Source organism: Prochlorococcus marinus str. MIT 9314 (assembly GCF_000760035.1).
In the GTDB taxonomy this organism is placed as follows: domain Bacteria; phylum Cyanobacteriota; class Cyanobacteriia; order PCC-6307; family Cyanobiaceae; genus Prochlorococcus_A; species Prochlorococcus_A marinus_B.
In genome coordinates this window covers 56876-111439 of sequence record NZ_JNAO01000008.1, presented here as the reverse complement: position 1 = coordinate 111439, position 54564 = coordinate 56876, and the positions used below count along the sequence as shown (strand labels likewise).

Here is a 54564-nt window from a genome sequence, read left to right as displayed (position 1 = left end):
TTCCAGAAATAAATGATTCCCATTCTTTAACAGATTTCTCACCTCTTAAAGTTTTAATTGTTTTTTTAAAAGGTTCTTCCCCAACATCAAGATTAAAATTGCCTTCTGGGACAATTACTTGCCAACCTTTGTATTGAAATAGTTCTACTTCTTCATCAAGTAATTTAAGAATTTGCCCTAGGGGATTATTTGTCGGCCACTTACCTATTCCACTCCACAATGAAGGACCTGATTCGAAAGTGTAGCCTTTTCTTTTGAAACTGTGTGCAACACCTCCCGGCTGGGTATGTGCTTCACATATAAGAACTGTTTTACCTGATAAAGCTAGAATTGAGCCACAACATAATCCTCCTATTCCACTACCAACTATTACAACATCGTACTTTTTCATTAAATATTAACTTTACTCTTCAAGTAAAAACTTATGCTTTTTTAGACAAATGTATTAGTTGTAGTTGTAATACTTAGAACAACAGCAAGGAAAAATATGTAAGGGACAGCTTTTAGAGGTATGTATCCTTGGCTTTTAGAGATGAAGTCCATTAATTTAGTTACTTTATGTAAACATACTAACGAGATCTTGTTCCTTATGTGTGCCAAAAAATTATTTTTTTGAAAATATATTGAAACAAAGAAATCTTTTTTGGAGAGATTTTTTAACTAAGAACATTTTTTATGAAGTTATCTTAGTATTTGATTCTTAGATTAAAATCTATTATGAAACATTTTCCTGATATTAATGAGATAAAACTATTAGAAAAAAAATCCCAAAAAAATGGTACCGGAATTGTATATGAGGAATTATTAGGAATATGGAAGTTTAAGTATGTATGGGGAAAGAAGTCAGATGAAATCAAAAATATACCCAGTTCGATTCTCCAAGTATTGTCGGCAAGACTCGAATTGAAAGGTAAAAATAAAGATGATCAAATAAAATACGAAATAAAAAATTCAATTAATTTCGGCTTATTAAATATTACTTTTATAGGCAGCGCAGAATTAAAAGGTATTAGACCTTTATTGGCTTTCTATTTTGAAGAATTGAAAATTAGTATTAGTAGCCTTCTTGTATTTAATAAGAAATTAAAAAAACCAGAAGATAAAAAAATGCCTTTTTTCTCACTTGTAGGAATTAGCACTAAAGATAATTGGTTATGTGCTCGCGGCAGGGGCGGAGGGCTTGCAATATGGGTTAAGTCTTAATTTAGTGGTATTCTCCTGGATGATCTACCTTTCTTACGGTAACTTTATCAACTTTTTGTCCATTAAATCTTAAGAGATCATCTCCTGAAAAGTCATAACCTAAGCGTTGACCTATCAGGGCTACATCATCTGCTGTAGAGGCTGTCGTAACCTGCTTTTTTAATTCTTCATCAGATTGCATCTTAATTAAAAATTTTCTTATTTCAGAAAAACTCATTAGTAGAATTCGATTGATTGATGTTAAAGAAATTTATAAAATCTTTTTCTTAGCAAGAACAAGATAAATAGATAGTTATTATACTATTTTTATGACTTACTTATTTCTCTATATAGTTTGCATAATTTTAATATGGTGGACATATCGTGTCGGTTGGCTTGAGGCGCTCAAAACAGTAGTTAAAGTTATAGTTCCCTCAGCGCTTATTATTTTATTTAACATAAAAGCCGGAAGATTACTTTTTAAAAGTCCTATAGTCGGTTTATTAAGCGCTTTGCCTACCTCTATTTTTATTTTTAGAGGTTCATTACCTCTAGTTAGTTATATAAATAACTGGATTGAAAATAAAATAAATAAGTATGATGATGCGGAAGTTATAGATACTGATTCTGTGCCTTTAGATGATTAATTTAATTTAATTCAATCAAATCCAAGAAATAATTCTTTGTGTACAACAAGAACATCAAATAAAGTTGTTCCATGGATAGGACTTAATGGAATTTTGTCTATATTCATTGCCTCTGCGCAAATTAAATGAGCATCCCATTTTGTATTGTGATCACTTATTTCAATTGACCACTCAATTACTTTTTTGAAATGATCTGGCATTTCCGAACCAATTTTTCTGCAAATTTGACATAGAACTGACAAAAGAGGAGGTTTTGATGGCCTTTTTAAATCTTTAACAAGACTAGGTTGTGTAAAAACACTTGTATAGCGAATATACTCTATCAATTCATATTCCTCTTTAGTAAGAGCTGCTTTATCTAATGCTCTTTCAAATTCCTCTACGGGGGTTATGGGCCTATCCAAGATATTATTTTTTGCTGTTTTCTGAATCTATTTTTTTTTGATTAATTTCGTTGGTTTGATTGCTTTCTATAGATTTAGGAGATTCATCTTTATCTTCTTCGTTCATAACTTGGTCGATTTCATTTTGAAATTCATTCGACGCTTTTTTAAGACTTTTCAAAGTTTTACCAAGTTGTTTACCTAATTCTGGAAGTTTTTTTGGACCAAAAATTAAAAGAGCTAAGATAAGTATTACAGTAACTTCAGGCAAACCTACGCCAAAAATATTCATAACTGATAATTATTTAACTATTAGGAAATCTACTTTTAAATATAGTCAAATCATGTGAAAATTTCATTCTTTGAAGAGCTTTTTTAATATTAAAAAATTTTGACAAATATTATTGTTATTATTACTCCTTTAAAGAAAACTAACCAAAGTAATTGATAATCACTCAATTTGAATTTTTTTTGGTACCAATTTATAAGAGTTATATGTTTATCTATTAATTTTCTCATTTTTACCGAGATTATTTATTGCTATCACTTATTTTATCTTAATTTCTTTTATTATTACTATTATATAGAAATCCTAGATTCTACTCAAATTAGATTATTTTATTAAATTTTAATCTTTTTCTAAGTTAATTTTTTTCTAAATTATTGAAACTATTCGCTAAATATTTACTACTTAAAAAAAAATGAAGTACTTATTTGTTGTTTTTTACCTTTTTTTTCTAATTTATCCAGCTGAAGCCGTTACCACAAAAATGTTTAAAGTATTGGATACGTGTGCAAGATATCGACTAGGTGAGATTAATGCTAATGAGGCTATAGAAAAACTAAAATTAAAATTAATGAATTCTTCCACTAGTCAGTCAAAGGACTTAGTAAAAAAATATTGCTCAGTATTTACTCCAAATGAAAAAATTGAATTTTAATCTTAGCAATACTTTTTTAATTATTCTTTTTTGAATAATATTTGGCTTTGTTTCGTATTTCTTTAATTTTTTTAAAATTAGTTATTTTTAAGTTAAAAATAACTCCCAAAAAAAGAATTAGAAATAAAAAAATATAAATTATTAATTCCATATTATTGAATTAATAAATTCACCCTAGTTTATTTCAATAATTTTTTAGTATCTTTTAAAACAAAAAAACTGACTTTAATATCAGTTATTTACTTTAAGGCCACAAAAAAAACATATTAACCTCTAATATGGAACTTTATAAGAATCATTTTGCAGATTGGAGAAAAAATTCCAGAATTTTCTTTACTGGATCAAAATGGAGTTAAAAGATCAAATAAGGGTTTAAAAACCCCCCTTGTTTTGTTTTTTTATCCAAAAGATGATACGCCGGGTTGCACTATAGAAGTTTGCGGATTTAGAGATAAATATGACTTATTTAAAGTATTAGGGGCACAAGTTTGGGGAGTAAGTAATGGAAGTACCTCAAGTCATTTGGCATTTGCTAATAAAAATAAATTACAATATCCATTACTTTGTGATACGAATGACTCTCTAAGGAAAACTTTTAAAGTTCCTAAAGTATTAGGTTTCATGGATGGTAGGGTAACTTACGTTATTGATCGCAAAGGAACAGTTAGGCATATTTTTAGAGATTTATTGAATGGTCCTGAACACATTAAAGAGGCTATTAGAGTACTTAAGGAAATTCAAAATCAATAAATTATTATTCAAAGAACTTTAGATTAATTAGTTTTGTTTTATTATAGTTTCAGCTTTTTTTTAATATATGGAGAAAATGGGAATGCAGGCTGTTGATCTTGCTATTCAAAATGGAGTGGATCTTGACGGTACTCCAATCCCTCAGAAAATGCTAGATCTATACAATAGAATTATGGATGAGGAGAATAAAAGAAAAAGGAGTGGTGTTAAAAAATCAATGAGAAATAGATGCGTCAAAACGGGTTCTAAGCATTTTGATAAAGAAACATTGAATCAATTATTAATAGACTCGGGATGGGAAGGTCTCAAAGAAAAGGAAATTTTATTTTTTTATAACTAAAAAAAATTTTAAATTATCTTAAAAATAATATATGGGATTTTTTTACTTAAATTAAAAAACTTAGAACTAACAAAATATTTTTTAGATCTAATTTTTTGAATTATTTAAACCATCCTTTTTTGGTAGTGGATATTCTTTTCTCTTTTTCAGCTTTTGTTTTATTACTTGCTTTTTTGAAAGCCAAGTTGGCTTCTATAACTGTAACTATTGATATGAAAAAAAGACCAGAAATTCCAATTATTTGTTCATTTTGAGAAGGCTCAGAATCACCTTGTAAAAAAATACCTAAAGCGAACCAAGCAGTACTAGCAGTGAGGGTAAAAAAATAGGGTTTCCATCTTCTTTGATATAAGTAACCCGATCCTAAACCAGGAAGAAAATTTAAAAAAGACGCTACCCACCCTTTTGAAGATGCAAGTATTTCGTCTCTTGAGGGATATGACATTTATATTAGGTATTTATTAAATGCGAATTTATATAAGCAAAAGATATTGCTGCACAGATTACCCAACTAAAGGGTAAGAACATTCTTATTTTTTCTTTGTTGTTATTCATTTTTTAATTATGGAAAATATTTTTAAAATCTGTGGATTTATTATATCCCTTAAAACTATAAGAATTAAAAAAGACGGTTTTTAACCGTCTTTGAAAAAAGTAATTTCTCTAAAAATAAATTATTTATCTTTTGAGGCTGAGAGTACTTTAAGTTCTTTTTTTACTTCTTTTTCTCTCTCTTCAAGATGTTTTAGTTGAGCTTTAAAAGCATCTTCAAGTCTTACTTTTTGTGTTTTAATTTCATCAAGCTCTTCTTGATGTTGGTTTTTCTTTAACTCCTTCATTTCACTATCGGAAATAACATATACAGGGCGATATGAAGGTGTTTCAAAAAGAAGATCAAACATTGAATACATAAGTGACCTTTGAATTAGTACAAATTAAATATCTGATAATTCTTTGAAATATGAAAGGATAAATACCGAAGATATTGATACGGCAAATACACCGAATTTCGGTTTACCTAACTTAACCGCCCAGTATTTACCGATCGAATTTTAAGGTATGTTTTAAAGTATTAAGGAGATGATTCTAAAGATCTAAATCAAAAAGAACTAAAAATGGATTTAAAAATTACTAAAACATTAGTAATCCCATCCAACGAAATTAAGTGGCGATTTTCCAGATCCTCCGGTCCTGGAGGACAAAATGTAAATAAAATTGAAAGCAGAGTAGAGATTATTTTTAATTTAGAAGATTCCAAAGTATTAAATGATTATCAGAAAGAAATTCTTAAGAGAAACTTGAAAAATAAATTAGTGAATAATAGCTTACGTTTAGCGGTTCAAGAACACAGAAATCAATTATTAAATAGGCAGCTAGCTTTAATGAAATTTAGTTCAATAATAAAAAATGCTTTAAATAAACCTTTTAAATTAAGAAAATATACACAACCCACTAAAGCATCACAAAAGATAAGAGTTGAGGTTAAGAAAAAACGTGGCGAATTGAAAAAAAGTAGACAAAAAGAAAAAACATATCAAATTTGAATAAACTAAATAAATATTTCCCTCGCAAATTGTAATGAAAGCATATTATTAATTTAATTTCATTTTGGATTTTTGAATACAACTAATGATTTCTGGTTAATTGACTCCAATTTTGTAGGGGTGATGCGTTTCTACAAAGATATAGATAATTCTGATAAATCTATTGATTATATGTTTATTGAAGAAGGAATTATTATGGGAATACATGGTGAAAATCCTCCATTAATGAAAACTAGAAAAAAAATTGTTATTGAAGAAGCAAGATTATTATGGCAAAAATTGTTAAATGAAGGTTGGCAAAAAACTAATAAAAAATGGTGAGGAAATTCTACAAAAACCTTTTTTAATTTCAGAAAATAAATGAACCTTTAGGGTATAGCCTGGAAATTTTTTTCTCCTGTAAATATTTCTTTTTTTTGATGTCGTTTTCATATCTTCTCAACATCATTAGATAGTTTGTAACTCCAAAAATTATTAAAAACACAATAAACCTTATTCCTGCCTCAAAGTTCATATGAATATTAAGCTTTATTTTAATATGACAATTACTAATCAAAAATCAATCCGTATTTATATCTAATTAAAACGTCTAGTAAAAATCTTCTTTGATTTTACTGTATAAAAAATACATAACAAAAGTAATATTAAAATTGCACTAAAGCTTCCGATTGGGTTCGGAACATTTTGTGTAGAAGGCCCTGCTAAAAAAGAAGGTGTATTTTCTTTGAATTCTATTAATCCGTTATTCAATAAAAACCAAATGCCCACAAGTCCTCCATGAATTCCTATGCAATTCCATAAAGAACCTTTATCTCTAATTTTTACTAATGATAGAAATATCCCAAGTAAAATAAATCCCAAACGTAATCCTGCTATGTCCCAAAAGATCTCATTTGATAAATTATGAACGAAGCTAAAAATTATAGCTTGCAAACATATTGATATTTTTGTGCCATATTCAAATTTTAATTCTTCAAGTAACCAGCCTCTAAAAATTATTTCCTCTGCGAATCCAACACCTAATCCCAGTATAATGGAATTTAACAATATTATTGGCGAGAATTCACCTATCCAAGAAATATAATTTTTTTGCAATAGTGGTACCAGAATTAGAATTATTAAAACTAAAGCAAATAAAATACCTTGAGAAAAATTGACAAAGTTTTTTAAGAATTTGTCTTTTGTTATCCCAAGAATTATCCAAGCACTTGATTTGTTTCTTTTGATATAAAACCAATATGGAAGTAAAAGGATAAAAAGTAAGAAAGTAATAATAGTACCAATTAAGGATAAATTTTCTTTTTCAAAATTAAACAATAAAAGTGGCTGAGATAAAGCCCAGCCAATGCCATAAAGAATAGGAATAAAAAATATAGTGGATAAAAATCTTGGTCTTAAAAGAAAAAAACTTCTAATTAGTATCATTACATTTTTCATTTTAATTTGAATATCAATTAACCCCAGCCTTTGCCTTTTAATATTCTAACTACTTGTTCAAAAAGTTTTAGCTTTTTCTTCTTACTATAGTTTATGTTATTTGAAAGAATAGATAAATCTTTATAAAATTGCCGAGTTATTTTATCTTCTTTATCACTAGGCCATAGTAAGTCTGAGCCCTCTTCATATTCTTCTTTATATCTCTCTTTAATCAAATGTTTTTTTATATCGTAATAATTTAAATTTTACTTATTGCAAATGCTTAAAAGTGATGTTTATTAAATTTGTGTATTTATTTAAAATTTATGCTTATTAATCTTTCAACTTTAATTTTTACATTATTATCTCCATTGCTTATTTTTGCAGTAATAGTATCTGTTTACTTATATCATTAGGAAGTATTTATCAAATAAACTTAATTAATTTAAGGGTGTATTATGCCTACTTTTTCTAATACAAATGATAAAACTGCAATTACCGCCATTAATGTTAAGATCTTGTTCTTTTTGATGAAATCCATAATGAATATTGATAATCTATTTATTGAATTCTTATATAGAAGAATAAATAATTTAAATCATTATATCAATTACGATGGAGTCAATATATTTAGGAGATTTAGTTCCCTCAATAGCTTCTTCTAAAAAGATTATTGAAAAATATTATAAAGGTATAAAGGAGGGGGGATTTTATGAAGAACCTACTGGCAGAGATTTTAATTATCCTAATTGGTAAATATGCTTACTACAAAAATAACTTTTGCCTTGGCAGATTGGATTAGAGGGTGGCGTAAGTGCTGGGATAAGAATCCTTCTATTGATGAGTGTGTACAGTTTGTTGAGTGGAAATTAGAAGATTATAAACTTTCTGATAGTGATAAAAGAATAATTGAATCTATTTTGCTTTATGAATCTGAATAACTAAGGATTATAGACTTTAAATTTTAGATTTATCTATAAAAAACAAAGAATCATTAAAATCCTCTTACAAATTAAGAAAAAAGTAAATCAGCATATTTACGGATTTACTGAAAATATAAAAAGGAGTAATTTATAGATGTTGAGTTCGGAGGCAATCTAAATGATTGATAGTCCGCCTGAAATTTAGTAAATTCCAAAATATAGGAAGCGTATTCCTGAGAATGGGATTATTCGAAAATTAAAGTTCAATCAATTAGTCTGATAAGACTTCGCTTTATAATTACTAGCGACAATAGGGACTTAAATTATAGAAAGAAATCCCCGAATTCACGTATTCTAGGTTTATGAGTAAATAGACTTTAAAATATGTAATCTTATATCCTGTAAGAAGGAAATCAAATATTAAAAAGGACTGTATAAGCAGTCCTTTTTTTGTTTAACAAAATACTTCTAAACTATACTTCTTTTTGGATAATATGGATAAATAAAGTGATTAAAAATATTTCAAAATGAAAGATCAATTCTTGTTTCCGAAAATTGAAGTACGTGAAAAGGGGTTTTTACAAGTAAGTGATATTCATACTATTTATTGGGAAAGATCTGGTAATCCAAAAGGCAAAAAAATTCTTGTTATTCATGGAGGTCCAGGAGGAGGAAGTCAACCAAGATATAGAAGATACTTTGACCCAGATAAATTCGATATTATTCAATTTGACCAAAGAGGTTGCGGTTCTTCAAGTCCTTTCTCCGAATTAAAAGAAAATACTACCAATCACTTAGTTGATGATATTGAGAAATTAAGGATCCTTTTAAAAATAGATAGTTGGCATTTGTTTGGTGGATCTTGGGGCTCAACACTTTCACTTATATATGCGATTAAAAATCCCTCAAGAGTTATCAGCTTAACTTTGCGAGGAATATTTTTATGTAGAAAGTTTGAATTATTGTGGTTCTATCAATATGGTGCAAGTGAGATATTCCCCGATGAATTTGAAGAATATATTTCTGTAATACCAAAAGAAGAAAGAAATGATTTAATAAGTTCTTTTTATAAATATCTAACATCATCAGATGCAAATCTTAGATCAAAAGCAGCAGCAGCTTGGACAAAATGGGAACTCTCAACAAGTCATTTAATAAATAAAAAATTTGATTTTGATAAGTCTGAAGTTAATTCTTTTTCAGATGCCTTTGCAAGGATCGAATGTCATTATTTTATTAATAATATTTTCTTAGAGGATGATTTTATTTTGAAAAATATAAAAACAATAGAATCGATTCCAACAAAAATAATTCAGGGGAGGTATGACGTAGTATGTCCTGTTAGGAGTGCTTGGGATCTAAATAAAAAATTAAAGAATTCTGAATTAATTATTGTTGATGATGCTGGTCATTCAATGAGTGAAAAAGGTATTACTATCGAACTAATAAAAGCTGTAAAAGGAATTCAAAATCGCTAAAAGAGAGAATATTCCTTTAAAAATTAAAGGCCATTATCTTCAATATTTTGTGCAATACTCCTAAGAAGTTCGACGATATCAGAATCTTGGCATTTAGTATCTTCTTTGAGCAAAATGCACTCGTCTCTAATACTTACATTAGTACTCCACCATATACCTGAACTATTGGTATCGTCCCATTCAAATCTTTCAGACATAATTAATAAAATCTAATAAATACATTAAAGCTTGCATTAGTTCATCGTGGATTTATATATCTAATTTCAACATTTAAAAAGCTTTCCTTGGCGCTAAAAAGAATCTAGAAATTTTTGACAATAAAATTTAGAAATCTAATTTCAGTTCGTATTGTTTTCCCTTTTCATTAGAAACAGTTTTTTTATTATTTATATTTTTTCTAAGCCTTTTTCTAGAGCCATGCTTTAAATAAATTTCTTTTGAGATATCCCAATATCCATCCTTTTTAGTGATTTCCTGGATTTTCTTCTTTGCAGTTTTAGTGCTATTTGTGATGTCAATTATTGGTCTTATGTAATTAATTTTTTCATATTCTTCTTGATTAAATCTAGATAATAGCCATGGTTCATGAATGAAATTAAGTGATATATCCTTTAATTCTGGTATCCATTTTTTTATAAATTTTCCTTGCGGATCATGATCTTTTCCCTGCTTAATAGGATTATAAATTCTATTAGTATTTATAGAAGTAGTTCCAGATTGCATTTGGCATTGGTTCCAATGTATTCCAGGCTCATAATCTACAAATTTATTTGCTAATTCAGAACCTGAATCTTGCCATGGTAGCCATAAATTATAGCTAGCAAAAGACATTAACATCGCTCTCATCCTGAAGTTAATCCATCCATTGCAATTTAATGAACGCATACATGCATCTACAAAAGGAAAGCCCGTATTACCTGAACTCCATGAATAAAGTAATTCATTATTTTTTTCTCTAATATTTTTAAAAAAAGGATGGTATTCCCTAAACTCTAGTTCTGGTTCACTTTCAAGTTTCTGAATAAAATGACAATGCCAAGTTAATCTGCTTTTTAACATCCTTGAATTATTGTTTTTTGATATATTTGCTTTTTTAAAAATTTCTTTTAATGAAATGCATCCCCAACAAATGTATGGTGATAGTCTTGTACAACTATCAAATGATTTTTCTGGGCTAGATATATCTTTTGAATAAGAATCTAATTTATTACTAAAGAAGTATTGCATTCTCTCTAAACCTTTCTTTCTCCCACCTTGCATTCTTCCTGGACAAGTTTCTTCTTTAAAGGTAAAAATTTCGTCTGAGGGTATTTCTCCAATATTAAAGTTAATAGAATTAATTTTTAATGGAGCTTTTAGTAAGTTTTTTTGGGAATTTTCTTGCCACTTTTTAGACCAATTATTTCTATCTAAATTTCCTCTAAAAACTGAAAATTGTAGAAATTCCTTCCAAATAATATTTTTGCTTAAAGCCCATTCTCTTACTTTTTGATCTCTTTTATAAGTAAGCCAATCTCCGGTTTCTTGATGGCTATATATACCTTTGATTTTAAATTTTGTACTAATTTCATCAAAAATATTAATAACATTGCCAGTCCTAATAATTAATGGTTGTCCAATCTCAGCAAGTGCATTTCTTAAATCTATTAAACTTTCTTTGCAAAATTGCCATTGTCTATCTGAATGAGTATTTTGGCTCCAAATATCTAACTCAATAATATAAATAGGTAAAATATCGTTATCTTTTATAGCCTCACAAAGAGCTTCGTTATCAAAAATTCTTAAATCTTTCTTAAACCATAAGATATTTATTTCTTTCATAATTTTTTGTTTTAATCCTAGAAAACTAAGATTAAGTTTGTAGGTAAAAAATATAAAAAATTTTAGAATAACTAAAAATCAAAAAAATGAAAATAACAAAAATACTTTGGGAGGATAATTATGAGATTGCTTTATTAAGTTTAAATACAAAATTTGTTCAAGGTTTAAAGAATGGAAGTCTCCCTAAAAATATATTTCAAGAATATTTAGCTCAAGATTATTTCTTTTTAGAGACTTTTGCTAAGGCTTATGGTCTTGCTGTTTCCAAATCAAAAGATAAGTACTCAATAAGGAAGTTAAGTGAACTGTTAATGGGTGTTTCAGAGGAGTTAATACTTCATGAAACGTATGCAAGAGAATGGGATATTGATTTGTCTAATAACTATATAAAAAAAGCCACTAAAAATTATACAGATTTTCTTGATGATACTTCCAAAAGACTTAACTCCGTTGAAATAATGTTTGCAATGACTCCATGTATGCGACTTTATTCTTGGATAGGAAAAAGTTTGTATAAGGAGGATTTTGACATTAAATATAAAGAATGGATAATTACTTATTCTGATGAGAGCTTTGAAAAGCTAGCAGATTCACTTGAAAATCTTATTGAGACTAATAAAGAAACATATGATATTAATCAGGCAAAATATTTATACAGGAGAGCTATGGAATTGGAGTTAGATTTTTTTAATGCATATTCAGATTTCTGATTTAAATTAAAATTTATTTATAGTACTTTCAAAAACGAGTTAATAAATTATGTATTCTAAAATTGCACTTTCAATAGGCGGTAGTGACTCCGGGGGTGGAGCAGGCATACAGGCTGACTTGAGAACTTTCATGGCCCTTAAAGTACATGGATGTTCTGTTATTACATGTATTACCGCTCAAAATAGTATAGAGGTTACATGCGTTCAACCAGTAGAGAAGAATACTTTATTAAATCAATTAGATACTTTATTTTCTGATTTTGGTATTGATGCCTTAAAAACTGGAATGTTATTAAATGAAAGGATAATTAATGATACTGCTTCAAAAATAAATACATACCAAATAACTAAAATTATTGACCCAGTAATGGTTACAAGAACTGGTTCTAAATTACTGGAAGATTCTGCTATTAATGCTTATAAAAAACTCTTATTACCAATTGCTGATTTGGTAACTCCAAATATTTATGAAGCGAATCTTCTTTCTGGTTTAGAAATAAGGAGTAGAGAAGATATCGAAAATTCAGCAAGAAAAATTATTGGTCTTGGAGCTAAAGCGGTACTTATAAAAGGTGGCGGTTTAAAAGATATGAAAGGGAAGGATTTTTTCCTTGATTTAAATGGTAGAAAAGAGTGGCTATTTAATAATTTTATAAATACAAAAAATACCCATGGTAGCGGCTGTACTTTGAGTGCTGCTATTTGTGGTTACAAGGCTTTAGGTTTTGATCTATTTGATTCCATAAAAAAAGCCAAATTATTTGTTGAGAAATCTTTAGACAATTCTTATAAAATAGGATCTGGCCCTGGTCCCTTAGGCCATCATTAATTATTTATTGAAGTGGAGTTAGAACCACCATTTTCTGTAAGGCTTTTTTAAAAATAAGATTTCTTCAGTCTCCCATCCTCCCTCTAACCACTCAAGATGCTCAAGTAATAAAGACTCACTTTCCCTTTTGCTTAATTGCCCAATTCTATTAGCAATACCATCGAACCTTACTTTCATCAATTCCTCAATCTTGATGTTATTCATAGGTTAAATAATAAATTTTTTCTACTCTTACTTGTATACATTTTCTTGTCAACGATTTAATTTTATTTGTTTACTAGCAGTTCTTAAATATGTATTAAATACAACTGTTTGAAATAGATAGTAATTAAGACTTATTCACATAGATTTAATTAAAGACTAATTTATATGAAAATACTTTAATTATGAATAAAGAAGAAACAGCAAAGCAAAAAACCATTTTAAATGTAGGCTATTGTGAAACGACCTCTGAATGGCTCAATAGAATCATTACTGAACTGGCAGATGAAAATAAAAATTTTGTAGATTTGTCAGTTATTTGTGCTTAATTTTTTAGAAAATATAGTTTATTTTGATTTATTTTCAGTTAGCTTTTAAGCATAAGAGAAATTTAAAAGATATTTTTGTGATGTGAATCCTAATAAAAAAAACATAGAAATAATTAAACAATTCAATTTATCTCCTCATCCTGAGGGTGGATGGTTTAGAGAGATTGTAAGAAGTGAGAATTCTCTAATAAGGGAAGATGGTCAAAGTAGAAACTTTATTACGGGAATTTATTATCTTTTGGAGAGAGATGCGAAAAGTGCTTGGCACAGAGTAAAAAATGCTGATGAAATTTGGATTTATTTAAGGGGCGATCCTCTGAATTTATGGTGCCTAGATAATGATAATAAGTTAATAAGAAATTTAATTTTAGATTCCAATAATCCAGTAGAAATGATCCCATCTGGATATTGGCAAGCTGCAAAAAGTACAGGCGAATTTACTTTAGTGAGTTGTTGTGTTGGCCCTGGCTTTGATTTTAAGGATTTTGAATTACTCAGAAATACAAATCATACTTCTAGATTGGATAAAGCAATTAATGATCTTATTTGAGATATTTTTTTGTTTATATTTTTGAAATTATCCTCTAGATTTATAAGGTTACTCAATCAATCTATATTTAATGAATCAAAATTCTGTCAAAACAATTGGTATTAATGATGAACCAAGAAAAGATTCACACTTAGTATATGTCAATCAGGCTGATGGATTAAAAGGCATCCTTAATAGGGATTTTGATGAATGGTCTAATTTTGATGGTTGGGAAAGTATTTCAGTTCAGCAATGGATTTTTTCTAGAGCTTTAGAGGTTTTCAGAGGTAAGAAAATTGATATTAAATGCGACTGTTGTGAACATAATGATTTAATCCCAAATGATTTTGAGAGTATTAAAAAAGAAAAATGTTTTGGTAAAAAAAGTGCTTACATGATTGAAAAAGTTGTAGATGAAATTGTATTAGCTAAGGTAAGAAGAGAAAGTGATGGAACATATTCTGCGTAAGATTCATAAATATCTATAGAGTGAAAAATCTTTTATTTACCATTGAAAATTATCAGAAGAACCAATCGTTAAATTTTTAGTGGACATCTTATGGAACTTAAAGTGTACCGAATCACTGAACTCCTTTTCATCTGAGTAATTCACAAGATCTACTGGGTCGATGTTTGCATCGAACCATGCATCATATTCAATATGGTTTGGTTCAGCAAAATAACTCATATCCAATTAATAGCTTTCAAAAAACATATAAACGGTACATGCGATACCAAATTAACTTTCTTAATTTTTAGATAATCCATATTTTTAACTTGTTTATCGAGATTAGTTGCTAAAAAGATAGGAGAATTATCTATAAATTAATGTCTCTTGAAACTACTGTTTTCACATTTAAACTTTCAAATACATTTGAGGAGTGGGTAAAAATGTTTGATAGTCCAGAGATAGATGCATTTCATAAAACGGTAGGCCTTACTCCTTTATATCGTGGCAAAAGTTTAATAGATCCAAAAGAAGTGATTGTTATTCATCAAGCAGAAGAAGGTGTGGCTAAGCATGTTTTTTCAGATCCAGAAACCATCAAGAATATAGAATCTGGAGGGCATATTTATAGCACAACGAAAATTACAAGTTGGGTTTCTGAGTAGTCGAAACATTAACTATTTAAACCTATGCAAATAATGCGAAACAGGATTTCCGTATAAGATTTTTAAAACAAAATTAGGTTATATCAGAGTTTAAAGATAAGAGTATTAACTAATTAGTTCGACTAAATTAGTAATAAGAATCTAAGTGCTAGAGGTAACCATAGACATAGAAGAAGCATTAGTAAAATAGTAATAGCATGGATATTTGGAATGTAATGCTCTTTTAAAATTTGTGTTTTCATAATTTATCTCGCTTTCTTAAGTTTGATTTCTCTTCTGATAAGCAATGCTATAACTACAACACACATGTTTATTAGAAATATGTCTAATGGCATTTAATAAAAAAGTCTCTATTTAATTAATAGCAAGATTTTTGATCTACGAATCAAAAAATGATTACTAATATTTATTGGCTTAAAAAACGACTTTAAAAATTAAATTTATGCTTAAATATCTGAGAATTTTTAACTATTAAATGGCTTATTCAGAAACAAGAATAGTAATAGGCGGTTTAGCTCATGTACCTGTTCTTATTTTTATAGCCAATTTTACTAAAGGTAAGTTTGGAATTAAAACTGAAGAGACAAAAGATACTGTAGTTAAAGGAGAGCCAGTTAAAATTATAGAGGTAAAAGATACTGTATTTAAAGAAGGAAAAGCAGAAGCTATAAAAGAAATCTCAAATAAGCTGGACAGTATTGAACAGAAGGTTGATGAGATTTATGAAAAGGTAAAGAAGAAAAAGAAAGATAAGAAGAAGAAAAAAAATAACTAGATTGAGATCCTATCAAGCATCAATACATCTTGAGCTTGGATTGTATCTCTCTTATCTTCGTCTTCGGAATCTTGATAAGATTCAATTTCAGCTTGAATTTTTCTCTTGTAAACTCCTTTGATGTAGTCCATTTCTCGTTTTTCTTTGTCCAGAATTGAGAATGGTGATCTTTTTAAGTTCATAACTTTCTCCTATATAAATAAAATTTAATCAGCTCCAGTTTTTATCAGATTCAACAAAGTTATCCAATGTTTGCTGATTTCTGATTTCTTCCTCAAGAAGTTCTTCTTCTGATCTTTCTTCAATCTCAGATTTATAATCTTCTTTTAGTGTGGATTTGGTAGACATTTGCTCAATACGGCTACATCTATGTTCTAACTAGTTAGTGAGGCCATTCGACTAATAAATATGTACGGTTTGAGGTACTCTAATATACGGATAAAGGATCAACAATTGAATTTAAATATGGGTAAAATGTAAAGAAATTTTGATCAATTTTTGCCTTTAAGAATCATCAAAAAAGGTAGACCAATAAGCATCAAACTCCCATCAATTAATAAAAAAGTATTTAGGTTCATTTATCCATTCCTGTGGGAGTATCCCAATTGAAGGAAATCCCTTTATTAATTGGTTGTTTTTTCATATCATCCATCTCTTTTCTGATTTTGTTGTAGTAGGCCAACTCCTCTGGATCATCAGAACCAAGACCATAATTCATTGTTGCTGCAATATATATTTTGTGCATCCGGTATGACGATAGTGCCATTACTAAAGACAAATTATATTTAATATATTCGAATTCTATTTAAAATGCTGATCTATGAGATCTCAGTTACTTTAATCAAATGCTCAAGTGCCCTCGTCGGGACTTGAACCCGAGACCTCTCCCTTACCAAGGGAGTGCTCTACCGCTGAGCTACAAGGGCAATTTTAAAGTGGGCCGGGTTGGATTTGAACCAACGTAGGCAGAGCCAGCGGATTTACAGTCCGCCCCCTTTAACCACTCGGGCACCGACCCCCACTATTTGAACTTATCAGTTAATGGTCACTTTGTGTGAAAATGTTTTGGTTTTTTTGTTTCTTTCTAGATAGCATTTAATAGAAAAGACTTTATTGATGATGAATATCTTATTGATAAATGGACCAAATCTAAATCTTTTGGGAACTAGAGAACCTGAAATATATGGCAATAAAACATTGAGTGATATAGAAAAAGATTTAACTAAAGTTGCTAAAGAAAAAAGTATTAATCTTGAATGTTTTCAAAGTAATCACGAAGGAGAAATAGTAGATAAAATTCAGGAGTCTGTAAAAAGTATTCAAGGAATTCTTATAAATGCTGGCGCTTTTACTCATACCTCGATTTCTATTCGTGATGCTTTAATTGGATCAAAAATTCCGTTTGTAGAGTTACATATTTCAAATATTTTCAGTAGAGAAGATTTTCGTAAAGAATCTTTTCTTACAGATAAAGCTATAGGAATTATTAGTGGATTTGGCATATCAAGTTATTCCTTAGCTCTTGAAGGAATCATTGGATATTTAAGTAGTAAAGATTAAATGCTAATTGATTTCAAAAGACCCACTTCACATATTAAATATTTATCTTCATTTACCTCAGGTGAGTGGATCAAACTCGCATTATCTAATCCAATCGATATTCTTATTGACCATGCTCATTGTGAAAGAAAAGCAGCAGGAGTAGCTATTCAATTGATGTTTAGATATCCATCTGAACCAAATTTAGCTGAAGTTCTAAGTCCAATAGCGAGAGAGGAATTAGAGCATTTTGAAAAAATACTTTATTTTTTAAAGGACCTTGGACATTCTCTTGAGTCCTTAAAACCGCCTCCATATGGAGCTGAATTGTCCAAGAATATAAGAAAGGAAGAGCCCAATAGAATGCTTGATAGTTTCTTAATAGCAGGACTTATTGAAGCAAGAAGTCATGAAAGATTAAGCTTGCTTGCTCTTAATTCTGAAGATAAATCGTTTAAATCCCTTTATGAGTCTCTGCTTGAGAGTGAGGCAAGACATTTTGGAGCTTACTGGAAACTAGCGCAAACTAAATTCTCTAAAAATCAAACTTTCAAAAGGTTAGAGGAATTGTCTGAAATTGAGTCATCAATACTAGCTGAAACTTTTGTATTGCCAAGGGTACATAGCTAAAGTTAACAAAATAAAAATGTTAATAAACAAGTTCTTAAGTTTACTTAATCGATATAAAACTGATTTACCAACATTCACCATCGTTGGTGTAGGCCCTGGAGATCCATCGCTTTTAACAATTGCTGCTGTGGATGCAATAAAAAAAGCGAAAGTTATAGTTTTCCCAATATCAGATGATAATAAAAAGAGTTTCGCTGCGGAAATAGTCAAGAAGTACACCAAATTTAAAAAAAATATTCCTATCATCTTTCCAATGGCTAGGAAGGATTTTGATCCAGATGAAATATGGTCTAATGCTGTAGAAAAAATTGTGAAATTTATACAAAATGGCGAATCAGTTGTTTTACTTTGTCTTGGAGATACTTCACTATTTGCAAGTTCTTCTAATATTTTGAGGTTAATAAAAATTAATCATGCCGAAATTATTACCAAAACAGTACCTGGTATTTCTTCTATTTCAGCAGCAGCAGCTTTGAATGATTTTGATTTGGCAAAAAAAGGCGAGACATTGATCATCAAAGAATGCCCTTCTTCAGAATCTGAATTAACAACCCTTATTAGTGAAAGTAAGGCAAATAAAACGGTATTGGCAATTATGAAAGTTGGCAAAAGATGGAATTTAGTCAGGGAAATTTTAAAAAAAGAGGATATCATCAATACATCATTAATAGCTTTAAGTGTTGGGATGCCTGATCAAATTGTTCAATATGCATCACAATATAAAAAGGAATTTATGCCTTATTTCTCTTTGATTTTGATAAGGTTCGATTAATGTATAAAAAAGAAAAATTAATTGAAAATCAATTTACATGGCCAATATGTAAGGATCTATTATTTTTTGTTCTCGAAGATAGGGTTAGTGATATTTTTGTTTGTGAATTGGTTTGGGAAAGACTTTTTTATACCAAAGAACTCTCTATAAATGATTGGGCCTTTAGCGCATTAACTCCTTCTTATTGGTCAGAAAAATTTGAAAAAGCTCCACAAATCATTTCAGAGCGACCAGCCTCAGTACATTTGACTCGATCAATTCCAAAAGACTATAAACAAGGATTAAAAAATTTTCTTAATTTTAAAGGTTATAAGATTAATGAACTCTATCCAAGAAGAACTAGAAGAGCGACGGCAGTAAATTGGTTGATTTATTGGGCGATTGAAAATGATTGTTTTTCAAAAGATAGTGGATTATTGCCAAGTCCTAGTTCACCACCTGTAAATCCAGTTAAAGGACATTCTGGTGATCCAGAAATTAAATAAGTTTTTTTGAAAAAGGTAAATGATTCTATTAAAGGTATAGTTGTAATGGATACTACTTTCTTTGGAGAGAAGAATTGATTCTTCCTACAATAGCAATTATTGGAAGACCTAACGTTGGGAAATCTACGTTAGTTAATCGTCTTTGCCAAAGTAATGATGCAATAGTATTTGATAAGCCTGGTGTTACAAGAGATAGAACTTATCAAAATGCTTCATGGGGAGGTAAGGAATTTCAAATAGTTGATACTGGAGGTTTAGTTTTTGATGATGATAGTGAATTTCTCCCAGAGATAAGGACACAAGTCTTCTTGGCTCTAGAAGAGGCTTCACTTGCGTTACTGGTAGTTGATGGGAATCAAGGCGTTACTGATGGTGATTTATCAATAGCAAAATGGTTAAGAAACTCAAGCTGTAAAACAATTGTTGCTGTTAATAAATGCGAATCTACTAATCTAGGAATATCCCTAGCTTCGGAGTTCTGGAAATTAGGACTGGGCGAACCTAACCCTGTTTCGGCTATTCATGGTTCAGGTACTGGTGATCTTTTAGATCTCGTTATTGGCGAACTTCCTGAAAATAATATCCAGGATGATGAAGAAAAGATAATGATGTCAATTATAGGTAGGCCTAATGTGGGTAAATCTAGTTTGTTAAATTCAATCTGTGGAGAAAAAAGAGCAATAGTTAGTGATATTAGTGGCACGACAACTGATTCAATAGATACGCTTATTAAAAAAGGTGATAATCATTGGAAAATTATTGATACTGCAGGAATTAGAAGAAAGAAAAATGTTAAATATGGTACTGAATTCTTTGGTATTAATAGGGCTTTTAAATCTATAGATAGAAGTGATGTTTGTGTTTTAGTTATAGACGCTATAGATGGAGTAACTGATCAAGACCAGAAGCTGGCTGGGCGCATAGAAGAACAAGGCAGAGCTTGCATAATTGTTGTTAATAAATGGGATCTTGTAGAAAAAAATAGTTCAACAATTTATCAAGTAGAAAAAGAACTTAGATCTAAACTTTATTTTTTACACTGGTCAAAAATGATTTTTATATCTGCTCTAACTGGTCAAAGAGTTGATAATATTTTTGAGCATGCTCTTAATGCTGTAAATCAACATAGAAGAAGAGTTACAACATCTGTAGTTAATGAAGTACTTAAAGAATCAATCAGTTGGAAAAGTCCTCCAACAAAGAGAAGCGGCAAACAAGGTAGGCTTTATTACGGTACTCAAGTAAAGAACAAACCTCCCACTTTTACTCTTTTTGTAAATGATCCTAAATTATTCGGAATAACTTATAGAAGATATATTGAAAAACAAATTAGGGTAAATTTAGGCTTTGAAGGCACACCCCTCATTTTACTTTGGAGAGGAAAACAGCAAAGAGCTTTAAATAAAGAAGTCGAAAGAGAAAATATTGAGTTAATTCAAAAAGATTAATGAATTTGCTAACCAAATTTTCTGTTGGTCAATACGTTCATGGCAATAGAAGTTGGCTAAGAATTATTGATAGTAGATTAAAAATAATTATCGTAATGATATTTTTAATCACTCCAATTTGGTCAGGTCCAATATGGAGATTGAGTTTGGTTGGTTTTTTACTTTTAATTACTTTTTTAAGTTTATTGCCATCTAGGGTATGGTGGCGATCATTATTTTTTCTATCATGTTTATCACTATTAATTGGATGTATATCAATACTTGCCTCATCTGATATTCAATCTCTTGATGGCTACTTAAGAAATCCCAATGAGTTGCAAGTAGTACTGGAAAGCCAAAAAGAATGGAATATTTTGCAAATTCCTTCGCAGAAGATATGGTTTATTAATTTTGGTCCTTATAACTTATCAAGAAAAGCATTTGAACTAGGAATAAAAACCTCCACTTTGATATTTACCGTTATTCATAGTGTGAATTTGATGCTTTTAACCACATTGCAGGAAGACATTGTATGGGGATTAAGTTGGTTTATGTATCCATTAAGAAAGATTGGATTGCCAATTAGTAAGTGGCTTTTTCAGTTGTTAATTGCATTACGTTTTATTCCTTTAGTGCAGGAAGAATTTCAAAATATCATTAAATCAGTGTCAGTTAGATCAATAAATTTTCGAAATTTAGGATTAAAGAAATCCTTGAATGTTTTATTAATCTTATTAGAAAGGTTATTTCAAAATATATTTCTGAGAATTGATCACGGAGCAGAATCATTACTCTCAAAGAAAAAAATTATTATAAAAACCAACAGATTTAGAACTCTTTATCCTTCAAAATTTCTCAATGTAATTGTTAATACATTATCGATTTGTTTTATTTGCATAGCAATTTTTCTTAGAAAACTGTATGGTGCATTATAAATAACACAATATTTTAGGTTTGAGTTCTGAGCGTTATTTAAACCATCCAACATTTGGCATGTTGTACCAAGTTTCTCCTGGAAATGATGGGAGGGATATTTATGCAACTTTATACGCTCAAAAAATGTTTTTTATGGTAGAAGTTCGTCAGAGAGAAGTTTTTTTTGAAGTTATACCTTATTTAGATGCCCGAAACCAAGCCGAATTAAACCTTCAAAAAGCTAAAAGAAAAGGATCTGAAGAGCTTTCTAAATGGGAGAATTTATTTACGCAAACTTTCTTATAAAAGGTGAACCCTGCAAATTATTTAAAAATAAAAAATAAAATCCCATCAAATGTAAATATTCTTGCGGTAAGCAAAGGATTTAAAAGTCAAGAAATCAAAACTATTCAAAATATTGGTCAGAATGATTTTGGTGAAAGTAAGTTTCAAGAAGCGTTTGAAAAACAATTAATCTTAAAAGACCTTAAAGAAATAAATTGGCACTTTATTGGAAGAATACAAAGTAATAAAATAAGAAAGATAGTGCAAAATTTTAAATACATTCATTCAGTAGATTCATTTGAAAAGTTGCAAAAAATTTCCAATATTTCAAGTGAAGAGAAGAAAAATCCATTAATAATGTTGCAGGTTAAGTTGATTGATGATCCCACTAAAGGAGGGTTTAATCCTGAGTTTTTAAAATTTAAATGGAGAGAAATTCAAGAGCTGAAAAATATTTCATTAACCGGTTTGATGACTATCAATCCTAAAGGACTTAGCTCTAAAGAAAATTTAGGGTTGTTTAAAAAATGTCGTGCTCTCGCTGATTTACTGAAACTACCAGATTGTTCCATGGGAATGTCAGGTGATTGGGAGGAAGCTATTGACGCTGGATCAACTTGGTTAAGATTAGGATCATTGATTTTTGGAGGTAGATCCTAATTAGTTATTTTTTTATAAAAATCTTATCTATAAACTTGCAGTAAAGTTCAACTAACGTTATTTAAGTATAGGTAGTTTATTCATTTAAAAAATGGATTTATTACTTAAGGTTCTTAAACCTTAGTAATCAATTTCAAGAGGATTTAAAAGGTGTCACTTATTTCTAGATTAAAGGCAGTTGTTGCAGGAGATGAGTATCTCGAGGATGATTTTGATGAGTTGGATTATGCTTCAGAGGATGAATTAAATGATATTAATAATTTCAAACAAAATCCAAAGAATGCAAACCCCCTTGCAAATTCAAATCCATTTGATTTTATGAATAACAACAGATCATCAAAAGTAGTCGGGATGCCTGGAATTTCAAATTCATCCTCAGAAGTAAGCTTAATGGAACCAAGAAGTTTTGATGAGATGCCTCAAGCTATACAAGCATTAAGAGAGAGAAAAACTGTAATTCTCAATTTAACTATGATGGATCCTGATCAAGCACAAAGAGCGGTTGATTTTATTGCTGGGGGCACATATGCAATTGATGGACATCAAGAGAGAGTCGGTGAAAGTATTTTTCTTTTTGCTCCAAGTTGTGTAAATGTGACTAGTTCTTCTCCAGAGGAAGCTTCTCCTTCTTCTGTTTCTACAGAAAACACACCACAATATAGTTTGGGCAAAAATACTACTCCTGAACCAGCATGGGGCAATTCTAAATTAAGTGCTTATTCATGATTAATCTGTGACTGATAAAATTGCGATTATTGGTTTTGGAAATATTGCAAGTGCTATAGTAACCCCTCTATTAGATAACAAATTAATTCAGCCAGAGAATGTTTTTTGCGTTGTAAATACAGAAAAAAGTTTAGAAAATATAAAAGAAAATTATAAACATAACATAAACGTTTATAGATCAGGTTCTAAAGAGTCAAAAATAATTTGGGATTGTCAATATAAACTTCTTTCGATAAAACCCCAACAATTTAATGATATTAGTGAGGCCTATCGTATAAAAAACAAGGATAATTTAATAGTTTCAATTCTTGCGGGGGTTTCAATTAATAGACTTACTCAAAAGTTCCCTAATCATAAATGTGTGAGGGTAGTTACAAATATTCCAATAACTATTGGAAAAGGTTTAACAGGGATTTCTTGGGGAGAAGAAATTACAGAAGAACAGAAACAATTTACAAAAAAATTATTTGAAAATACTAGTAAAATTTATGAATTTGCTGAAGATTACCTTGATATATTTTTAGCTTTAACTTCATCAGGTCCTGCAATTATTGCTTTAATTATAGAAGCATTAAGCGATGGAGGATTAAGCGGGGGATTACCAAAAATTATTTCAGAGGAACTCGTTATGGAAATGATACTAGGAACTATATGTTTAATAAAGGAAAATAAACTTACTACTTCTGAGCTAAAAAATTTAGTAACCTCACCAGGAGGAACAACTATTTCTGCTTTAAGGGTTTTAGAAAAAAAGAGTGTTAGGTCAGCATTAATTGAATCAATAGTTTCAGCTAGTAATCGAAGTAAGGAGTTTCGTTAGATTTTTAAACTATTTTTTAAGTTCATATAAACTTTTTCAAGTGAATTTATATTCTTAGTAATTGTGTATCTCTCAAGTATACGTTCTCTAGCTTTTTCTCCAAGATCTTTTGTAAATGAAGGGTGTTCTACAAGAATTGGGATTATAGTTTTTAATTGTGCAGCCACATTATCAGTTGAAATTACTATTCCTGCTCCCTTATCTAAAACTTCACCGTCAGCTCCGGCATCTGTAGCTACACAAGCAGTACAAGAAGACATCGCCTCTAGAAGTGATAATGATAAACCTTCTACTAAGCTTGGTAAGAAAAATACTTCAGCTATTTGCATTATTGCGACCCTTGTTTCTAAATCTAATTCGGCACCCCACCAAATTAATTTATCATTACCAAGGTTAGAAAAACTGTTTTCAAGTGTTGGCTTCATTGGTCCATCTCCAACAATAACTAATTTGCAATTTTGAGTTTTTGTTTGGCGCCAAGAACGTAAAAGTGCCTCGATATTTTTCTCATTAGCAATCCTACCCATGTATAAAAAAATTCTTTCATTTCCAAGTTTGTTTTTTACCTGATCATATTTTTTATTTTTTTCGCAGAAAGGTTTCCAAATATTCTCATCAACACCATTTGGAATAATTATTTGTTTTTCCTTAGGTACTCCTAATTTATAAAGAACATTTTTTTGAAGTTCGGAAAAAATGATTATTTTATTGAACTTTGATAAAAAGGGAGCATAAAGTTGATATGTTAACTGTTGAGTGCTAGCAGTTAAATTTCTATTTTTTGCATCAAATGGTGGGTGAAATGTTCCTATGAGTGGAAGATTAATTTCATTACAAATCTCTGGAAGTCTAAAGTCTAGAGGAGATAAAGTTAAGCTTGCATGGACTAAATCAGGCTTTAATCTTTCCAATGAGAACCTTAGCTCTTTTTCTGCTCTTGGTGAGGGTATTGTATAAACTTGGGACTTAATTAAATATGGAAGACTTACATCAGGATCATTGGCCAGAAATAATGGTTTTGATGAATTTGAACTCGAAGGATTGTCGAAATGAATAAAACTAACTTTATGTCCTCTGGTTTTCAATGCCTCAGTAGTTGAATTACCATAAGTGACATTTCCACAGAAAGGGGATTTTTTACCCAACCATGCAATATGAACCACATTAATTGAATTAACTATTTATAAAGTTAACAGTCAAAGTTGCCATAAACATAATTTTAAAATTTATTAATGGTTCATAATAATGCTATTTGTATATTTCTCTCAACATTTTAAGTGAAGATAGATCTTTCTCTAGTTGAGTAGAGATCCAAGTTTCAATAATAAATAATATTTTAAGCCAGACTTTTTTAGGTCCCAATAACTCTCCGTTAGATTTTATTGGTAATTCGGGGAAAAGAAGTCTCTGTAATAGAGCAACTTCAGATGCATTTATTTTTAGATTACTTTGAGGATCTTCCATTGACGAAAACCCTTCACTTGGCAAAAAATAACAACTCCATTCCCAATTTCCTAAAGGCGGAATAATAGGTTCTCCAGTTTTACAGCAATGATGAATTGGTAAATTAATACCTCCAATGGCTAATAGATGGATTAAAGATTGAATACTCATTGAGAGCATTTTAATATCTTCTTCTTCAGATTCTTCATACAAATAAATCCTATCTAGATGTGCAAGAACGCAAGATAAATAGTTTTGTTGCCTGTCATTATTACCTACTAATAAAAAAGTTAATTCAGTTATTGCTTGTGCGGCTGCAAGACATTCAATATTTTTCCCTAGACCAGAATAGCTTTTTAATATTTTAATTTGACGTACAGTTTTAAGATTTCTTTTCCCAAAAATTTGCAGACTTAAATATGTTAACGGAGTAGCTGCTGCAAGACTACTTTTAGGACGTCTAGCACCAGGTACGGCTAATCTAACAATCCCTTGCTCATCCGTAAGAATAGTTATTAATCTATCATTCTCGCCTAATGGAGAAGCTTTAATACAGAGACCTTCTAGTCTGCACTCACCAGAAGCAGACATTTAAATAACCTTTACTTCTTGAAAAATCTCACAAAAATTAGAAGTTCCAACGCAACTAATTCCATTATCAAACAAATCAATAGCTTGTGACAGTTTTTTTATACCACCTACAACTTTTATTTGATTTTGAGAGCCTATTATTTTAAGTATTTCGGGGACATCATTAGATGTAAGAGGAGATCCAAACCCGTCCCCGAATTGAAAATTTTTTATTCCTAATTCCAAACATATTTCTATCGCATTAATAAAAACTTCTTCTTTTAGTTTTGATTTATTCATGATTATTGAAACTGGTAATCCAGATAATTTAACTTGCTCAATTTCAGCAGCGAAAGTTTCTAAACTTCTTTTGGATAAATTGATAAAGTTTGGGATATATTCAATTCCTTTTGCACCCTTATCTTTTGCAAAACAAACTAATTCTTCAATAAATGAAACTGGTAAATCTGCTAAAGGGTAAGAAATAAGTGTGTTTATATCCGCACTGTAATTACCTAAACAGTTTTTAAGATCAGTTAAATAATTTAGTGAAGTAGAAATATTTTTGATATTGTATTTCCTTATTAAATCGCAATTCACACAGAAATCTTCCCATGATAAATAAGGGTTAATAAGAATCGCATGAATTTTCTCGTTTAATTCATATTCAATATTGGGCATTTAAAACTTATTTAGATTGAATCAATCCATAACCTCCATGATTCCTTTTATATATAACTTGAAGTTCATTATTTTTCTTGTTTCGAAAAACATAAAAATCATGATCAATTAGATCTAATTGTTTTCTTGCTTCGTCTGATGAAATTGGAGTCATTTCAAAGTATTTATTTTTTATAGATGGCTCAGGCAGACTTGCTTCAGTTCCGTCTTTAAAAAAAGCTTTATCTAAAAAACTTGATTCCATACTTTCAATTGGTAAAGAATCTTTATTTTTAAATTGTTTATTATGAAATGTTTTATTGTTTCTTTCTTTGTATTTGCGTAATTTTCTACAAAGTTTATTTGAAACTAAATCAATGCTTGAGTATAGATTTTCAGTTTTTTCTTCAGCTCTAATTACGGTACCATTTGCAAAAATAGTAACTTCTGCAGTTTGGAACGAGACTCTTGGATTCTTTTCAATTGAAAGGTGTATATCAGCTTCTTTAACGATATCCTTATAATGATGTGTTGCTTTTTCTATCTTTGCCTCAGTATATTCTTTTAATGCTCCAGTGAGCTCAAGATTCTTTCCATGGATTAAAATTTTCATAACAAATCTAAAAATATTTACTTACTTTCTAAATCTACTTAAATATGGATAATAGAACAGCAATAATTAAACAACCTGATAATATTTCTTCTTTTAATGATGTTTATAAATTACAAAAAGAATATCAGGAGGCATTGATTTTAGATAATTCTAACCCTGATTTTATTTGGATAGGGGAGCATCAACTCTGTTATACATTGGGGAGAGGATCTAATTACGATAATTTACTATTTTCGCTAAATGATGCTAAATATGATGTTTTTAAGATTGATAGAGGTGGTGAGGTAACTTGTCATATGCCAGGACAATTAGTAACGTATTTGGTTTTAGATTTGAAAAATTTTAATAAAGATTTAAATTGGTATTTAAGAAAAATTGAAGAAATTATTATAAAAATCCTTGGAGCTTTTAATATAAATTGTCACTCTAGAAAAGGTTTTACTGGTGTTTGGATAGGAAATAAGAAAATCGCATCAATTGGAATTGGGTGTAAAAGATGGATTACGATAAATGGATTTTCAATCAATATTGACTGCGAATTAGAAAACTTTAATAAGATTGTTCCTTGCGGAATAGAAAATTGTCTTATGGCAAATATGATTGATTACAACAAAAATTTAAATATTCAAGAAGTCAAGAGAATTGTTAAAAAAACCATCGAGGAAGAATTTAATTTTGATTTTATATCAAAATAGAAATTAAAATTTCTCAATCAATTTAATATGGGTGATTTAGCGTATTGGTCTGCAGCCAAACCTCTTTCTAAAAAAAATACATTTGCCAAAAATAGAGATTTTATTAAGAACCTTGATCATATAGATCAAATTTGGGAAAAATTAAAAATTAAATGTGGCGATACTTTAGCTGTTTGCGATTTAAGAGGGAAATACAAAGAAAAATTTTCTTATTCTGAGCTGGCTGATTTAATAACAAAAGTCTCTTTTTCTTTCGAAAATTATGGTTTAAAAAAGGGTGATGTAGTTACTGTAATATCTGAAAATTCTCCAAGATGGCTTGCAGTAGATCAAGGCTTAATGCGTTTAGGAGCTATAAATGCAGTGAGAGGTATTAATTCTCCTTCAGTAGAATTAGACTATATTATTGGGCACTCTAATTCAGTAGGACTAATAGTTCAATCTAAGGAAATTTGGCTAAAGTTAAACAACAAAGAAGAATTAAAAAAAAGACTAAAATTTATAATCAATTTAGAAGATGAACAATTTGAAAGTTTAATAAGTTGGAGTACATTCATAAGTTCAGTAGAAAAAGAAAATTCACAAAATAATAATCTTGAAAAATTTAATCCAGAAATTGATGACGTCGCTACTATTCTTTACACTTCTGGTACGACCGGAAAACCTAAAGGTGTGCCTTTGACTCATGCAAATTTTTTACATCAAATAATCAATTTAGCCTATATCGCTGATCCAGAACCAGGGACCTCTGTATTAAGCGTTTTGCCTATCTGGCATTCTTATGAGAGAAGTGCTGAATACTTCTTTTTTTCATGCGGTTGTTCTCAATACTATACAATTCCAAAATTTCTTAAAGATGATATTACACAAATAAAACCTGTTGTCATGGCTACTGTACCGAGACTATGGGAAGCAATACATGATGGTTTTTTTCAGGCTTTGAAAAAAATGCCTTCCAAAAAGCAAAAACTTATTAAGTTTTTGATAAGTAATAGTTCGGTTTTCAAAAAAAGTCTTAGAAAGATAAGAAATATAGATATAAATCAAATAACTTTTAAATCAAAAATCCCCTTACTGGGTTCTGTTATTAGCCGATATCCTTTACATAAATTGTCTACTATTTTTTTATGGCCGACTATTCTTAGACAACTATGCGGAGAAAAACTGAAATTTCCCATTAATGGTGGAGGTGCATTGCCAGAACATGTAGATCTTTTTTTTGAATCTTTAGGTGTAGATGTTTTGGTGGGATATGGACTCACAGAAACTAGTCCAGTATTAACTTGTAGGAGAAGAGAATTAAATGTTCGAGGATCATCTGGGCAGCCTCTTTCATTTACTGAAATCAAAATAGTGAATGATGATAAAAAAAAGATTCTGAAGTTCAAAGAAGTCGGGAAAATTCTTGTTAGGGGGCCGCAAGTAATGAAAGGTTATCTTAATAATGAAATAGCCACAAATAATGTTTTATCCAAGGATGGTTGGTTTGATACTGGTGATTTAGGTTTTCTAATACCAAATGGTTCTCTCTTCATAACGGGAAGAGCCAAGGATACAATAGTACTATCAAGTGGTGAAAATATAGAACCGAATCCGCTAGAGACTGAAATTCTTAGTTCTGAATTTATTAATCAGATTCAATTAGTAGGACAAGATAAGAAATGTTTAACAGCCCTTGTAGTTCCTAATGTCGAATTGGTTAAAAGCAAGTTTTTGGAAGAAGACCTTTCAAAATTAAACCTGAATAAGAAAATTGGTACATTTTTCAAATCACAAATTAATAATTTGCTTAAAAGTCGATTAGGAGCAAGATCAGAAGAACAAATATTAGATTGTTATTTTGTTGATGCCTTTACTCTAGAAAATGGGTTATTAACACAAACTCTTAAACAAAAAAGAAAAGAAATAGAAAAAAAGTATTCATTACAAATAGAAAATATGTATGAAAACAAATTTAGTAAGAAAATTTGATTTGTTCTATCTATATTGAAAAGGTAATTTAATTTTTTATGGAAACAAAAAACTCAATATCTATAAAGCGCTCAATAGCTATTAAAGCTGTAGTTACACCAAATTGGAAGGAAGATGCTGAAAAAGAATTAAGCAAAGCAATTTCAAACATTGATCAGCAATTATCGCAACTGGAGCAAGAGGGGCAGCAAATAGTAAATAATATTAGATCCCAATCGGTTAATCCCCTAGATCCAAGGGTTCAAGAACAGGTTAGTCAGGTGCAACAACAAGTCGCAGCAAAACGAAATGAAATTGAAGAACAAAAAAGAAATCTTCTTCAACAACAAAGTCAAGTTCGCGAATTAAAAATGGACGAAATTGTTGATCAAGGGCAAGTGGATAGTTTCTGTGATGTCACTGTGGGAGACAATCTTATTGAAAAAATGCAAGTATCGATTACTGTTAAGGATGGAGTTATTCAATCTATAGATAATAATTAAAGAGAAGATTTAGTATTTTTGATAAATATAAGTAAATCTTAATTTCGAAAAGTTTTAAATTTTAATCGATCTAAATTATTACTTTCTTAAGTTTTAAGAGTTCCCACTGTGAAAATGATTTCGTATAATTAAAACAAGAGTTTAAAGGGTTCTAAACCATAAAAACTTTAGGAAGTTTGGTAGAAATCCCTTGAAACTTATGCAATAACAATTTTCTTATGTCTCACGAAATATTCATGCCTGCCTTGAGTTCTACTATGACGGAGGGCAAGATTGTGGAATGGTTGAAAAATCCAGGAGATAAAGTTGAAAGAGGTGAATCTGTCTTGGTTGTTGAATCTGACAAGGCAGACATGGATGTTGAATCTTTTCAAGATGGATATCTTGCGGCTGTTTTAATGCCTGCTGGCAGCACTGCTCCAGTAGGAGAGACTATCGGTCTTATTGTAGAAAATGAGGATGAGATAGCTTCTGTTCAAGAACAAAATAAAGGAAATCAACCCGAAGTTTCTAGTTCGGATCAACTTGAATTGGTAAGCAATAAAACAGAAGAAAACCCTGTGGATCAAAGTGAAATTGTTGAAAAACAAGAAAAAGAAGTCGTATTAATGAGTGAAAAGGCAGCCTCATCTTTTAATAGTGATCAAATAAATGCTGCTACGAGTAATGTTTCTTCGAGGGTGATTGCATCTCCAAGAGCTAAAAAACTTGCCTCTCAAATGGGTGTTGATTTAGCAAAGGTTCATGGATCAGGACCTCACGGAAGGATTCAAGCCGATGATATTTTAAAAGCTAATGGCCAACCAGTCTCTATACCATGGATAGGTGAAGGTGGTTCTCCTGCAAGTATTCCTGGTGCAAATTTGGGAGTTGAAAGTAAACCAGAAACTTCAGGAAATAGTTTTGGTAATCCCGGAGAAACAGTTCAATTTAATACCCTTCAAAAAGCGGTAAATAAAAATATGGAATCTAGTTTAGATGTGCCATGTTTTAGGGTGGGTTATTCCATTAACACAGATAAATTAGATAATTTCTACAAAAAAGTAAAACAGAACGGAGTTACTATGACTGCTTTACTAGTAAAGGCAGTTGCAAAGACACTAAAAAAACATCCTCAAGTTAACTCAAGTTTTTCAGAGGATGGAATTTCTTATCCAGAAAATATAAATATAGCTGTTGCTGTTGCGATGGAAGATGGTGGACTAATAACTCCAGTTTTAAAAGAACCATGCAATACTGATTTATTTGAATTGTCTAGGGAATGGAAAGATCTCGTAAAAAGATCAAGATCAAAACAATTAGAACCTGATGAATACTCAACCGGAACCTTCACTTTATCTAACCTTGGGATGTTTGGAGTTGATAGATTTGACGCAATTCTTCCTCCAGGTACCGGTGCTATTTTAGCCATAGCATCATCGAAACCAACCGTTGTTGCTAATAGTGATGGTTCAATATCTGTTAAAAAAATAATGCAAGTAAATCTAACAGCTGATCATAGAGTGATCTATGGAGCTGATGGAGCTTCATTCTTAAAAGACTTGGCTTCCCTAATTGAAGATGAGCCAGAGACTCTTGTCTCCTAAATTTAATTGATTTCTCAAATTAATAATGATGAAAGAGATTATAAGCTGGAAGCTTATGATTATTTACTTGATCCTTCATTAATTGCTAGTAAACCTTCTGCAATTAGGCATGAATCAAGATTGATGATAGTTAGAAATAGTCTTTTAGAAGAAGACTGTTTAACTAATAAATTTACCAAGAATCTTTTAGATGAATTTAGAGAAGGGGATCTTGTAATTGTAAATAATACTAAAGTTATGAAAGCTAGGTTAAAGGTTGAATTAGAAAATAAGACATTTGTCGAATTATTAGTTTTAGAAAGATCCCATGAATGTGTTTGGTTATGTTTGGCAAAGCCAGCAAAAAAGTTAAAAATAAATAGAAAATTAAAATTAAAATCTCCATTAGTACAAGATATTAATTTGATTGTTGATGGAGTTGATGGAGAAACTGGAGGGAGATTTATTAAATTTCCGGAAAATATAACTTGTCTCAATTCAATGAATGAACTTCTTGATAAATACGGGGAAATCCCTCTTCCTCCTTATATAAAAAATTCCGAAGAAGAATCTTTTCATGAGAAAAGTTATCAAACTGAGTATGCAACAAATCCAGGGGCAGTTGCTGCACCAACAGCTGGTTTACACTTAAGCAAAAGTCTTATTTCCAATCTAAAAAAAAAAGGCGTAATAATCCTACCGATAACTTTGCACGTAGGTTATGGAACATTCAAACCAATTGATCAAGAAGATTTAAGTAACTTAAAACTTCATAAAGAATGGGTAAGTGTTAATAAGGAAGTAGTGGAGGAAATAAAAAGAATAAAGAAAACAGATAGAAAAATAATTGCTATTGGTACAACTAGCGTAAGAGCTCTTGAAAGTTGTTATTCTCACGAAATTAATGACTTTATTCCAATAGCTAAATATGTAGATTTAGTAATTAAGCCAGGTTATACATTTAAAGTAGTTGATGGATTATTAACTAATTTTCATCTCCCTAAAAGTTCATTATTACTTTTAGTAAGTGCAATGATTGGTAGAGAAAGATTATTAGATCTGTATAAAAAAGCCATAAAAGAAAAATTTAGATTCTTCTCTTATGGCGATGCGATGTATATTTCACCAGATTCACTTCTGGAGAAAAATGGATTTAGGCTTTGACTGGTTCTTGAATGATTCCGCTTGGAACTTCAGTAAACATAATTGACGATAAATACCTCTCTGCTAAATCAGGTAGAACAACTACAATTGTCTTCCCAGCATATTCATCTTGTTCAGCTAATCTTACAGCAGCAGCAGCAGCAGCCCCACAAGATATTCCTACTAATAGACCTTCCTCTTTAGCCAACCTAAGAGCCATCTCAATTGATTCGTCGTTTGTTACTTGTTCGACCTTATCAACAATTGATAAGTCAAGGTTCTTAGGAATAAATCCTGCTCCAATTCCTTGGATTTTATGTGGTCCGGATTTAACCTCTTCTCCATTCATTGTCTGAGTAATAACAGGACTATGTGATGGTTCTACAGCTACAGAAGTAATATTTTTGCCCTTCTCTTGCTTAATGTATCTTGAAACTCCTGTAATTGTGCCGCCAGTTCCAACCCCTGCAACTAGGACATCAATTTCGCCATCGCAATCATCCCAGATTTCTGGTCCAGTAGTTTTGAAATGAATTTCAGGGTTTGCTGGATTATCAAATTGACCTGGCATGAAATATTGAGAAGGATTACTTTCTGCAATTTCTTTAGCCTTAGCTATTGCTCCAGGCATACCTTTAGATGCCTCTGTTAAAACAATTTCAGCACCCAACACTGCCATAACCCTTCTTCTTTCAATTGACATGGATTCTGGCATTGTAAGGATCAGTTTATAACCTCTTGCTGAAGCAGTAAAAGCTAGAGCAATTCCTGTATTTCCAGAAGTTGGCTCAACAATAGTTTTGTCTTTTGTAAGCTTCCCACTTTTCTCTGCATCCCAGATCATGTTTGCGCCAATCCTACATTTGACACTATAAGCGGGGTTTCTACCTTCAATTTTTGCAAGTACTGTAGCTTTCGCGTTTTTAGTAACTGATTTTAATTTTACTAATGGAGTGTTTCCAATAGCAAAACTGTTGTCCTCATAAATTTTTGCCATTTATATATTGAGAAAATATATATTAATACTAACTATTTTTCAGAAAAAGAGTATATAAGTTTTATACGGTAAATACTAGGAATTTAGAAATTATTTAGTGCTTCAGAAAAGCTTTTCCATAATTGATCTTGGTCTTCTAATCCAACTGATACTCTTATAAGGTGCGATGGTATACCAAAACTTTCAGCCCAATCCAACTCGTCATAATGGGCTAGTAAAACATAAGGACAAACTAGAGTAAATTTTGTACCTAAACTAGGTCCTTTAGATACTTTTAGAGAATTATAAAATTTTTTAGCTTTGTTTAATCCTCCAATTAACTCAAATGATAATAAGCAGCCGTATCCTCCATCAGAAGTAAGTAAAGAATTAAAATTTGGACAATTTTCAGGATGGAAAATATTTTTAATCTCGCTATGGGTCTCTAATCTTTTTTTTAATTCTAAACATGCTTTATTTTGTTCAAAAACTCTTTGATTTACATCTCTACTAACTTTCTCTAGATAAACTGTATCTCCATCGGAAAGTGTTGGAAGATTAATCTCGTTTAATACATTTCTAAATTGATCAATCCATTTGCTTTTTGGATTTAGTATTAATGATCCCGCAAGAATATCACCACTACCTGAAAAAATTTTTGTAAGTGAAGTAAAAACTATATCTGCATGTTCTAGGGAATTTATATTTAAATTTGATCCAATCGTATCGTCAACAATTAATGGAATATTTAACTTTTTAGCTATTTTTGAAATTTTTTTAATGTTTACACATTTGAGCATTGGATTACTCGGTAGTTCAATAATTAATGCTGATGGATTTATGCTTTTGATTTCTAATTCAATATCCTCGCAATTTTCTTCAGTAATTAACTTGGCTCCATAAAAGATATTCATTGGTAATTTAAGTACATCTACATATGGGAAACCAATTTGTAGTGTTGGCTTAGCTGGAAATAATTCATATATGATTTCTAATGATGTATGCAATGCAGACATACCAGATGAAGTTAAGTGAATATCATCAGAGTTAATTTTTGTAGATTTAGAAATTCTATTTTTTATTCTTTGAGAACATTCATTTACATAAGATTTTGGAGGGCAATCTTCAAGACCTAGTTCTATAGCAGCAGCCCTTGAAGATATGCCAAGACCAGTATGTTGCCAAAAAGATTTTGCATAAATACTGCCTTCTTTTTCAGTTATTAAGAAAGCTAGATTATCTCTTTTTTCTATAAATGAGAATTGTTCAGAAGTATTTCTATCAATGTATTTTTTAGCTTTAAAAGCTATGCTTTCATTCGGATATGGCCAGATACTTTTATTGTTGTAATAATTTTCTTTTTTTACTTTTTCACATAATCTTTTCACTATGGGGTTTAGCCCGAATCTTGGGTAAATGGACTTCAATAAATTCATGCATGCTTGATTTTTTTCCTCGTAATTTATTACATCATTCCAAGTTGGTAATGCTACAGAAACAGCATGAATACTATCAGGAATAGAATATCCCAACTCTAAATTTTTCCATATAGGGTTTTTAAGTAAATCTCTCAATTTTCAGAATTTATTTAAAGCAAATAATATGTCTGAGATTAAATCGTTTGTTTCTTCACATCCAATCGATAATCTGACAAGAGCATCATTTATCCCTAAAAGATTTTTTGTTTCATCATCAACAGAAGCATGAGTCATTGTTGCGGGGTGACAAATTAAACTTTCAACTCCTCCAAGGCTTTCTGCTAGCGAGAAATATTTGAGAGATTTGCAAAATTTAAAAGTATCCTCTTTATTTAAATTTAATTTTATGGTGATCATCGAACCTCCAGCTCTCATTTGCGATTTTGCTAAATTAAATTGCGGATGTTTTTGATTAAAAGGATAAATTACTTTACTAATTATTTTATGATTGTCTAATTCTTCAGAAATTAATTTTGCACTTTGCGTTTGTTGTTCGATTCTTAAAGGAAGAGTTTTTACTCCTCTCGTAATGAGCCAACTATCAAAAGGAGATGGTTGAAGCCCTAGAGCTTTTTGAGAGAAAAGCATCTTACTATTCCATACCTCATTATTTGTAAGTACTGCTCCACCAAGTGCATCACTATGTCCATTAATGAATTTTGTTGTGCTTACGAGTGATAGTGTTGCACCAAGGTCCAATGGTTTTTGAATAAGTGCCGTTGAAAAGGTGTTGTCTACTACTACTGGGATTTGTAGTTTATTCGCTTCATCACAAATCGCCTTAATATCAACTACCTTCAAAAGTGGATTAGTTGGACTTTCTAGCCATATCAACGTTGGCTCGAAGTATGAAATCTTTTTGATATTATTTTCGTTTGTAAAATCTGTGTATAAAACTTCTAGCCCAAATTTCTTAAAAACTTTTTCGAACATCCTCACTGTACAACCATAGAGATTTGACTCGCAGAGTATCTTGTCGCCTGATTTTAGTGTTGATGAAATTGCAGTTACCGCGCTAATTCCAGATCCAAAAACTGTACAGTATTTAGAATCTTCTATTGATTTAAGGACGCTTTCTAGAATTCTAAAGTTTGGATTGCCTGATCTGGTGTAGTCGAAATTATCTTTATTTCCATGTTTAAAAGTGGATGTAGAAAAAATAGGAGGCATAACGCATCCAGTTTCTTCTGCAAATGTTACCCCATGGTGAATAGATAGGGTCTTAAAACCTGGCTTTTTGATATTATTTTCCTTATTTCCCATTATTTTTAAAAATAAGAATTAAATTAAGTCTCTCATTTTTAATGAGAGATTTAATAATCCAAAGAAAAGTAGTATTAAACTTTTCTTGAATAATATTCAACAACAAGTAGTTCGTTTATTTCAAGAGCCACCCACTCTCTATCGCATTTTCCATTTATTTTTCCCGTTAATTTAGGTTTGTCTAAATCAAGATGAGGTGGAACATTTGCTAAGCCAGGGAATTCTATATTACCTTCAACAAGTTTTTTGCTTGCTTTGTTTTCTTTAATTCCGATTACATCGCCTGATTTACATTGATAACCAGCAATATCAAGAACCTTTCCATTAACGGTTACATGGCCATGATTTACTAATTGTCTTGAGCCTGGAATGGTACCTCCAAAACCTAATCTAAAACAAACATTATCAAGTCTGTTTTCCAAAAGTCTTAGTAGGTTAGTTCCTGTAGATCCTTCTTGAGCTCTAGCTTTTTTTACATAACGAACTAATTGTTTTTCAGAAACTCCATAATTAAACCTAAGTTTCTGCTTTTCTTCTAGACGAATTGCATATTCTGATCGCTTGCGACGGGCTTGGCCGTGCTGACCTGGAGGATTAGACTTCTTTGAAGCTTTCCTAGTGAGACCTGGTAGTTCTCCCAAGCGACGCGTAACCCTTAATCTGGGGCCGCGGTATCTTGACATAATTTTAAATTAAATAGAAATTTGCAATAAATTGGATAATTGATTAAATTCAATTAAACTAATTACTACAGGAAATATTATTTTACATCATTAAAGTGTTCAAAACTATTAATAAATCAATTACTTCTATACTTCTTTTTGTGATTTCGTTTTATCAAAAGTGGTTTTCTCCTTTTTTTGGACCAAGATGCAGATTTATTCCAAGTTGCAGCTCTTATGGATATGAGGCAATTACTAGACATGGTCCTTGGAAGGGAGGGTGGTTAACTTTAAAAAGATTAAGCAGATGTCATCCTTTAACTCCCTGTGGATGTGACCCTGTGCCTGACTAAATGAATGAAAATATTTATTTTTGTTAGGCAGGGATGTTGCCTTTGTGATTCATTAAAAAACAAACTGGCAAAAATAAATCTTAATGAGTTATTCCCTGATCTAGAAGAGCTTAAAGAAATTGATATTGATAGGTTCGATTTATATAAAGATAAATATAAAAAATATGATTATGAAGTACCTGTTATTGCTATTGAAAGAATTAGGTCTGAGAAAATAATAGAATTGCCTCGCATTTCTCCAAGATTAAAAGATGATCAATTAAAGAATTGGTTTCAAAAAAATATTAGCACCATTCTGGAGAAATAATTTTTTTATATGAGATCCATAAAATTACATAAACTTTTAGATTTAGTAGGAATTATTCCTTCATTAGATTTAATTGATCATGAAATAAATAATATTTCTTTTAACTCTAAAGAAGTACAAAAAGGAACTTTATTTTTAGGAATGCCTGGTTTAAATGTTGATGGAGGAAAATTTTGTATTGAGGCAATTGAAAATGGCGCGGAAGCTGCCATTATTGGGTCTGCTGCAAAAGAGAGAATTGGATCTATTGATCGAGAAAGGATTTTGGTTATTGAGGATAATTTAGATTATATTTTTGGTCAAATTGTCGCTGAGTTTTGGAATAGGCCTTCAAGAAAACTTAAACTTATTGGTGTTACTGGTACTAATGGAAAAACGACAATTACTTTCTTATTGGAATATCTTTTAAAAAAATTAGGGAAAAAGACTGCATTATTTGGGACCTTGTTTAATAGATGGCCTGGATTCTCAGAAGTAGCTTCTCATACAACTGATTTCGCCGATAAACTTCAAAAGAAATTAAGTGCTGCTGTTGAGGCAGAATCTGAATTCGCGATATTAGAGGTAAGTTCTCATTCTATTGCTCAAAAGAGGATATCAGGATGCGAATTTGAGGCGGCTATTTTTACTAATTTAACTCAAGATCATCTTGATTATCACTCAGATATGGAATCTTATTTTCAAATAAAAAGAAAATTGTTTTTCCCACCTTATTTAATAGAAAAGGATGGAATTTCTGTATTAAATCACGATGACCATTGGATATCTAAATTATCGTCTGATCTTGAAAAAAGATCTTCATTAGTGTCTACAAAGATTACTGAAAGTGAATTTGAAAATGATGATTTTTTTTTCGTAACAGATAAAAAATTTACTGAAAGTGGTTCCACTTGTATTTTTCATACACCTAGGGAAAAAATTCAACTTTTTGTTCCACTTGTTGGTGAATTTAATTTAATGAATGCGATTCAAGCAATAACAATTTTGTATAAACTGAATTTTTCTTTAAAAGATTTATCAAAGTTAATACAATCTTTCCCTGGTGCTCCTGGGAGAATGGAGAAAATACAAATTGATGAAAATGACGTTTCAAGATCTCTTCCTACAGTAATTGTTGATTATGCCCATACTCCTGATGGATTAAAAAAAGTTTTGCAATCAATTAAAAAACTTTGTGAAGGGAAACTAATAACTGTTTTTGGCTGTGGCGGAGATCGTGATCGTAGTAAAAGGCCTTTGATGGGATCAATAGCTGAAGAGTTGTCTGATCAACTTTTTATAACTTCAGATAATCCAAGATCAGAGGAACCCCAAAAGATAGTAAATGATATTTTGATGGGTATAAAAAAAAGAGAAAAAATAACAATTGAAATTGATAGATTTAAAGCAATAAATGAATCTATTAAATTTGCCAATAAAAAAGATATTGTTTTAATTGCAGGAAAAGGACATGAAGACTACCAAATTCTCAATGATAAGGTTATTAATTTTGATGATAGAAAAATAGCTTATAAATTATTAAAAGAAAAAAATAAATCTCAATAAAATTTCCCAATCAAATAAGAAAGATTTTACGCAAATCACAAGAAAAGTTTCTTAGAATCAATGTAGTTATTTTTAATAAAATGAAAGGCTTAGCCTTAGTTGTAGGCGCAGGTGGAATTGGAACACAACTAGCTAAAGATCTGAATGAAAGTGAAAAAGATTTAGATGTTGTTTTGTGTGGAAGAAAAAGTGAATTTAATCCTTTTTGGGAATTAGATATAGAGGATTCTAAATCCCTTTTGCATTTGAAAAATAAAATATCAAATCATCCTTCAAAATTAAGGCTAGTTGTTAATGCTACAGGTAGACTTCATAGTGATTCTCTTCAACCAGAAAAAAGATTACAACATCTTGATAAAAAAAATATGATGGAAAGTTTTTCAATAAATGCCTTTTCTCCTATTTTATTAGCTAAAGCAATTGAAGAATTTATACCAAAAGATTTTGATTTTAATTTTGCAAGTATAAGTGCAAGAGTTGGTAGCATTGGAGATAATCAAACTGGAGGTTGGTATTCATATAGAGCTGCAAAATCTGCGCAAAATCAGTTTTTTAAATCTTTAAGTATTGAATGGGCTAGGCGTTTCCCAAAGGCTGCCATCACATTGCTTCATCCAGGGACAGTAGATACTGATTTATCTAGACCTTTTCATAAATTTGTTCCAGAACATAAATTATTTAGTAAAGAAAAATCCTCCCAATTCCTGATCAATATTATTAAAAATCAATCACCAGAATCTACAGGAAAATTTATTGCATGGGACAATTCGGAGATACCTTGGTAAACTAAATTTTTTTATTAATAGATCTTTAAGTCAATATTTTTTTTATTTCTCTAGCAAGTAAATCAATCTCAGCTTCTGTAGTCATTTGATGTACGCATGCTCTAAACCATTTTGGATCTTCTAAAACTCTAATCCAAATTTTCTTTTCTCCAAGTTTCTTTACATATTTATCCTTATCTTTAATATTTTCGATATTAAAACTAACAATCCCATTTAAATATTTTTTTTCTAAAACTAATTCAACACCCTTAGATTGATTTAATTCATCCCAAAGTTTTCCACTTAATTTTTTGATATTTTTGTTTTTTTCTTTTTCATGGCAGTCTTTATCCAAAAGATCTAAAGAATTCCGAAGTCCAGCAAGTAAAGGAATACAAGAGGTAGCTATTTCAAATTTCCTTGCATCATCATGAAAAAGATTATCTGAAGGCTCATAAATGCCTTGTTCTTTTTTTAATGATTTCCAACCAATTATTGTTGGATCTGTTTCACGAATAAATCTATCTGAGAGATAAATGGCTCCAAGTCCTTCTGGTCCACATGCCCATTTGTGAGAAGTTATTGAATATAAATCAGAATAAAAAACTTCTTTTTCAATATTTATGTGCCCAAAGGTTTGAGCACCATCAACAAGTAAATAAGAGTTTTCACGATTATTTTTTAATTCGATAGAAATTTGTTTTAAAGGAATTTTATATCCAAAGTTCCATAAAATATGAGAAATAATTAGGATCTTAGTCTTACTATTTAGATTTTTCAAAATCTCTAAAATTATATTTTCGTCGTTTAGATTTTTAATTTTTTGGATTGGCAAAATTTTGAATATTAATTTATTTCTTCTGCAAAATTCTCGACTTGCAGCCACTACTCCAGGATGTTCACAGTCACTTATTAACAACTCTTCTCCCTCTTTTACTTTTATTCCCCAAAAGGGCAAAATCATACCGGAAGAGATATTTTCGGTAAAAGCTACATTCTTTGAATTGACACCTAATTTTTGCGCAATTATTCTTTTTGTGGTCAATATTTCTTTGTAAATAAAAGGCCACATATCATTGGTAAATGGTCCTAAATCTTGGATAATTTCCCAAGTTTTAACTATTGCTTCTAGAGAAGATTTTGGTAATGGTCCTTGACCGCCATAGTTGAAATAATACTTATTTTTTAATGCGGGTATTTGATCTCTTAGATTATTTCTCATGGAAATTTATATTATATTTTCAACTCTTGAATTTTTTTAAATATTGCCTACTAAAGTTACTGTTCTAAATTCAATATCCTCAATTACTTTCCAAGGCTCAGCACTCCTTTCTGCAAATTTTAAATTTTTAAATCCTAGTTCTTTAAAATCACTTATAAACTCTGGCTCATACCATGCTCCACTAATACATCCTGTCCATAAATCATGATCATTTTGCAATCTTAAAGGAACTTTTTTGTTAGAGACGATATCGCTAATTGCAATTCTTCCATTATCGTTTAAAACTCTTTTTATGTTATTTAGAAGGTTATTTCTAGATTCTGGACTTACCAAGTTTAAAACGCAATTACTTAAAATAATATCAACTGAATTATCTGCGATTAATGGATTTAAATCTACATCTAATTCATCAAGTTTTTCAATTGAACCTTCTAGAAATTCTGTATTTTTGAAACCTATATTTTTTGTAACTTCTTTAGATGCTGATCTTGATAAAGAAAGCATGTCAGGATTCTGATCAACTCCAATAACTTTCCCTTCTTTCCCAACAATTTGGGCACAAATGAAAGCATTTTTGCCGCTACCACTTCCAAGATCTAAAACTATATCATTTTTTTGAACATATTTTGTTGGATCACCACACCCATAGTCTCTTTCTATAACCTCTTGAGGAATTGCTTCTAGTAAAACGGGATCAAACCCAACTGGTGTACAAAGACAACTTTCTTTTTCTTGTGCCGCTGAGCCATATCTATCTTGAATCGCATCTTTATGATCGAATTGATTAGGTGCTTTATTCGATGTGTTTGTATTACAGCAACTTTCAGACATATTTTTTAAAGGACTCTTGATAACTATAGCCAAAAAAAAAAGCCCCTGAAAAAGGGGCTTTTAAATTGTTTAATTAAATTATTTAGTGTAATTAACACCTCTGTAATTTAATTCTGCTTTTTCATTACTTGAAGAAGCGTCATCCATTCTGTTGGTGTATACGTTTCTTCTGTAGGTAAGTTCAACAAGTTGCTTTTTAGCAGCTTCTTTGTTTTGAACGTAGTTTTTACCTCTGTAAGTTAAAGTAGTCATGTTTCGATGTGACAACACGGCCATCCCCCGTTCCATGGTATGACTCGAACTGCGCCCTCAAATGAGGGTGAACGAAAAAGTAGCGATTGCTACCAAATTATTATAAGCGTATTTTTAACTACATGTCTAGCTTTTACAAATAGAAACGAAGTTTTAATGTTTTTTTAATTATTATCTTAGGTAAATTTTTTTATAAATAGTCTCTAAAAAGGTTTATGTTTATATTTGGTTTAATCTTCATGTAACTATTTATTTATGACAGGTTTTTTATATTTCTTGGGAAATACTTTAAGGTGGCCAGTGTTAAAGCCAAAAGAATTTTTTTCACTACATGCTTATTTTTCAATTATTTATTTGATAACTTTTACTTTGAGTAAATATGATGTAAGCCAATCAAATTTAGTTTTTACATTAGGAATTCTTGCACCCCTTTTAATCGCTATTGGTCAAGGACTTCCAATTGATTGTCTTGATATGGAATCATCTTTGTTGAAGGAATTAAAAACTAAATAATATATTTCAGTTAAAAATTTTTATAAAACTTGGACAACTTCGCTTATTTCAGGAATCATTTCTTTTAACTTTCTTTCGATACCCATTTTGAGAGTCATAGTGCTACTTGGGCAACTACCACATGCTCCTTGAAGTCTAACTTTGACAATTGGACCATCTATTTCTGCAATCTCTACATTACCTCCATCAGAAATTAAAAAAGGTCTTAGCTCGTCAAGGACTTTTTCTACATTTTCATTTGTCAGCGAGAGTGTTTCAGTACTCATAATTTTGGTTTAACTTTATAATAAGCCTAGAAAGAAATCTGATTAATTGCAAAAAAGATAATTTTCTGTTGTGACTTCATCTAAAAATCCCACTAATGATAATAGCTACTTTGATGCAGTCTTGGTAGGAGCAGGGATAATGAGTAGTACTTTAGCCCTCCTAATTTCAGAAGTTTTACCAGATATAAGATTTCTTATTATAGAAAAATTAAATGCTCCGGGAAGTGAAAGTACTGGCGCTTTTAATAATGCAGGTACAGGACATGCGGCTAATTGCGAATTAAACTATACCCCTTTAGATGAAAAAGGAAATCTAAAAATAGATAAAGCGCTTTCAATAAATCGTTCTTTTGAAACATCCATGTCTTTATGGGCCTCATTGTATGAAGCAGGGAAAATTGATATTAAAAAGTTTTTAAAATTTATTCCTCATATTAGCTTTGTGTCTGGTCAGGATAATATTTCTTTTTTAAAAAAAAGATTTCAGAAAATGACCGATAATCCTGAATTTATCGATATGGAATTTTCTACATCTTTTGATGAAATTTCATCATGGGCACCTCTAATAACAAAAGATAGAAATCCATCTACTAAAATTGCTGCTACCAGAATAGGTAGAGGAACTGATATTAATTTTGAGGCTTTAACTAAAGAGTATTTGTCATTAGTTTCTTTAAACAAAAATGTTGAAATAAGATACAAAACAGAATTAGTAGATTTAAAGAAAATTGATAAAAAACAATGGGAACTAGAAATCAGTTCTGAAGGTAGAAAAACTTCAATTAGAACTGGCTACGTTTTTCTTGGTGCTGGTGGAAAAACAATTAATTATTTACAAAAATCAAAAATTCCAGAAGCAAAAAGTTATGGCGGATTTCCTGTTAGTGGTAAATGGCTTATTTGCGAGAAAAAAGATCTAACAGAAAAACATAACTCAAAAGTTTATGGTAAAGCTGATATTGGATCGCCACCAATGTCTGTGCCTCATTTAGACACCAGATGGATTGATAATAAAAAACTTCTTTTATATGGACCTTTTGCTGGATTTACAACGAAATTTCTAAAACAAAGTTCATATTTTGACTTATTTAGTTCTATTAAAAAGAATAATATTTTTTCTATGTTAGACGTTGGTTTCAAGAACAACGATTTAATTAATTACCTAATATCACAATCATTAAAGAACCATAACTCAAGAGTTGAGAATTTAAAGAATATGATGCCATCAGCTAATCCTTCTGATTGGTATTTAAAGAATGCTGGTCAAAGAGTCCAAATAATTAAAAAAACTGAAAGTGGTGGTTCTTTGAAATTTGGAACTGAGATTGTAAATTCATCTGATGGATCATTGTCTGCTTTGTTAGGAGCCTCTCCGGGAGCAAGTACTGCGGTTTCAATTATGGTCGAGGTTCTAGAAAAATCTGTTTTATTTTTAAACGATAAGCATAATCTTAAGAAAAAAATAAATGACTTAATTTATCCAGAACTATCAGTCTCTGAAAATTACAGTATCTTAATAAAAGAAATTAAAAAAAGAAATAATTCCATTTTTGGTTTCCATCCATAATTCTAATTAGCTAATATTGATCAAGATGTAATAAGAGGAGAATTTTTCTTTCTATATGACTGATATATCGGTTTCAAAAATTAGAAATTTCTGCATAATCGCTCATATTGACCATGGTAAATCTACCCTTGCAGATAGGTTGCTTCAAGATACTGGTACTGTGCAGCAAAGGGATATGCAAGAACAATTTTTGGACAGTATGGATCTTGAAAGAGAGAGAGGAATTACTATCAAGTTACAAGCCGCTAGGATGAAATATAAAGCTGACGATTCCCAAGAATATGTTCTGAACTTAATAGATACTCCAGGGCATGTTGATTTCTCTTATGAGGTTAGTAGATCTCTTCAAGCTTGTGAAGGCGCCTTACTTGTTGTTGATGCAAGTCAAGGAGTAGAAGCTCAAACCTTAGCTAATGTTTATCTTGCCTTAGAAAATAATCTTGAAATAATTCCTGTTTTAAATAAAGTTGATTTACCAGGAGCTGATGCTGAAAAAATAAAACAAGAAATAGAGGAAATTATTGGACTTGATACATCTAATGCAATAAATTGTTCAGCAAAAACTGGAGTTGGTATTAAAGATATTTTGGAAGCAATCGTAAGAAGAGTACCTCCTCCTCAAGATGAAATTAAACTACCTACAAAGGCACTGATTTTTGATTCTTATTATGATCCGTACAGGGGAGTTATTGTTTATTTCAGGGTGATATCTGGGTCTCTAAATAAGAGAGAAAAAATATTATTAATGGCAAGTAAGAAAAATTATGAACTAGATGAGATAGGAATAATGGCGCCTGATCAGCAGCAAGTTGATGAATTACATGCAGGAGAAGTTGGATATTTAGCTGCTTCTATAAAATCAGTTGCTGATGCAAGAGTGGGAGATACGATTACTCTTTTAAATTCACCTGCCAATGATCCTTTGCCTGGATATAAGACAGCAAATCCTATGGTTTTTTGTGGCTTATTCCCGACTGATGCTGATCAATTCCCAGATTTAAGAGTATCACTCGAAAAATTACAATTATCTGATGCAGCTTTAAAATATGAGCCCGAAACCAGTAGCGCAATGGGCTTCGGATTTAGGTGCGGATTCCTAGGACTTCTTCATATGGAGATTGTTCAAGAAAGATTAGAAAGAGAATATGACTTGGATCTAATCGTAACGGCACCATCAGTTATTTATAAAGTTAATTTAAATCAGCAGGAACATATCTTTATTGATAATCCTTCCACAATTCCTGATCCACAACTTAGAGAATCAATAGAAGAGCCTTATGTGAAAATGGAAATTTATGCTCCCAATGAATTTAATGGAACATTAATGGGTTTATGTCAGGAAAGAAGGGGAGTATTTATAGATATGAAATACATAACAACAGATCGAGTTACCTTGATTTATGAAATTCCATTAGCAGAAGTTGTTACAGATTTCTTTGATCAAATGAAAAGTAGAACCCAAGGTTATGCATCAATGGAATATCATTTGATTGGCTATAGAAAAAATGACCTTGTTAGATTAGATGTTCTAATAAATTCAGAAAGAGCAGATCCATTAACTTCTATTGTTCATAAAGATAAGGCTTATGGAATTGGCAGAAGTTTAGTTGAGAAATTAAAAGAACTTATTCCAAAACAACAATTTAAAATACCTATTCAAGCATCAATCGGTAGCAGGATTATTGCAAGTGAAAGCATAAGTGCTTTGAGAAAAGATGTTTTATCTAAATGTTATGGAGGGGATATTTCTAGGAAAAAGAAACTTTTAAAGAAACAAGCCAAAGGTAAAAAGAGGATGAAGGCAATGGGTAAAGTTGAAGTCCCTCAAGAAGCTTTTATGGCAGTCTTGAAATTAAACCAGTAATTTCTTTTAATTTTAAATTCATAGCTATTTATTTTTAAAAGAATTGGGTATATTTCATTTATATCTTTAAAAAAAGATTTTGGATATTAACTCATCTAATCGTGTCAGCGCAAATATCAGAAAAGCTGGATTTTTAATTGTACTTTTTTATCTTCTTGTTGTTTTAATAATGAAATTTTTAGAGGCCAATAATTTTTTTGGCTATTCATTTTCAATGTTAAGCAATGATATCTTTGCCCCTCCTTCTCTTAATCATTTTTGTGGCACCGATAGATTAGGAAGAGATGTTTGCTTAAGAACTTTGCAAGGATCATCATTAGCTATAGAAGTTGTATTCTTAGCTATTCTTTTTTCATTAAGTTTGGGTTTGCCATTGGGATTATTAAGTGGGTATTTTGGTGGTTTTTTTGATAAATGCTTATCACTAATAATGGATACTATTTTTTCAATACCTGTAATTTTGCTTTCAGTTGTTGTGGCTTTTGTATTGGGTAAGGGTATCCTTAACGCGGCTTTGGCATTGTGTATTGTTTACTCTCCTCAATATTTTAGATTAATCAGAAATCAGACAATATTGGTTAAATCCGAAACTTATGTGGAGGCAGCTCAAGTTGCAGGAGCTGATGTTAAAAAAATTATTTTTAAATATATTCTCCCAAATGTAATAACACCATTGCCTATTCTGCTTACCCTAAATGCTGCAGATGCTGTTTTGGTATTAGGAAGTTTAGGATTTTTAGGCCTTGGCGTTCCTGCAGATGTCCCAGAGTGGGGAAGTGATTTAAATCTGGCTCTTGCCGCTTTACCGACAGGTATCTGGTGGACGGCTTTGTTCCCAGGTTTGGCAATGTTTTTTTTAGTTTTAGGTCTTTCTTTTATAGGAGAGGACCTTGAAGAAATTTTTGATAGTCAAAATTCTGAATAAGTTTAGTTATCTATAATAGGATCAAGTTCTCCTTGATCATTCAAATTTGGATATTCTTTAGCTGATTTTTTATACACCGCAGCTAATTCTGGGTAACACCATTCAAAAAGTGTTTTTTGATATTCATCCATATTTAACCCTTCTCCATTATCGGGCAATATACCTTTATTTTTTCTTTGGCGAACAGCTTCAAATAATAATATGGAAGCAGCAACTGAAACATTCAGAGATTGAACCATACCTCTCATAGGTATAAAAATTGATTGATCAACCATTGATATAAGTTCATTACTTAGTCCCCATTTTTCTGCTCCTAAAACAAAACATGTATTTTGAGAATAATCAAAATTTCTATAATCTACTGATTCACTATTAAGAGTCGTTCCATATAATTTAAAACCCTTATTCTTTAAATCAGATATTGCCGTGATAGTGTTTTCATGATTATTCAGCTTTACCCATTTTTGACTTCCTTGAGCAGTACTATTAAAAGTCTTAACGGCATTTGTTTTGCTAATAAAATTTGCTTCGAAAACTCCTGCTGCATCACATGTCCTTAATATCGCAGATAAATTATGTGGTTTATTTACATCCTCAACTAAAACAGTCAAGTTTTTCATTCTGCAATTTAAAACACTTTTGATTCGTTCAAATCTTCTTGGCAAAATTGACATTTATAATTTTTTCACACCTTTAAATTATATTCAAAAAATATTGATTACCTATTAAATCTCTTGGTTTATAATATTTTAGTAGTTTAGGTTAACTCAATGGCATACATAGAATGGGACTATACAGTAATAACAAGTATGGTAGAAAAACAAGGGTGGGATTTACCTGATCGTGAATCGGAAGAATGGAATAAATTTAACGATGAATTAGGAGAAAAAATGAGAGGTGTTGGACTTATTTTCGAAAAATATTGTAAATTTACTCCTGACGTAGGAGAAGGAGTTCATCTTCTAGATGACTGATCATTAATAGTTTTAAACCATTGATGTATCCCTTAATCAATGGCTTATTAATTTATAAGATAATATAATTTCACTAAATTAGAACTGGCAATTATTAAGGCTTTATAAAGCTTGTACTCAAAAAAAATTTTTTTATTCCACAAAAAAGTTATTTAATTTCTATATTTGAATAAAAATATGAAAAATAAATTAACTTTTTTATTCGATGGTGGTTGTCCACTTTGTTTGAGAGAAACAAATTTTCTTAAAAAAAGAGATACCTTAAATCAAATTGCATTTATAGATATTAATAGTAAGGATTATGATCGAAGTCTTTTTAATGACATCTCATATTCAGAAGCTATGTCAAACCTTCATGGGATTATTGAAAATGGTGAAATTATTAGGGGACTAGATGTACTTGCATATTCTTATGAATTAGTTGGTTTAGGTTGGGTTTATTATCCCTTGAAGATTAAGCTCTTATCTCCATTATTGAGATTGGTTTACAGATATTGGGCAAAATATAGACTTCAAATTACAGGTAGATCCGATATTGAAAAACTTTGTACCTCACAATGTGAACAATAAATATGGAAATTATCGATATAGACAGAATAATAGAAATGTGTTGGGAAGATAGAACACCCTTTGAAGCTATCGAGTATCAATTTGGTTTAAAAGAGGAAGATGCGATAAAAATTATGCGTCAAAATCTCAAACCCAAATCTTTCAAAGTCTGGAGAAAGAGAGTTTCGGGAAGAAATACAAAACATATGGCCCTTAAAGATTCAACTAGATTTAAATCTACTCATAAAAGAAAATTATAAATTTTGAAAAATCTTTCTACTAAAACTTGTCCTGTTTGCAATAGGCCGTTTGAATGGCGTAAAAAATGGAAAAACTGTTGGGATGATGTTATCTACTGTTCAAAAAGATGCAGTAACAGGAAGTCGCAAAGATGAAACAAGTATCAATTATTTTCCCGAATCAACTTTTTAGAGAAAGCCCAATCTTAAAAATAAATTGTGAAGTTTTGATTTTGGAAGACTCATTATTTTTTGGAAATGATAAATTTCATAAATTAATTAATCATAAAAATAAGTTAGTTTTTCATAGAGCATCTATGCTCGCTTATAAAAATTATTTAGAAATATCTGGCTTTAAAGTTTTATATATCGAAAACAAGAATAATGTTTCTACAGTTGATTACTTTTCGGAAATTATTCAAAATAAATATCAGAAAATAAATCTCATTGACCCTCATGATTTTTTAATAATGAAGAGGATTAATAATTTTGTTGAAAGTAATAATTTAGCTTTAAATATTTTACCTTCTCCTATGTTTATGAGCAGTGAAGATTTAAAAGATTTATTTGCATCAAATGCAAAAAAACCTCTTATGGGGAGATTTTATGAGCATCAAAGAAAGAGCCAAAAGATATTAGTTAATCCTGATGATACTCCTGAAGGTGGTAAATGGAGTTTCGATGAAATGAACAGAAAAAAATTACCAAAAAAAATAAATATACCCGATACACCTAAATTACAAAAAAATAAATTTGTAGTTAATGCAGAAAGGTCATTAGCCAATTTTGATATTGAGTTTATTGGAGAAAGTAATAACTTTTTATATCCAACTAATTTTGAAGAGGCAGATGAATGGTTAAATGATTTTTTTAAACATAGATTTTTCTTATTTGGAGATTATGAGGATGCTATTTCTAAAGAAAATTCCTTTTTATGGCACAGTTTACTTTCTCCTCTTTTAAATAGCGGCTTATTAACCCCAGATGTAGTAGTAAATAAAGCATTACTTTTTGCAAAAAATAATAATGTTCCTATTAACTCTTTAGAGGGTTTTATTCGTCAAATTATTGGATGGAGAGAATTTATTTGCCTTGTCTATAAAAAGTACGGAACAAAGATGCGAAATAGTAATTTTTGGAATTTTGAAGATAAGCCAATTCCAAAATCTTTTTATCAAGGAAATACAGGAATTGAACCAGTAGACGTTGTTATAAAAAATATTATTAAATTTGGTTATTGTCATCATATTGAGCGGCTAATGATTGTTGGCAACTTTATGCTTCTATGTAGAATTCACCCTAACCAAGTTTATAAATGGTTTATGGAAATGTTTATTGATTCCTATGATTGGGTTATGGTCCCAAATGTTTACGGAATGAGTCAGTTTAGTGATGGTGGTATCTTTTCAACAAAGCCATATATATCAAGTTCTAATTATGTAAAAAAAATGTCTAATTTTAAAAGTGGCCCATGGTGTGAAATATGGGACGGATTATTTTGGAAATTTATTAAAGATAATGAAAGCTTTTTTAGAAAGCAATATCGTCTGGCAATGTTAACGAGAAATCTCGATAAAATGTCAGAAGAGAAATTAAATAATCACTTAAAAACGGCTGATAAATTTTTAAGAGATATTCAATAAATTAAGAGTAATAACCTACAGTTGTCTTTGAAAAATTAAAAGAATATTATGTTATGAAGAAATATTAAGTACGGATGTTAGTTTAGGAAAAATTAGATTTATCTAATGGAAATTGGAACGCTTTTTTAAAAAAGTAATTCGACTGGAATTATTACTTTTTCTGAATTAGATTGGATAACTAGCCATCAATCTAATTTCAATAGGTTGGAGGAATCCATAGCAATTAAATTAGGCAGAATGCTTGATGCAGGATCTATCAATATTGGTTGCCGTTTGAAATCCTGAATAAGTTTTTATTTTAATAATGAAGTATCAAAAAGAGAAAAAAATTTTTTTTCGGGAAAGAATCCATTCTTTAAATATCTTTCTTTTTTTAGGATTTAATCTTTCACTTATTTCTACCTTAGGATTTATTTGGTTTAATTCTGCAATTAAAAAAGTAGTTTAAATTTTTGAATTTTTTGTATATTAAAGTTATCTTAAAAAAAATAATTATATTTTGAGCATAGGATATTTACAAAGAAAGGCAGCTTGGGAAATTTTATTAAAAGTTAGTTCTGGTGATTTTTCTGATCATGCTCTTGAAAAGGTTTTAAAAAATTATCAATTTAATCCTCTTGATATAGCTTTTATTACGGAATTATCTTTTGGATGCATAAGGTATAGAAAATTTCTTGATCTTTGGATGGATCATACATCAAAAATTACTCATAAAAAGCAGCCTCCAAAGTTAAGATGGCTTCTACATATAGGTCTGTATCAACTATTGAAAATGGATAAAATCCCATTTCCTGCTGCTATTTCTACCACTGTAGAAGTAGCTAAAAAAACAGATTTAAATGGTTTAGCGGGAACTGTAAATGCGATATTGAGAAATGCATCAAGAAAATTAGAACAAAAAATCTTTCCGGAATTATCTTCTGATAGAAAAGAAAGAATTTCATATCTTGAATCATTTCCATTATGGCTTGTGAAGGATCTTTATAAATGGGTCGGCAATAGCGAGGGTGAAAATATCATTAAGGCATTTAATAAAAAACCATCAATTGATTTGAGAATTAACCAATTAAAAACTAATTTAAATAACTTTTTGAAAGTACTTCATGAAAATAATATTGATGCTGAAATTATTAATGATTTACATAATGGAATTACTTTAAAATCTAATCCAAGATCAATAAAAAATTTACCAGGATATAGTGATGGACTTTGGACAATTCAAGATAGATCTTCTCAGTGGATAGCACCTCTCTTAAATCCAAAAGAAGGTGAAAAGATTTTAGATGCTTGTGCAGCTCCAGGAAGTAAGTCTACCCACCTTGCAGAATTAACAAATGATAGTGCAGAAATCATTGCCGTAGATAGATCAGCAAAAAGATTGAAAATACTGCAATCAAATTTAGAAAGGTTAAATTTGAAATCTGTTAATACCCTTAAGGCTGATGCTACGAGTTTGATTGAATTAAATCCTAAGTTTATATCTTATTTTGATAAGATTTTATTAGATGCTCCATGTTCAGGCATTGGAACTCTTTCCAGGAATCCAGATTCTAGATGGTCTTTAAGTGAAGAAAAAATAAAATCTTTAACTTTATTACAGGAAAAACTTTTGGAGAATATTTTCCCTCTTTTGAAAAAAGATGGTACTTTAGTTTATTCAACCTGTACTATTTGTCCTGATGAAAATAATCTATTAATTGAACGATTTATTGAAAAAAACAAAACTTTAAAATTGATTAGCCAAAAGCAAATTTTACCTAGCTTGGATTATCCTGGTGATGGATTTTATTCTGCAATAATTTCTTATAAATCTTAAAAATATAATTTATTTTTTAATTGGAATTTTATAAATTTTAGATATGAACTTTTTCCATAAATAAGCTGCATTCCCACTAGATAATTCAGATTCCTTGTTATCGTCGTAACCTATCCAGATCCCTGTTGTAAGGTTATCAATGGAACCAATAAACCAGAGATCTTTATTTCCATCAGATGTTCCTGTTTTCCCATAAATTTGCTTTCCTTCTATAAAGGCTGCTTTTGAAGTCCCTTCTTTTACAGATTTTTCAAGAAGTTTATTTATTTTCTTGTTTATTTTTAAATCTAATATTTTCTTGGAAATAGATTTATTTCTCCAAATAGGTTGTTTTTTAAATGATTCTATTTTTTCTATGATTTCAGGGCTTTGAATATTCCCATTATTGTTTATTGCAGAATATGCATTTGTGATGTTTAAAAGATTATCTCCGTAAGAGCCAATAGCTAATGAAGGGTATTCCTCAAACTCTTGCTTATAACCTAGTCCAAATGAATTTGCTAAATTAATAATATTTTTTAAGCCGATTTTTTTTGTTAATGATATTGGAACGATATTTGATGAACTTTTAAATGATTCAATCAAAGATATTGAACCTCTATAGTCTTCTGAAAAATTCTTTGGGCAATAACTTTCCCAGCATATTGGTAAGTCTTCAAATTTATCGCTTAATTGTATTCCTTCTATTAATGCAGCAGCATAAGTGATTATTTTAAAAGTAGAACCTAAAGGTCTTACAGATGAAATCACTCTATTGTATTCATTAATTGATGGATTTTTGCTGGTTATCATTGTCCTGATTAGTCCTGTGTTTGATTCGATAGATAACAGAGCAAATTCAAGTTCTCTGGGCCCAGCATATCTTGATATTTTTTGACCTTTTTCTTGCCAATCTTTATTGATAGAAGATTTAATTTCTAAAAACTTATAATCATTTGTACTTCCAATTTTTTTATCTGTTTCCTGAAGAATAAAGTTTATTAGTAATTTATCATCTAAAAAATTATCCCCTGTTTGATAATTTAATTTTATTTTTTCTTTAATAGCCTTATTCTTATTTGCAAGAGAAATATATCCATCAACATACATTGATTCAAGAACTTTATTTCTATTTTTAACAGCTAGATCTAAATTTTGATAAGGTGAATAAATTGATGGAGCTGGAGCTAATCCTGCAATTAATGCGATCTCTGATAATGTCAATTCTTCTATAAATTTCCCAAAATAAACTTGGGCAGCCTCG

The 54564-nt window shown here is 30.3% G+C and carries 75 protein-coding genes and 2 tRNA genes (2 of these 77 only partly in view); 46 read left to right on the top strand and 31 right to left on the bottom strand.

Features of this window, described 5'->3' with window-relative positions; all coding sequences use genetic code 11:
- A protein-coding gene (locus EU98_RS05115) for a phytoene desaturase family protein (protein WP_032515617.1) crosses the window boundary here: on the bottom strand, positions 1–391 show its beginning. Its footprint begins 1139 nt before the window's first position; 391 of the gene's 1530 nt are visible here — the first part of the coding sequence; its start codon is at positions 389–391; the stop codon falls past the left edge of the window.
- Between the two features lie 326 nt (positions 392–717).
- Between EU98_RS05115 and EU98_RS05120 the strand changes: the two genes are divergently transcribed.
- Positions 718–1203, top strand: coding sequence for a hypothetical protein (locus tag EU98_RS05120; protein WP_032515616.1), 486 nt, complete (start codon positions 718–720; stop codon positions 1201–1203).
- Position 1204: 1 nt separating this feature from the next.
- Here EU98_RS05120 and EU98_RS05125 read toward each other — a convergent pair whose 3' ends face one another.
- The gene (locus EU98_RS05125; RefSeq protein WP_032515615.1) at positions 1205–1420 is read right to left on the bottom strand and encodes a Nif11-like leader peptide family natural product precursor; all 216 of its coding nucleotides are present in this window, start codon (positions 1418–1420) and stop codon (positions 1205–1207) included.
- 91 nt (positions 1421–1511) lie between these two features.
- On the opposite strand from EU98_RS05125, the gene EU98_RS05130 reads away from it, so the two are divergent.
- A complete protein-coding gene (locus EU98_RS05130; protein ID WP_032515614.1) occupies positions 1512–1829 on the top strand; it encodes a hypothetical protein in 318 nt (105 codons plus the stop codon).
- Positions 1830–1840: 11 nt separating this feature from the next.
- Here EU98_RS05130 and EU98_RS05135 read toward each other — a convergent pair whose 3' ends face one another.
- Both EU98_RS05135 and EU98_RS05140 read right to left on the bottom strand, forming a co-directional pair.
- Positions 1841–2233 (bottom strand): hypothetical protein, encoded by a 393-nt coding sequence (locus EU98_RS05135; protein ID WP_032515613.1) that lies wholly within the window; start codon positions 2231–2233, stop codon positions 1841–1843.
- A gap of 4 nt (positions 2234–2237) precedes the next feature.
- Entirely contained in the window at positions 2238–2504 is a 267-nt protein-coding gene (locus tag EU98_RS05140; RefSeq protein ID WP_032515612.1) for a TatA/E family twin arginine-targeting protein translocase, read from the bottom strand.
- Positions 2505–2982: 478 nt separating this feature from the next.
- Here EU98_RS05140 and EU98_RS05145 point away from each other — a divergent pair, with 478 nt between their 5' ends.
- The 3 genes from EU98_RS05145 (at position 2983) to EU98_RS05155 (ending at position 4243) form a co-directional block, all read left to right on the top strand.
- The gene (locus tag EU98_RS05145; RefSeq protein WP_241466387.1) at positions 2983–3153 is read left to right on the top strand and encodes a hypothetical protein; all 171 of its coding nucleotides are present in this window, start codon (positions 2983–2985) and stop codon (positions 3151–3153) included.
- Positions 3154–3453: 300 nt separating this feature from the next.
- Positions 3454–3903, top strand: a complete 450-nt coding sequence (locus tag EU98_RS05150; RefSeq protein ID WP_080725814.1) for a peroxiredoxin — start codon at positions 3454–3456, stop codon at positions 3901–3903.
- A gap of 67 nt (positions 3904–3970) precedes the next feature.
- Complete coding sequence (locus EU98_RS05155; RefSeq protein ID WP_025890449.1) at positions 3971–4243, top strand: small RNA NsiR4-regulated ssr1528 family protein; 273 nt, start codon at positions 3971–3973, stop codon at positions 4241–4243.
- Positions 4244–4343: 100 nt separating this feature from the next.
- Here the strand turns inward: EU98_RS05155 and EU98_RS05160 are convergent, their stop codons facing one another.
- Positions 4344–4688, bottom strand: a complete 345-nt coding sequence (locus EU98_RS05160) for a hypothetical protein (RefSeq protein ID WP_032515609.1) — start codon at positions 4686–4688, stop codon at positions 4344–4346.
- A gap of 229 nt (positions 4689–4917) precedes the next feature.
- Positions 4918–5154, bottom strand: a complete 237-nt coding sequence (locus EU98_RS0108900) for a hypothetical protein (RefSeq protein WP_025914197.1) — start codon at positions 5152–5154, stop codon at positions 4918–4920.
- Positions 5155–5358: 204 nt separating this feature from the next.
- Between EU98_RS0108900 and arfB the strand changes: the two genes are divergently transcribed.
- Both arfB and EU98_RS0108895 read left to right on the top strand, forming a co-directional pair.
- The gene (gene arfB, locus EU98_RS05165; RefSeq protein ID WP_032515608.1) at positions 5359–5787 is read left to right on the top strand and encodes an alternative ribosome rescue aminoacyl-tRNA hydrolase ArfB; all 429 of its coding nucleotides are present in this window, start codon (positions 5359–5361) and stop codon (positions 5785–5787) included.
- A gap of 72 nt (positions 5788–5859) precedes the next feature.
- Positions 5860–6108 carry a DUF1651 domain-containing protein gene (locus EU98_RS0108895; protein ID WP_032515607.1) on the top strand — a complete coding sequence of 83 codons (249 nt, stop codon included), beginning with the start codon at positions 5860–5862 and terminating at the stop codon, positions 6106–6108.
- 255 nt (positions 6109–6363) lie between these two features.
- On the opposite strand, the gene EU98_RS05170 is transcribed toward EU98_RS0108895, so the two are convergent.
- Both EU98_RS05170 and EU98_RS05175 read right to left on the bottom strand, forming a co-directional pair.
- On the bottom strand, positions 6364–7212 hold the full coding sequence (locus EU98_RS05170) for a CPBP family intramembrane glutamic endopeptidase (RefSeq protein WP_241466385.1): 849 nt from the start codon (positions 7210–7212) through the stop codon (positions 6364–6366).
- A 29-nt stretch (positions 7213–7241) separates the two neighbouring features.
- A complete protein-coding gene (locus EU98_RS05175) occupies positions 7242–7439 on the bottom strand; it encodes a hypothetical protein (protein WP_032515605.1) in 198 nt (65 codons plus the stop codon).
- 379 nt (positions 7440–7818) lie between these two features.
- Here EU98_RS05175 and EU98_RS09840 point away from each other — a divergent pair, with 379 nt between their 5' ends.
- The 3 genes from EU98_RS09840 (at position 7819) to pip (ending at position 9604) form a co-directional block, all read left to right on the top strand.
- Positions 7819–7959 (top strand): hypothetical protein, encoded by a 141-nt coding sequence (locus tag EU98_RS09840; RefSeq protein WP_193743007.1) that lies wholly within the window; start codon positions 7819–7821, stop codon positions 7957–7959.
- A gap of 2 nt (positions 7960–7961) precedes the next feature.
- Positions 7962–8144 (top strand): hypothetical protein, encoded by a 183-nt coding sequence (locus EU98_RS05180; RefSeq protein WP_032515604.1) that lies wholly within the window; start codon positions 7962–7964, stop codon positions 8142–8144.
- Between the two features lie 509 nt (positions 8145–8653).
- Entirely contained in the window at positions 8654–9604 is a 951-nt protein-coding gene (gene pip / locus EU98_RS05185; RefSeq protein WP_032515603.1) for a prolyl aminopeptidase, read from the top strand.
- A 23-nt stretch (positions 9605–9627) separates the two neighbouring features.
- On the opposite strand, the gene EU98_RS09835 is transcribed toward pip, so the two are convergent.
- Both EU98_RS09835 and EU98_RS05190 read right to left on the bottom strand, forming a co-directional pair.
- The gene (locus tag EU98_RS09835; RefSeq protein ID WP_193743006.1) at positions 9628–9801 is read right to left on the bottom strand and encodes a hypothetical protein; all 174 of its coding nucleotides are present in this window, start codon (positions 9799–9801) and stop codon (positions 9628–9630) included.
- Positions 9802–9928: 127 nt separating this feature from the next.
- Positions 9929–11425, bottom strand: a complete 1497-nt coding sequence (locus EU98_RS05190; protein ID WP_032515602.1) for an FAD-binding domain-containing protein — start codon at positions 11423–11425, stop codon at positions 9929–9931.
- 86 nt (positions 11426–11511) lie between these two features.
- Between EU98_RS05190 and EU98_RS05195 the strand changes: the two genes are divergently transcribed.
- Positions 11512–12135, top strand: coding sequence for a TenA family protein (locus tag EU98_RS05195; RefSeq protein ID WP_032515601.1), 624 nt, complete (start codon positions 11512–11514; stop codon positions 12133–12135).
- 49 nt (positions 12136–12184) lie between these two features.
- Positions 12185–12964 carry a bifunctional hydroxymethylpyrimidine kinase/phosphomethylpyrimidine kinase gene (gene thiD, locus EU98_RS05200; protein ID WP_032515600.1) on the top strand — a complete coding sequence of 260 codons (780 nt, stop codon included), beginning with the start codon at positions 12185–12187 and terminating at the stop codon, positions 12962–12964.
- An 18-nt stretch (positions 12965–12982) separates the two neighbouring features.
- Here thiD and EU98_RS05205 read toward each other — a convergent pair whose 3' ends face one another.
- On the bottom strand, positions 12983–13168 hold the full coding sequence (locus tag EU98_RS05205; protein ID WP_032515599.1) for a hypothetical protein: 186 nt from the start codon (positions 13166–13168) through the stop codon (positions 12983–12985).
- Between the two features lie 182 nt (positions 13169–13350).
- On the opposite strand from EU98_RS05205, the gene EU98_RS09830 reads away from it, so the two are divergent.
- The 3 genes from EU98_RS09830 (at position 13351) to EU98_RS05215 (ending at position 14492) form a co-directional block, all read left to right on the top strand.
- Positions 13351–13494, top strand: coding sequence for a hypothetical protein (locus tag EU98_RS09830; RefSeq protein WP_179852286.1), 144 nt, complete (start codon positions 13351–13353; stop codon positions 13492–13494).
- 82 nt (positions 13495–13576) lie between these two features.
- The gene (locus tag EU98_RS05210) at positions 13577–14044 is read left to right on the top strand and encodes a cupin domain-containing protein (protein ID WP_025922935.1); all 468 of its coding nucleotides are present in this window, start codon (positions 13577–13579) and stop codon (positions 14042–14044) included.
- Positions 14045–14114: 70 nt separating this feature from the next.
- The gene (locus tag EU98_RS05215; protein WP_032515596.1) at positions 14115–14492 is read left to right on the top strand and encodes a hypothetical protein; all 378 of its coding nucleotides are present in this window, start codon (positions 14115–14117) and stop codon (positions 14490–14492) included.
- A gap of 36 nt (positions 14493–14528) precedes the next feature.
- Here EU98_RS05215 and EU98_RS05220 read toward each other — a convergent pair whose 3' ends face one another.
- Complete coding sequence (locus tag EU98_RS05220) at positions 14529–14711, bottom strand: hypothetical protein (protein WP_032515731.1); 183 nt, start codon at positions 14709–14711, stop codon at positions 14529–14531.
- Positions 14712–14851: 140 nt separating this feature from the next.
- Here EU98_RS05220 and EU98_RS05225 point away from each other — a divergent pair, with 140 nt between their 5' ends.
- Positions 14852–15136, top strand: coding sequence for a DUF3764 family protein (locus tag EU98_RS05225; RefSeq protein ID WP_025931405.1), 285 nt, complete (start codon positions 14852–14854; stop codon positions 15134–15136).
- Between the two features lie 475 nt (positions 15137–15611).
- Entirely contained in the window at positions 15612–15911 is a 300-nt protein-coding gene (locus tag EU98_RS05230; protein ID WP_032515595.1) for a hypothetical protein, read from the top strand.
- Here EU98_RS05230 and EU98_RS05235 read toward each other — a convergent pair.
- The 5 genes from EU98_RS05235 to EU98_RS05245 form a co-directional block, all read right to left on the bottom strand.
- Positions 15908–16093 (bottom strand): hypothetical protein, encoded by a 186-nt coding sequence (locus tag EU98_RS05235; protein ID WP_032515594.1) that lies wholly within the window; start codon positions 16091–16093, stop codon positions 15908–15910. The genes EU98_RS05230 and EU98_RS05235 overlap by 4 nt on opposite strands.
- Before the next feature lie 28 nt (positions 16094–16121).
- Positions 16122–16259 (bottom strand): hypothetical protein, encoded by a 138-nt coding sequence (locus EU98_RS09825; protein ID WP_193743005.1) that lies wholly within the window; start codon positions 16257–16259, stop codon positions 16122–16124.
- A 226-nt stretch (positions 16260–16485) separates the two neighbouring features.
- Entirely contained in the window at positions 16486–16677 is a 192-nt protein-coding gene (locus EU98_RS0108890; RefSeq protein WP_032515593.1) for a hypothetical protein, read from the bottom strand.
- Between the two features lie 88 nt (positions 16678–16765).
- A tRNA-Thr gene (locus tag EU98_RS05240) sits at positions 16766–16837 on the bottom strand.
- A 10-nt stretch (positions 16838–16847) separates the two neighbouring features.
- Positions 16848–16929 (bottom strand) — tRNA-Tyr (locus tag EU98_RS05245).
- A 101-nt stretch (positions 16930–17030) separates the two neighbouring features.
- Here EU98_RS05245 and aroQ point away from each other — a divergent pair.
- The 10 genes from aroQ (at position 17031) to proC (ending at position 24170) form a co-directional block, all read left to right on the top strand.
- Positions 17031–17471: a type II 3-dehydroquinate dehydratase gene (aroQ, locus tag EU98_RS05250; protein ID WP_032515592.1), complete on the top strand. Its 441-nt coding sequence runs from the start codon at positions 17031–17033 to the stop codon at positions 17469–17471.
- Positions 17472–18080, top strand: coding sequence for a tRNA-(ms[2]io[6]A)-hydroxylase (locus EU98_RS05255; RefSeq protein ID WP_032515591.1), 609 nt, complete (start codon positions 17472–17474; stop codon positions 18078–18080).
- 16 nt (positions 18081–18096) lie between these two features.
- Positions 18097–18852: a precorrin-2 C(20)-methyltransferase gene (locus EU98_RS05260; protein ID WP_032515590.1), complete on the top strand. Its 756-nt coding sequence runs from the start codon at positions 18097–18099 to the stop codon at positions 18850–18852.
- On the top strand, positions 18852–19337 hold the full coding sequence (locus EU98_RS05265; RefSeq protein ID WP_032515589.1) for a DUF1823 family protein: 486 nt from the start codon (positions 18852–18854) through the stop codon (positions 19335–19337). Before EU98_RS05260 ends, EU98_RS05265 begins: the two co-directional genes overlap by 1 nt.
- A gap of 74 nt (positions 19338–19411) precedes the next feature.
- Entirely contained in the window at positions 19412–20785 is a 1374-nt protein-coding gene (gene der, locus EU98_RS05270) for a ribosome biogenesis GTPase Der (protein WP_032515588.1), read from the top strand.
- The gene (locus tag EU98_RS05275) at positions 20785–21699 is read left to right on the top strand and encodes an energy-coupling factor transporter transmembrane component T family protein (RefSeq protein ID WP_032515587.1); all 915 of its coding nucleotides are present in this window, start codon (positions 20785–20787) and stop codon (positions 21697–21699) included. Before der ends, EU98_RS05275 begins: the two co-directional genes overlap by 1 nt.
- A 19-nt stretch (positions 21700–21718) precedes the next feature.
- Complete coding sequence (locus tag EU98_RS05280; RefSeq protein WP_032515586.1) at positions 21719–21985, top strand: PII-interacting protein PipX family protein; 267 nt, start codon at positions 21719–21721, stop codon at positions 21983–21985.
- A 3-nt stretch (positions 21986–21988) separates the two neighbouring features.
- Entirely contained in the window at positions 21989–22624 is a 636-nt protein-coding gene (locus EU98_RS05285; protein WP_032515585.1) for a YggS family pyridoxal phosphate-dependent enzyme, read from the top strand.
- 150 nt (positions 22625–22774) lie between these two features.
- Positions 22775–23350, top strand: coding sequence for a cell division protein SepF (locus EU98_RS05290; RefSeq protein ID WP_032515584.1), 576 nt, complete (start codon positions 22775–22777; stop codon positions 23348–23350).
- 7 nt (positions 23351–23357) lie between these two features.
- On the top strand, positions 23358–24170 hold the full coding sequence (gene proC / locus EU98_RS05295) for a pyrroline-5-carboxylate reductase (protein ID WP_032515583.1): 813 nt from the start codon (positions 23358–23360) through the stop codon (positions 24168–24170).
- On the opposite strand, the gene EU98_RS05300 is transcribed toward proC, so the two are convergent.
- The 4 genes from EU98_RS05300 to hpf all read right to left on the bottom strand — a co-directional run bounded on the left by EU98_RS05300 (position 24167) and on the right by hpf (position 27456).
- Positions 24167–25333 carry a glycosyltransferase family 4 protein gene (locus EU98_RS05300; RefSeq protein ID WP_032515582.1) on the bottom strand — a complete coding sequence of 389 codons (1167 nt, stop codon included), beginning with the start codon at positions 25331–25333 and terminating at the stop codon, positions 24167–24169. The two genes, proC and EU98_RS05300, sit on opposite strands and share 4 nt — an antisense overlap.
- 85 nt (positions 25334–25418) lie before the next feature.
- Complete coding sequence (gene recO, locus EU98_RS05305; protein ID WP_032515581.1) at positions 25419–26204, bottom strand: DNA repair protein RecO; 786 nt, start codon at positions 26202–26204, stop codon at positions 25419–25421.
- Positions 26205–26864 carry a deoxyribose-phosphate aldolase gene (locus EU98_RS05310; protein ID WP_032515580.1) on the bottom strand — a complete coding sequence of 220 codons (660 nt, stop codon included), beginning with the start codon at positions 26862–26864 and terminating at the stop codon, positions 26205–26207.
- A 7-nt stretch (positions 26865–26871) separates the two neighbouring features.
- The gene (hpf, locus tag EU98_RS05315) at positions 26872–27456 is read right to left on the bottom strand and encodes a ribosome hibernation-promoting factor, HPF/YfiA family (RefSeq protein WP_032515579.1); all 585 of its coding nucleotides are present in this window, start codon (positions 27454–27456) and stop codon (positions 26872–26874) included.
- A gap of 44 nt (positions 27457–27500) precedes the next feature.
- Between hpf and lipB the strand changes: the two genes are divergently transcribed.
- The 5 genes from lipB (at position 27501) to queA (ending at position 33333) form a co-directional block, all read left to right on the top strand.
- On the top strand, positions 27501–28151 hold the full coding sequence (gene lipB, locus EU98_RS05320; protein ID WP_025945702.1) for a lipoyl(octanoyl) transferase LipB: 651 nt from the start codon (positions 27501–27503) through the stop codon (positions 28149–28151).
- Positions 28152–28178: 27 nt separating this feature from the next.
- Positions 28179–30122, top strand: coding sequence for an AMP-binding protein (locus EU98_RS05325; RefSeq protein ID WP_032515578.1), 1944 nt, complete (start codon positions 28179–28181; stop codon positions 30120–30122).
- A 38-nt stretch (positions 30123–30160) separates the two neighbouring features.
- Positions 30161–30604 carry a YlqD family protein gene (locus tag EU98_RS05330; RefSeq protein WP_025931439.1) on the top strand — a complete coding sequence of 148 codons (444 nt, stop codon included), beginning with the start codon at positions 30161–30163 and terminating at the stop codon, positions 30602–30604.
- Positions 30605–30822: 218 nt separating this feature from the next.
- Positions 30823–32190: a dihydrolipoamide acetyltransferase family protein gene (locus tag EU98_RS05335; protein WP_032515577.1), complete on the top strand. Its 1368-nt coding sequence runs from the start codon at positions 30823–30825 to the stop codon at positions 32188–32190.
- A 6-nt stretch (positions 32191–32196) separates the two neighbouring features.
- Entirely contained in the window at positions 32197–33333 is a 1137-nt protein-coding gene (queA, locus tag EU98_RS05340) for a tRNA preQ1(34) S-adenosylmethionine ribosyltransferase-isomerase QueA (RefSeq protein ID WP_032515576.1), read from the top strand.
- Here the strand turns inward: queA and cysK are convergent.
- From cysK to rpsD, 4 genes are all read right to left on the bottom strand, one after another.
- Positions 33323–34309, bottom strand: coding sequence for a cysteine synthase A (gene cysK, locus EU98_RS05345; RefSeq protein WP_002805805.1), 987 nt, complete (start codon positions 34307–34309; stop codon positions 33323–33325). The genes queA and cysK overlap by 11 nt on opposite strands.
- Positions 34310–34392: 83 nt before the next feature.
- Positions 34393–35862: a PLP-dependent transferase gene (locus tag EU98_RS05350; protein ID WP_032515574.1), complete on the bottom strand. Its 1470-nt coding sequence runs from the start codon at positions 35860–35862 to the stop codon at positions 34393–34395.
- A gap of 3 nt (positions 35863–35865) precedes the next feature.
- Complete coding sequence (locus tag EU98_RS05355; protein ID WP_032515573.1) at positions 35866–37029, bottom strand: trans-sulfuration enzyme family protein; 1164 nt, start codon at positions 37027–37029, stop codon at positions 35866–35868.
- 74 nt (positions 37030–37103) lie between these two features.
- Positions 37104–37712, bottom strand: a complete 609-nt coding sequence (gene rpsD, locus EU98_RS05360; RefSeq protein WP_011817920.1) for a 30S ribosomal protein S4 — start codon at positions 37710–37712, stop codon at positions 37104–37106.
- 95 nt (positions 37713–37807) lie between these two features.
- Here rpsD and yidD point away from each other — a divergent pair, with 95 nt between their 5' ends.
- The 4 genes from yidD (at position 37808) to EU98_RS05380 (ending at position 40681) form a co-directional block, all read left to right on the top strand.
- Entirely contained in the window at positions 37808–38044 is a 237-nt protein-coding gene (gene yidD / locus EU98_RS05365; RefSeq protein WP_032515572.1) for a membrane protein insertion efficiency factor YidD, read from the top strand.
- 4 nt (positions 38045–38048) lie between these two features.
- Positions 38049–38351, top strand: coding sequence for a glutaredoxin family protein (locus EU98_RS05370; RefSeq protein ID WP_032515571.1), 303 nt, complete (start codon positions 38049–38051; stop codon positions 38349–38351).
- Between the two features lie 9 nt (positions 38352–38360).
- The gene (locus EU98_RS05375) at positions 38361–39896 is read left to right on the top strand and encodes a UDP-N-acetylmuramoyl-L-alanyl-D-glutamate--2,6-diaminopimelate ligase (protein WP_032515570.1); all 1536 of its coding nucleotides are present in this window, start codon (positions 38361–38363) and stop codon (positions 39894–39896) included.
- Positions 39897–39976: 80 nt separating this feature from the next.
- Positions 39977–40681, top strand: a complete 705-nt coding sequence (locus EU98_RS05380) for an SDR family NAD(P)-dependent oxidoreductase (protein ID WP_032515569.1) — start codon at positions 39977–39979, stop codon at positions 40679–40681.
- 25 nt (positions 40682–40706) lie between these two features.
- Here the strand turns inward: EU98_RS05380 and EU98_RS05385 are convergent, their stop codons facing one another.
- The 3 genes from EU98_RS05385 to EU98_RS05395 form a co-directional block, all read right to left on the bottom strand.
- A complete protein-coding gene (locus EU98_RS05385; protein WP_032515568.1) occupies positions 40707–41882 on the bottom strand; it encodes an aminotransferase class V-fold PLP-dependent enzyme in 1176 nt (391 codons plus the stop codon).
- A gap of 36 nt (positions 41883–41918) precedes the next feature.
- Positions 41919–42713 carry a methyltransferase domain-containing protein gene (locus EU98_RS05390; RefSeq protein ID WP_032515730.1) on the bottom strand — a complete coding sequence of 265 codons (795 nt, stop codon included), beginning with the start codon at positions 42711–42713 and terminating at the stop codon, positions 41919–41921.
- Positions 42714–42791: 78 nt separating this feature from the next.
- The gene (locus EU98_RS05395) at positions 42792–42965 is read right to left on the bottom strand and encodes a DUF4278 domain-containing protein (protein WP_071813219.1); all 174 of its coding nucleotides are present in this window, start codon (positions 42963–42965) and stop codon (positions 42792–42794) included.
- A gap of 255 nt (positions 42966–43220) precedes the next feature.
- On the opposite strand from EU98_RS05395, the gene EU98_RS05400 reads away from it, so the two are divergent.
- Positions 43221–43478, top strand: a complete 258-nt coding sequence (locus EU98_RS05400) for a hypothetical protein (RefSeq protein ID WP_011375974.1) — start codon at positions 43221–43223, stop codon at positions 43476–43478.
- A 20-nt stretch (positions 43479–43498) separates the two neighbouring features.
- Here EU98_RS05400 and EU98_RS05405 read toward each other — a convergent pair whose 3' ends face one another.
- On the bottom strand, positions 43499–43744 hold the full coding sequence (locus EU98_RS05405) for a NifU family protein (RefSeq protein WP_002805305.1): 246 nt from the start codon (positions 43742–43744) through the stop codon (positions 43499–43501).
- Between the two features lie 70 nt (positions 43745–43814).
- Between EU98_RS05405 and EU98_RS05410 the strand changes: the two genes are divergently transcribed.
- The 3 genes from EU98_RS05410 to EU98_RS05420 all read left to right on the top strand — a co-directional run bounded on the left by EU98_RS05410 (position 43815) and on the right by EU98_RS05420 (position 48100).
- Entirely contained in the window at positions 43815–45311 is a 1497-nt protein-coding gene (locus EU98_RS05410; RefSeq protein WP_032515564.1) for a malate:quinone oxidoreductase, read from the top strand.
- A 55-nt stretch (positions 45312–45366) separates the two neighbouring features.
- The gene (lepA, locus tag EU98_RS05415) at positions 45367–47175 is read left to right on the top strand and encodes a translation elongation factor 4 (protein WP_011817927.1); all 1809 of its coding nucleotides are present in this window, start codon (positions 45367–45369) and stop codon (positions 47173–47175) included.
- Positions 47176–47344: 169 nt separating this feature from the next.
- A complete protein-coding gene (locus EU98_RS05420; RefSeq protein ID WP_012007248.1) occupies positions 47345–48100 on the top strand; it encodes an ABC transporter permease in 756 nt (251 codons plus the stop codon).
- Between the two features lie 2 nt (positions 48101–48102).
- Here EU98_RS05420 and trmH read toward each other — a convergent pair whose 3' ends face one another.
- A complete protein-coding gene (gene trmH, locus EU98_RS05425) occupies positions 48103–48774 on the bottom strand; it encodes a tRNA (guanosine(18)-2'-O)-methyltransferase TrmH (RefSeq protein WP_032515563.1) in 672 nt (223 codons plus the stop codon).
- Between the two features lie 96 nt (positions 48775–48870).
- Between trmH and EU98_RS05430 the strand changes: the two genes are divergently transcribed.
- From EU98_RS05430 to EU98_RS05450, 6 genes are all read left to right on the top strand, one after another.
- Complete coding sequence (locus EU98_RS05430) at positions 48871–49074, top strand: hypothetical protein (RefSeq protein WP_011817930.1); 204 nt, start codon at positions 48871–48873, stop codon at positions 49072–49074.
- Positions 49075–49251: 177 nt separating this feature from the next.
- Positions 49252–49644, top strand: a complete 393-nt coding sequence (locus EU98_RS05435) for a thiol-disulfide oxidoreductase DCC family protein (RefSeq protein ID WP_032515562.1) — start codon at positions 49252–49254, stop codon at positions 49642–49644.
- 2 nt (positions 49645–49646) lie between these two features.
- The gene (locus tag EU98_RS05440) at positions 49647–49883 is read left to right on the top strand and encodes a TIGR03643 family protein (protein WP_025952438.1); all 237 of its coding nucleotides are present in this window, start codon (positions 49647–49649) and stop codon (positions 49881–49883) included.
- Between the two features lie 3 nt (positions 49884–49886).
- A complete protein-coding gene (locus EU98_RS09480; protein ID WP_071813202.1) occupies positions 49887–50018 on the top strand; it encodes a DUF2256 domain-containing protein in 132 nt (43 codons plus the stop codon).
- Complete coding sequence (locus tag EU98_RS05445; RefSeq protein ID WP_032515561.1) at positions 50015–51505, top strand: cryptochrome/photolyase family protein; 1491 nt, start codon at positions 50015–50017, stop codon at positions 51503–51505. Before EU98_RS09480 ends, EU98_RS05445 begins: the two co-directional genes overlap by 4 nt.
- A 499-nt stretch (positions 51506–52004) precedes the next feature.
- Positions 52005–53321 (top strand): 16S rRNA (cytosine(967)-C(5))-methyltransferase, encoded by a 1317-nt coding sequence (locus EU98_RS05450; RefSeq protein WP_032515560.1) that lies wholly within the window; start codon positions 52005–52007, stop codon positions 53319–53321.
- Between the two features lie 9 nt (positions 53322–53330).
- On the opposite strand, the gene EU98_RS05455 is transcribed toward EU98_RS05450, so the two are convergent.
- Positions 53331–54564, bottom strand: the 3' portion of a protein-coding gene (locus EU98_RS05455; protein ID WP_032515729.1) for a transglycosylase domain-containing protein. The gene runs 536 nt beyond the window's last position; the window shows 1234 of its 1770 coding nt (coding positions 537–1770); the start codon falls outside the window, past its right edge — the gene reads right to left on this strand; the stop codon is at positions 53331–53333.

Bases quoted from the DNA above. Each gene is read 5' to 3' on its own strand.
- EU98_RS05225 (WP_025931405.1), top strand. From the start codon at position 14,852: ATGTCTCTTGAAACTACTGTTTTCACATTTAAACTTTCAAATACATTT.
- EU98_RS05380 (WP_032515569.1), top strand. From the start codon at position 39,977: ATGAAAGGCTTAGCCTTAGTTGTAGGCGCAGGTGGAATTGGAACACAA.
- rpsD (WP_011817920.1), bottom strand. From the start codon at position 37,712: ATGTCAAGATACCGCGGCCCCAGATTAAGGGTTACGCGTCGCTTGGGA.
- EU98_RS05235 (WP_032515594.1), bottom strand. From the start codon at position 16,093: ATGAACTTAAAAAGATCACCATTCTCAATTCTGGACAAAGAAAAACGA.
- EU98_RS05215 (WP_032515596.1), top strand. From the start codon at position 14,115: ATGAATCAAAATTCTGTCAAAACAATTGGTATTAATGATGAACCAAGA.
- EU98_RS05310 (WP_032515580.1), bottom strand. From the start codon at position 26,864: ATGCCCAATATTGAATATGAATTAAACGAGAAAATTCATGCGATTCTT.
- EU98_RS05170 (WP_241466385.1), bottom strand. From the start codon at position 7,212: ATGATACTAATTAGAAGTTTTTTTCTTTTAAGACCAAGATTTTTATCC.
- hpf (WP_032515579.1), bottom strand. From the start codon at position 27,456: ATGAAAATTTTAATCCATGGAAAGAATCTTGAGCTCACTGGAGCATTA.
- thiD (WP_032515600.1), top strand. From the start codon at position 12,185: ATGTATTCTAAAATTGCACTTTCAATAGGCGGTAGTGACTCCGGGGGT.
- EU98_RS05140 (WP_032515612.1), bottom strand. From the start codon at position 2,504: ATGAATATTTTTGGCGTAGGTTTGCCTGAAGTTACTGTAATACTTATC.
- EU98_RS05190 (WP_032515602.1), bottom strand. From the start codon at position 11,425: ATGAAAGAAATAAATATCTTATGGTTTAAGAAAGATTTAAGAATTTTT.
- EU98_RS05265 (WP_032515589.1), top strand. From the start codon at position 18,852: ATGTATAAAAAAGAAAAATTAATTGAAAATCAATTTACATGGCCAATA.
- EU98_RS09835 (WP_193743006.1), bottom strand. From the start codon at position 9,801: ATGTCTGAAAGATTTGAATGGGACGATACCAATAGTTCAGGTATATGG.
- EU98_RS05230 (WP_032515595.1), top strand. From the start codon at position 15,612: ATGGCTTATTCAGAAACAAGAATAGTAATAGGCGGTTTAGCTCATGTA.
- EU98_RS05145 (WP_241466387.1), top strand. From the start codon at position 2,983: ATGTTTAAAGTATTGGATACGTGTGCAAGATATCGACTAGGTGAGATT.
- EU98_RS09840 (WP_193743007.1), top strand. From the start codon at position 7,819: ATGGAGTCAATATATTTAGGAGATTTAGTTCCCTCAATAGCTTCTTCT.
- EU98_RS05120 (WP_032515616.1), top strand. From the start codon at position 718: ATGAAACATTTTCCTGATATTAATGAGATAAAACTATTAGAAAAAAAA.
- EU98_RS09830 (WP_179852286.1), top strand. From the start codon at position 13,351: ATGAATAAAGAAGAAACAGCAAAGCAAAAAACCATTTTAAATGTAGGC.
- aroQ (WP_032515592.1), top strand. From the start codon at position 17,031: ATGAATATCTTATTGATAAATGGACCAAATCTAAATCTTTTGGGAACT.
- EU98_RS09825 (WP_193743005.1), bottom strand. From the start codon at position 16,259: ATGTCTACCAAATCCACACTAAAAGAAGATTATAAATCTGAGATTGAA.
- EU98_RS05390 (WP_032515730.1), bottom strand. From the start codon at position 42,713: ATGTCTGAAAGTTGCTGTAATACAAACACATCGAATAAAGCACCTAAT.
- EU98_RS05405 (WP_002805305.1), bottom strand. From the start codon at position 43,744: ATGAGTACTGAAACACTCTCGCTGACAAATGAAAATGTAGAAAAAGTC.
- arfB (WP_032515608.1), top strand. From the start codon at position 5,359: ATGGATTTAAAAATTACTAAAACATTAGTAATCCCATCCAACGAAATT.
- EU98_RS05205 (WP_032515599.1), bottom strand. From the start codon at position 13,168: ATGAATAACATCAAGATTGAGGAATTGATGAAAGTAAGGTTCGATGGT.
- pip (WP_032515603.1), top strand. From the start codon at position 8,654: ATGAAAGATCAATTCTTGTTTCCGAAAATTGAAGTACGTGAAAAGGGG.
- EU98_RS05130 (WP_032515614.1), top strand. From the start codon at position 1,512: ATGACTTACTTATTTCTCTATATAGTTTGCATAATTTTAATATGGTGG.
- EU98_RS05430 (WP_011817930.1), top strand. From the start codon at position 48,871: ATGGCATACATAGAATGGGACTATACAGTAATAACAAGTATGGTAGAA.
- cysK (WP_002805805.1), bottom strand. From the start codon at position 34,309: ATGGCAAAAATTTATGAGGACAACAGTTTTGCTATTGGAAACACTCCA.
- EU98_RS05375 (WP_032515570.1), top strand. From the start codon at position 38,361: ATGAGATCCATAAAATTACATAAACTTTTAGATTTAGTAGGAATTATT.
- recO (WP_032515581.1), bottom strand. From the start codon at position 26,204: ATGTCTGCTTCTGGTGAGTGCAGACTAGAAGGTCTCTGTATTAAAGCT.
- trmH (WP_032515563.1), bottom strand. From the start codon at position 48,774: ATGTCAATTTTGCCAAGAAGATTTGAACGAATCAAAAGTGTTTTAAAT.
- EU98_RS05355 (WP_032515573.1), bottom strand. From the start codon at position 37,029: ATGGGAAATAAGGAAAATAATATCAAAAAGCCAGGTTTTAAGACCCTA.
- EU98_RS05435 (WP_032515562.1), top strand. From the start codon at position 49,252: ATGAAAAATAAATTAACTTTTTTATTCGATGGTGGTTGTCCACTTTGT.
- EU98_RS05440 (WP_025952438.1), top strand. From the start codon at position 49,647: ATGGAAATTATCGATATAGACAGAATAATAGAAATGTGTTGGGAAGAT.
- EU98_RS05180 (WP_032515604.1), top strand. From the start codon at position 7,962: ATGCTTACTACAAAAATAACTTTTGCCTTGGCAGATTGGATTAGAGGG.
- EU98_RS05275 (WP_032515587.1), top strand. From the start codon at position 20,785: ATGAATTTGCTAACCAAATTTTCTGTTGGTCAATACGTTCATGGCAAT.
- EU98_RS05330 (WP_025931439.1), top strand. From the start codon at position 30,161: ATGGAAACAAAAAACTCAATATCTATAAAGCGCTCAATAGCTATTAAA.
- lipB (WP_025945702.1), top strand. From the start codon at position 27,501: ATGGATAATAGAACAGCAATAATTAAACAACCTGATAATATTTCTTCT.
- EU98_RS05220 (WP_032515731.1), bottom strand. From the start codon at position 14,711: ATGAGTTATTTTGCTGAACCAAACCATATTGAATATGATGCATGGTTC.
- EU98_RS05420 (WP_012007248.1), top strand. From the start codon at position 47,345: ATGAAATTTTTAGAGGCCAATAATTTTTTTGGCTATTCATTTTCAATG.
- EU98_RS05195 (WP_032515601.1), top strand. From the start codon at position 11,512: ATGAAAATAACAAAAATACTTTGGGAGGATAATTATGAGATTGCTTTA.
- EU98_RS05385 (WP_032515568.1), bottom strand. From the start codon at position 41,882: ATGAGAAATAATCTAAGAGATCAAATACCCGCATTAAAAAATAAGTAT.
- EU98_RS05255 (WP_032515591.1), top strand. From the start codon at position 17,472: ATGCTAATTGATTTCAAAAGACCCACTTCACATATTAAATATTTATCT.
- EU98_RS05395 (WP_071813219.1), bottom strand. From the start codon at position 42,965: ATGACTACTTTAACTTACAGAGGTAAAAACTACGTTCAAAACAAAGAA.
- EU98_RS05445 (WP_032515561.1), top strand. From the start codon at position 50,015: ATGAAACAAGTATCAATTATTTTCCCGAATCAACTTTTTAGAGAAAGC.
- EU98_RS05155 (WP_025890449.1), top strand. From the start codon at position 3,971: ATGGAGAAAATGGGAATGCAGGCTGTTGATCTTGCTATTCAAAATGGA.
- EU98_RS0108890 (WP_032515593.1), bottom strand. From the start codon at position 16,677: ATGGCACTATCGTCATACCGGATGCACAAAATATATATTGCAGCAACA.
- EU98_RS05325 (WP_032515578.1), top strand. From the start codon at position 28,179: ATGGGTGATTTAGCGTATTGGTCTGCAGCCAAACCTCTTTCTAAAAAA.
- EU98_RS05400 (WP_011375974.1), top strand. From the start codon at position 43,221: ATGACAGGTTTTTTATATTTCTTGGGAAATACTTTAAGGTGGCCAGTG.
- EU98_RS05160 (WP_032515609.1), bottom strand. From the start codon at position 4,688: ATGTCATATCCCTCAAGAGACGAAATACTTGCATCTTCAAAAGGGTGG.
- EU98_RS0108900 (WP_025914197.1), bottom strand. From the start codon at position 5,154: ATGTATTCAATGTTTGATCTTCTTTTTGAAACACCTTCATATCGCCCT.
- EU98_RS05370 (WP_032515571.1), top strand. From the start codon at position 38,049: ATGAAAATATTTATTTTTGTTAGGCAGGGATGTTGCCTTTGTGATTCA.
- EU98_RS05335 (WP_032515577.1), top strand. From the start codon at position 30,823: ATGTCTCACGAAATATTCATGCCTGCCTTGAGTTCTACTATGACGGAG.
- EU98_RS05125 (WP_032515615.1), bottom strand. From the start codon at position 1,420: ATGAGTTTTTCTGAAATAAGAAAATTTTTAATTAAGATGCAATCTGAT.
- lepA (WP_011817927.1), top strand. From the start codon at position 45,367: ATGACTGATATATCGGTTTCAAAAATTAGAAATTTCTGCATAATCGCT.
- EU98_RS05260 (WP_032515590.1), top strand. From the start codon at position 18,097: ATGTTAATAAACAAGTTCTTAAGTTTACTTAATCGATATAAAACTGAT.